Source organism: Mucilaginibacter sp. dw_454 (assembly GCF_018449775.1).
GTDB lineage: Bacteria > Bacteroidota > Bacteroidia > Sphingobacteriales > Sphingobacteriaceae > Mucilaginibacter.
In genome coordinates this window covers 230687-285558 of sequence record NZ_JAAVVB010000006.1, presented here as the reverse complement: position 1 = coordinate 285558, position 54872 = coordinate 230687, and the positions used below count along the sequence as shown (strand labels likewise).

Below are 54872 nucleotides of genomic sequence, written 5' to 3'. Positions count from 1 at the left end.
CCTTCCGAACACCTGTGGGGATAACACCGACCAGAGACTGAAGCGTCAATTACTATCCTACCCATTTATAAGCCAAAAAATCGCTATAAAAGGAGATCTGTAAGAAAACAGCAAACAGGTAATAAAGAACAAAAAGTTTATTGAGTTTAAACTGAAATTTAAGTGATGACAGGGCGACAAAAAACAGCAGGTAAAACATGGTCAGCTTTAAATAATGAAAAACACCTGTAGCATAAATGCCCAGTAGTACAATAAGCACCAGGCCTATTAATTCGTTACGGGTGGGTTTGTATTTTTGGTATAGGAATAAGATAAAAGATACTGAAAACGCGGTGCACATCATGTGCCGGTTAAGGCTCCAGATGTTAGTGCCGTCTTTGAGTTTATTGGTGAAACCTGTATCTAAAATTGTCACGCCGACAATAAATAAAATTGAAAACAACACCTGTTTTTCTATAATCAGCCCTGCATCGCTGTCGGCAGTTCGCTGGCCCTTAATCAGTTTAATTAATATCATAAAACAAAAAAACAGCGCAATGCAGGCTAACACAAACGCTATGGCATCTAAACTCAAAACCCGGCTGGCCTGTATGGTTGTTAACGGAAAGCGCGGCAGCGACCAGGCGCGGTGCCAGTACTTTTGCACGGCGACAAAATAAAACCATTTATGGGTATAATAGGCCATCCAAAACGCCGCTGCTATAAAACCTGCTATGCTTGCAGCTATGCGGTAAAGCATGGCTAATAACCGGCGCTTGCTAAACCCTAAAGAGTACATTTCAAATACATCGCAAATAATTATAGCGGGTACAAAAATCACACAAGTTGAACGCACCATAGAAGCGCCAAGCAAACCAATACACAATAAAAGATCTGACTGCCTTTTGTAGCCTAAAATAATAAACACACTGAAAAAGAAGAACAAAGCCTCTGCATAGGGTATTACAAAAAACAAGAATGATGGAAATGACAATAAGAACAGCAAAATGTTGCCGGGAAGTTTGCTGTCTTTAAGCAGCAAATAAAGAGAGCCTGAAAACAACAGACAGTTAAATATCCCCATAAATAAGATATTCAACGTTGTGAGCCCCCACAGGTAAGGGAACAATGGAAAAAAGGCCAGGTTATTAGCGCGCCCCCGTAAAAAAAGATAACCTATGTTTTTGATGGAATAGTAATAGGCAACATCATAGTGTTGCAAATTGCTGTTTGTGGGGGCGGCGTATCCTTGTAAAAAGGCATTGCATAAGAGGTAAGCTGTAATAACTACAAAAATATGTAAGCTAATAATAGCAACAGGGTGCTTCAGGTTTAGATTTTTCACTGGTAATAAGGTTAGGTTTATGGTAGATTAAGCGTAAGCCGACTCAAATTGTGTTATGTGCCGGTACTGTTAACCGCTTTAATCTCATATAAAGTTAATGATCCGTTTCTAAATCCAAGAAAATTATTGATAATTTTTACCCAGGCTGGTATTCCTGATTTTAGCCGGCCGATAGTTAGAAACTGTAAGAAAGGCTGGCACAAAGACAGATTACTATCTCTGACTATTATCAGGTTCTTTGTTCCTTTATTTGAGTCTGATATAGCCGATAAATCACATTGTTTCCACTGTACGTTTTTGTCTAAATAAAAATTCTGTTTTTCTGGGATGGGTCTGTAAGGATTATCCCAGCCAAATACTAATAGCTGAACTTTTTTATCGGGGTAGTGATCATGTATATATTTTGTTAGTGTCATCCGGCCCTCTGAATCGGCCGGCGAAAAAGCTACGGCAAATATGGAGAGCACGTTAATAGCTAATATTAATATTGTGGTAATTGCCAGCGTGTACCGTAGGGGTTTAGGGATACGCCAGGCAATGACCGTTTGCACGGTTAACATGATAAACAATGGTATTAAGTTAGCCATTGGGAAAAGAAATCTGAGTTCTTTATGTGGTGTAAGGCAATGCACCAATAAGAACGGAACTACCGCCCAGCAAATTAAGCCGCGCCTGTTAAATATAAACTGAAAAAGCAGGCATACCCAAATTAACAGCGCCATGGCTGCATTCAGGGTCTGCAAACTTTCGGTAAAGTAAAAATACCAGGGCGACACTCCCCAGCCCGAGGCGGCGTCATGAATAACATTAGCAATATAGTAGTTATAAAAAGTAAAAACGGGTACGCCATAAAACCAGGTGTCGACTAAAAAACCTACTGCCAGCATGAACACGCCCGCAGCAGCAAGTTTTAATAAAAATTTAAAGTTTGCTTTATTGATAAAGATCAGCCAACAAAAAAAACCGGCAGACAAAAACGCGGTTTGAAACCTAAAAAGAAAGCTTAGCCCAAAGAGTAAGCCCATGAGATAGGCTTTTTGTTTTAGGGGCGAATAAAATACGGCAATGCTTAACATAAAAGCTAAACCAGCGTACGATTCGGATGAAAAGCGGACATTGATAAATGGAAGAAACCATAAAAAACAGGCTAATAATCTATACCAGATTTTTAAACGGTCTTGAATAAGAAAAGAAGTTTGGTTGATAAAGTATGTGACAATTGATAGCGCAATTACAGACGTAGCTACACGTAACAACGTAATTAGCGTATAATGGTTATTAATATTAAATGCCCTGCACAAACTAAAAAACCAATAAGCAATTGCCGGCTGTAATGCCGACCGTATTTTAAAAGCGTACTCCCATGTTAAGTCGGACGGCAGGTTGTTGCCCGACTTTAATTCTGCAAATTCAATGAGCTGATAATGTTCATCATAGTAGTAAAAACCGTTATTAAAAACAGCATAAACTACGTAAACAATTAGTGCAGCAAGAAATATCAATCGCTCTTTAGACATTATAATTTTCTTTTATATTTTTCTTTGATTTTAATTAAAAAAATACCTTATTTTTAGGTACCTAAATTATTATCACATCAATGCCTAAGTACTATTTTGATAGGCTGGAATATCTTGACAGCCTAATCCAACGGAAGGGGACCGGATGCCCCGATACGCTTGCTAAAAAGCTGGCGGTGTCTAAACGTACCGTTTTTGAATATATTGACATATTAAGGTTTTTAGGAGCCGCAGTTAAATATGACAATTTTAGAGAAAGCTATGTCTACGAAAACCCGGGAAAGTTTAATTTTAAATTTGTTGAAGAACACCGACCGATAATTCCTTGAAAATGGTCAGCAACGCCGTTGATTTTTTAACATTTAACTTTTATTTCAAACTGGGACTGTTAGATCATTGCTTGCGGAATGGTAAATATTCCGGCTGGCTAGCATCACTTACCTAATAAATGCTTTCGAAAATAAACCGTTATTTATGCGTGTCAATGCAAATCAATTTTAGTAATAAAAAAAGGGAGCGTGTAATTACACGCTCTCTTTTTTTAGAATACGTCAAACTTACATATCAATGCTCGTCTTGGTTATTTTATTAATTTTATTCATAAAATATTTAGCACGAACTGCTGGTATTTCTAATATAGAAGCCTGGTAATTTAGCGCCTGGCCTAATTGGCCACCCAAAGCAGATGCATTCATGGCTAAAGCGTCATGTTCTATTTTAAGCTGTTTGCGATATTTTTGAGCATCTTTGTTATTGGCTATTGTAGATTTATAACCAGCCAGCGTACCTGATGACACCTGATCTTTTAATTTATTTAATGATAAATATATTAAAGCATAATCCTGAGATCCACTGTTTATCAAATCATTTACATATGCATTAAGCTCTGTGGTTTTTGATGCATCATTCAAAAGATACTTGCGGATAATTAAATTCGCCACGTCCTGTTTAAAAACAGGCAGAAAGCCATTTGATGAGTTCTTTGACACAAATGCTTTATAACGTGCGTCTGCGCTTTCGAAATCATCAGTCATTGAAGCTAATTGAACGCCATTGACAGTTGAAGAACTGGTTACCGTAATTCCGACAGCTTTGGCATTTTTAACACTGATTGGCTCGTCTAATAACAAAAACCCGCTGCTTTTTATGAAACTTTGCTGCGCCGCAATTAATTGTTTATCACCCACGTTATATCTAACCTGATAATTCATTGTGGCAGGGGTAGTTGTGGCATCCATGTTGTTTGTGTCTTTCAACGCATTAAATTTAGCCATGTTGGTTTTAAAAGCGTCTTGAGTTTTCGGGCTCCATTGTTTACTATTATAGTCGTTTACCATTTTTTGAATAGTTAGCGATTTTTTATCCTTGGATGCAGTATCCTGAACCGCAGATGTTAGTTTTTTACATTGCGATAAGAAAAAAGCAGTTGCCATCGCCGCAATGGTTAATATGAATATTTTTTTCATGTTTTTATATGTATGTGTTTGGTACTTCTATATATTTATTAAAAACCAGGGTAATAGTATTCGTAAGCATTTTTTATGCCCTGATAAAGTAAACTTCCCACACCGTCTAAATAATTATAAATGGTAATGCCAGCATTTAATTCATCCATTAGTTGGTGGTCTGTTTGGATCTCATCATTAGTACCATAACCCTGAGAAACGATACCTCCATTTGCTTTAATAGTATAGTATCCCGATCCAACGGCCGGTTGCAGAGTTTGGTTGTTTACAGCCCAATCAAATGTGCTCTCTACACCCGCCGGGCAAGGTGTTCCGTCAACAGAAAATCCGGTTTCCCACTCGCTATGAAAATAAGTATTAGTTTCATCTTGAAAACTGGAAACAGTGCCTCCGTTACTAGTAATTGTTGTATCGTAAGTTTGCCCGTTTGATAGAGACGGAATTGCAATAATCAATACAAGGATGGAGAAAGTTGCAAGGAAAAATATTCCTAAGCGTCGTTTGCCCCTTGGGGCCATTGGGCTGTTTTTTAATTTCATAAGATTTAAGTTTATTCCTCAAATCTATTATTACCTGATGCGAAAATTTCGCACTCAAAATTTATTTAAATAAATAGAAGAAATGCTGGCTAATTTATTAACCTTTTCCTAATAGCAAAGGCTGTTCTTGATTGGTTCAAGGAAGTGTAATGATGATAAAGCCCGCTGGATACGATATTTATAGTGTGATGTTGTTATCTCTTATCAAGAAATGTGCAACAAAAAAAGAGCGTTAATCAACGCTCTTTTTTATTAATTGTTTAGATGTTATGCTTGGATCGCCAACACTATAATTTTACTATTAGCCTACATATTAACGCTAGATTGGCTTACTCCTTTAATTTTATTCATAAAATACGTAGCCTGAGCTTGTGGTATTTCCAACATTGAAGCTTGCAAGTTTAGTACCTGGCTTAATCTGCCGCCCAGGGTAGCTGCGCTTCTAACTAAATTATCATGTTCTAATTTTAGCTGTTGACGGAATTTTTGAGCGTCCTTGTTAGTTGCTACAGCAGCTTTATAGCTGTTAAGCGCAGTTGCCGGTACCTGATCTTTTAATTTATTCAGCGCTAAGTATATCAACGGGTAATCTTGCGATCCGCTGTTGATCAAATCGCCTAGATAAGTGTTAAGTTCCGCTGTTTTTGATGCGTTATTTAACAAATATTTGCGAATAATTAAATTAGCTGCGTCCTGCTTAAATACAGGTAAAAAGCCGTTTGATGAGTTGTTTGATACAAATGCCTTGTAACGGGCATCGGCACCTTCAAAATCATCAGTCATTAATGCTAATTGAATTCCATTTACAGTTGAATTGCTGGTTACAGCAATTCCCGCTGCCTCGGCATCTTTAACAGTTACCTGTTGGTCCACTAACAAAAATCCACTGCCTTTTATAAAGGCTCTTTGTGCTTTAATTAATTGTGCATCGCCTGCGTTGTATCTTACCTGATAATTAATAGAGGCCGGGATTTTTGTAGGGTCCATGTTATTAGTGTCTTTCAACGCTTTGTACCTGGCAATCTTAGTATTTAAAGCACCCAGAAGTTGCGGGCTCCACTGTTTGTTATTAAAATCGTTTACAGTTTTTTGAACCGAGATTGATTTATTATTAGATGAACCATCCTGAACAGCTGATGACAGCTTTTTACATTGCGATAAGAAAAAAGCTGTCGACAAGGCAACAGCCGTTAATAGAAATATTTTTTTCATTTTTTTCATTTTTTTAAATTAAATTGATTTGTTAATAACCGTAATAGCCATAGCCATAGCTTATTCCTTCTTCAAGCAAACTACCTTCTCCTGAGACATAATTAGAAACGGTTGCGCCAGTAGTTACTTCAGTCATTAGCTGGTGATCCAATTGAATTTGATCGTTTGTGTTTAACCCTGAATCGACTGTGTGGCCAAATACAGATTGCTGATACGAACCGGCGCCGGTAGCAGGCACTCCGGTTGAAGTATTTACGGCCCAATAATATTCGCTGGTAATTGTTGGCAAACTGAACCCCTCAATAGAAACGCTGGTTTGAATAACACTATGGAAATAAGTGTTATCGCCGCTTTGAAAAGTGTCAACATTTACTGAATTGCCCGTTATAGTGGCAATAGGAGTTTGCGCATCAGTAGGCGATGGAATTGCCATAATCAACAGCGAACAGGTGAAAATTGTAAGGAGAAATAGCCCTACGCGTCGTTTGCCCCTCGGGGCTCTTTGGTTGTTTTTTAAATTCATAAGATTTAAGTTTTAGTTATTACTCAAATCTATTATTACCTAATGCAAAAATTTTGCACTCAAAATTTATTACAAAAAAAATCGCACAACTATTGCATATACGAAAACTATCGTACATCTTTGTACGAAGATATTCGTAGAAGAAGAGAATTAGATATGGAACTGAAACCAACAGAAAGCGAGCTGGAGATATTACAGGTGATTTGGAAACTGGGACAATGCACCGTGCGCGACGTACATGAGGAATTAACCAAATACAAAGATGCCGGTTATACCACCACCCTTAAATTAATGCAAATAATGGCCGACAAAGGTTTGGTGGAGCGCGACACCAACGCCAAGACGCACCTTTATAAAGCATTAGTCACCCGGGAACAAGCGCAAACCAGCGCGCTGGACAAGATCATGGATACCGTATTTAAAGGATCAACCGCCGACCTGGTGATCCAGGCGCTGGGCAAACATCGTGCATCGTCTGACGAGATTGATGCGATTAGAGTTTACTTGCAACAATTTGAGCAATAATTATTGGTCCATAGTCGATAGTCCATGGACCATAGTTAGCAGTGACAATAAATAAAAAAAACACCATGGACTATCGACCATGGTCTATAGACTTTTAAACAAAGTAGCATGCAAAATCTGTTATATAACATCAGCCAGGTTTTAGGTATAACCATTATCCACTCGTTGTGGCAGGGCTTAATTGTGTTTATTGTTTTAAGACTGTTTATGCTGGCCTTTCCGGGCCGCAGTTCGGCGGTGAAATACTGGGTGGGCTATGGCGCGCTGGTGTTTATGCTGGGTTGGTTCGTGGTAACACTGTTTAAAGAGCTGGGCCAATATAACTGGCTGTCGACCGTGGCGCTGAAGGTGCCGCCGCTGGCTTTGCCTGCCTCCATGAGCGAGGTTGCCGAGCCTGCCAACAAGCTGTACTTCGGCATTGCGGCCTATATGCCCTGGCTCACGATGATCTACGTGGTTGGCGTAGTATTTAACACCCTGCGTTTGACGCTGGCCTGGAACAATATCTACCGTATTCGCCAGAATATCAGCAACGCCGGTTTTGATCAGACTGTGCAGCGGCTGGCTAAATCGCTCCAAATTAAAAAACATGTACAAGCTGCCTTTAGCGAGTGGGTGGATGTGCCTTGCATTACCGGTTTTATTAAGCCTATTATTTTAATGCCGGTGGCTTTGACTACGCACCTGTCGTTAGATGAGGTTGAGGCGGTGCTGCTGCATGAGCTGGCACACGTTAAACGCCATGATTATTTATTAAACTTTATTCAGCAGGTTATTGGGATACTGCTGTTTTTTAATCCGTTTGCCCGGTTGGTGGGTAACCTGATTAATGAAGAAAGAGAAAACTGCTGCGACGATATGGTTGTGCACGCAACCGGCAGTCCGTTTATCTATGCCCAGGCTTTATTAAAACTCGAGGAAAATAAACAATACCAGTGGCAACTGGCCCTTGCCGCCACTACAAAAAAGTATGCATTATTAAACCGAATTGAACGTATCATGAAAACTAAAACACATACCGTAAATATACGCCCGGTGTTAATTACACTGCTGGCCCTTACGTTTAGCATTAGCAGCATTGCCTGGCTAAACCCCGAAATTAAAAACGGGAAAGTAATTATTAAAAATGCCCCGGCCATAAGGATGGTTACGGCTGCATTGACCGGCCCGCCGGTGGCGCCGCCTGTGCCTGAGGTTCCGCATTTTAAACACAAACACAAGCTGATGGTGAAAAACCTGGCCGATACCAGCCAATGGGTTAATTTAAACGACACCACCAAGTTTATGAACCTGAGTGACACCACCAAACACAAAAAATACAAAATTGTGGTGGAGGATGATAATGGTGTAAAAACCGAATACAACTCTGTTAATGATTTGCCATCAGACGATAAGGAAGCCTTCTACAACAGCGACCAATGGAAACGCCAGGCCGAGCTATTGGCAAAACAAAGCGAAAAACTGGCCAAACAGTTTAACTCACCTCAATTTAAAAAGCACGTAGAAAAGCTGGCTAAGTATTACGATAGCCCTAAATTTAAAAAGCAAATTGAGGCAATGGCCAAAAGTTATGACAGCCCTAAGTTTAAAAAACAAATTGAGGACATGACGAAGTATTACGACAGCCCTGAGTTTCAAAAAAGTGTGGAAGAGATGGCCAAACAATATGACAGTCCCGAATTCAAAAAAAGCATCGAGGATCTGAGCAAGTACTATGAAAGCCCTGAGTTTCAGAAAAGCGTTGAAGATATGGCTAAGGGTTATGCCGAAATAGGTAAATCGTTTGGCACCATGGGGATGAGCAAAGTTGAAAAAAAGGCCGCGTTAGATGACCTGCACAAGGCGCAGAAGGAAAAGGAACAAGCGATTAAGGATGAAGTGAAAGCCCGTAAAGCTGAACAGAAAGACTTGAAAGAGAAGGTAGAAAAGAAGGAAGTGAAAGAACGGCCAGAGAAGCCTGAAGCGAAAGAGCAACCGGAAAAGGTTGAAAAAGACGATAATAATCAGCCGCTGTAGGCGTCCGGTCGTTTTTTTGGCCGCTAGTCATTTTCGGACGGACATCACATTATTTGTCATTGCGAGGAGGAACGACGAAGCAATCGCAAGGAAGCAAGTTCGCGATTGCCACGCTACGCTCGCAATGACATCTTGAAGAATAGTTTTTAGTTAGTAAGAGAGGGTCGCGCCTCTCTTTTTTGTTTTGCTACTTTTGTGCCGATAACAACAGCTATTTTGTAATTTAGTGGCAAAACCGAATAGTATCTTTTATGCTTCAAAAACTCAGTATAAGTAACTACGCCTTAATTGATAACCTGGAAATTAGCTTTGACAAAGGGCTCAATATCCTAACCGGCGAAACGGGTGCGGGTAAGTCGATTATTTTGGGTGCGTTGTCGTTGATATTGGGTCAGCGGGCAGAGAGCAGGTATTTTTTTAATCAGCAGAAAAAGTGTGTTATTGAGGGGACATTTAAAATCGGCAGTTTCCATCTGAAAGATTTTTTTGAGGATAACGACCTTGATTATGAAGCCGAGACAGTTTTACGCAGGGAAATTTCTGCCGATGGGAAATCGCGTGCTTTTGTGAATGATACGCCGGTGAACCTGAACAGCCTGAAGCTCTTGGGCGAGCGGTTGATCGATATCCACTCGCAGCATGCTACCATGGAGATTAATGATCCGGCGTTTCAGTTATTGGTGGTCGATTCGGTGGCTAAGCACCCGGAGTTGTTGAGCGAGTATCAAACTAAATTCCGGGCCTATAAAAAGTCGACAGCTAAGTTGCAGCAACTCATTGAAGAAAGCGACAAAGCCAAAGCCGATCTGGATTATTACCAGTTTCAGTTTGATGAGCTGGAAAAAGCCGGACTGTCTGCCGATGAACAGGAACAATTAGAACAAGAACTTTACGCGTTAAATAACGCCGAAGAAATAAAACGTAACCTGCTTGGCGCTAATTATTTGATGCAGGATAGCGATGCAGCTGCCTTAATCCAACTGAAGGACGCTGCCAGCCAATTAGGCGCGCTGACAAAGTTTAATCCACAGATCGAAGAGTTGCAGGAGCGATTAAACAGCTCAATCATAGAACTGAAAGATATTGCTGCCGAGATCGAAAACATCGAGCAACGCACTACTACTGATGAGGCAAGAGCCGCTGAGGTGAACGAGCGCCTAAGTATCATCTATAATCTCCAAAAGAAACACCGCCTAAACAGCAACCAGGAGCTTTTGGATTTGCAGGAAGAACTGTCGGGTAAAATACAGCAAGCCGTTTTTGGTGATGAAGCCATTGAGAAATTACAACAACAATTAGCTGCCGATAAGGCAGCGCTGGAACAACTGGCCAGGGAATTATCTGCCAATCGCCAAAAGGCTATACCGGCTATTGAGGCCGATGTTTTAGGTACGCTGGCCGAAATGGGCATGAGCAATTCGGCGCTTAAAATAGAACTCACTCCTTTATCAGAAAGCGGACGCAACATTTCTTTTGGCGGTTTGGGGGATAACGGGTCGGATGCCGTACGATTCCTTTTTAGTGCAAATAAAGGTCATGCCCTGGCCGAGATGAGTAAGGTGGCCTCAGGTGGTGAGCTATCGCGATTGATGCTGAGTATTAAATCGCTCACGGCAAAAAATACAGCCCTGCCTACCATTATTTTTGATGAGATAGACACCGGCGTATCCGGCGAGGTAGCACACAAAGTAGGCCAGATCATGGAACAACTTGCCGACAACCTGCAGGTGATCACCATTACCCACCTGCCGCAAATTGCCAGCAAGGGCCAGAGCCATTATTTTGTTTATAAGGATGATGACTCGGATACTACCCGAACCCGCATCAAACAACTCAGTAAAGACGAGCGTGTACTGGAACTGGCCAAAATGTTAAGCGGTGACAACCCGGGCGAAAGTGCCTTGCAAAATGCCAGAGAGTTGTTGGCCTAAATTCCATTAAACAGGGTGTCATGCTGAGTCCGTCGAAGTATGCGGGCGGGGCTTTTACGCTCGTCCTCCGACAAGCTCAGGATGACACCTTTATAAAACAACTAAAGCCGATGAAAAACCTACTAGCCTTATCGTTTTTATTTCTTTTTAGCTTACATGCTATCGCCCAAAAAACTTATACTTTAAAAAGAGATACCATTAACCTGCGTGGCTATGTTTATAATAACGATGGTACCCCGGCGGTAAGAGTATGGGTATCTTCAAAAGGTCGCGATTTTGATAACAACTTAAATTTCTTGTATTCGGGCACAGACAGTGCCGGGTATTTTGCAATTAAGGGTGCCAGCTTTAATGATACGCTTACCGTTGATGATAAAAGGTTCACTTCTCCGCCTAACTACTATAACCATGGTAGCAGGTACCTAATTATTTATTTACCGGCTCCTAAAACTATCGACCTAAATAAAAAAGACAGTGTTATCATAACCGCTAAAAGGAGACACCGAAAAGTTATGCCATCATTCAAAATTATCTCATCGAGCAATGCCCGGATAATAGATAATATAGAAAGGTTCCCCGAATACCCCGGTGATAATGATCACTTTTTAGCTTATATCAAACAACATCTAACTTATCCAGAACAAGCTATCCAAAATAATATTGAAGGCGAGGTAAAAATTCAGTTTACGGTAGAACGAGATGGTACTTTGATCCATTTTAAAATACTACAAGGTATCGGTTATGGTTGCGATGAAGAACTGCTAAACATACTAAAGGGCGCCCCGAGATGGAAGCCCGGCATTTTAGACAATTGGCCTATAGCGGTATATCATACCGTTACCGTGAAATTCAGTTTAACTAATTAACGCGTCATGCTGAACTTGTTTCAGCATCCCACTCGCTAAGTAATCGCTTACTCAGCCTTTCTGGTGGGATGCCGAAATAAATTCGGCATGACGCGTGGAGATGATTTCCCTTTTTTCAAAATTTTACAAACCATCCCAAATCCCGCCTGTAGTATAATTAAGGAACATTGATAACCTTAAATTAAATTACCATGGGAACGTTAAGCAACAAAAGAGTAGCAGTACTCACAGAAGAAGGATTTGAACAAGTAGAGTTAACCAGCCCCGTAGAAGCATTAAGATACGCCGGCGCAACCGTCGAAATTATATCACCCAAAAGCGGCCGCATCAAAGCCTGGGACAAAACCAATTGGGGCATTGAGGTGGACGTAGATCAAGAACTATCAGAAGCCCGCGCCGACGACTACGACGCACTGGTATTACCCGGCGGCGTGTTGAACCCTGATAAGCTGCGCCAAAATAAGGAAGCTGTGGCCTTTGCTGCCTCTTTCCTGGAAGAAGGTAAACCGGTAGCGGCAATCTGCCACGGTCCGCAGACTTTGATTGAAACCGGTATGCTGAAGGGTCGCAAACTCACCTCCTACCCATCGCTGCAAACCGATTTAAAAAATGCCGGTGCGCATTGGGTTGATGAAGAGGTTGTTGTCGATAACGGTTTAGTAACCAGTCGCCGGCCGGATGATTTGCCTGCTTTCAATAAAAAAATGATCGAAGAGATTGCAGAGGGTGTGCATAGTGAGGCTTAAGAAAGTCTTTAATTTGCTAAAATTTGGAAAGCCTGCACTAATGTGCGGGCTTTTTTTAGTATAACTCAGAAAAGTAATTTCAATTTGTCATTGCGAGGAGGAACGACGAAGCAATCGCAAACATTGCATCCTTGCGATTGCCACGCTACGCTCGCAATGACAGTATTACAAACCATATAAAAATCAACTCCAAAATCCCTCCCGCTTTCTTAAATTTGCACTATGTCAACCCAAAATGCGGTCATCATTGGTGCAGGTATAGCAGGCATTGCTGCGGCTATCAGGCTGGCGGTAAAAGGCTACGCGGTTGCTGTTTTTGAAGCTAACGCGACGCCGGGCGGCAAGATGAGCGAGTTACAACAAAACAGCTTTCGTTTTGATGCCGGGCCAAGCTTATTGACTATGCCGCAATATATCAACGAGCTTTTTGAGCTGGCAGGCAAGGACCCATCAAAATATTTTCAATATCAAAAGTTGGATACTATCTGCAAGTATTTTTATGAGGATGGCACCAAGCTCACCGCTTATGCTGACAAGCAGCAATTTGAAAAGGAAGTCAACACACACATTGGCGAGCCGGCGGCATCATTGCAAAAACAAGCTGTTAATAGCGCTCAGATCTATAGATTAACCAACCCGGTTTTTTTGCAAAAGCCCTTCACCGGCTTAAAAACATTATTTACCAAAGAAGGTTTTAAGGCATTTATCAACCTAAAAAAACTGGATACCGGCCACAGTATGCACCAGGCAAATCAAAGCCTGTTTAAAGATGTACGCATGGTTCAGTTTTACGATCGATTTGCTACTTACAACGGCTCCAACCCATATACTGCCCCTGCTACTTTAAATGTTATTCCGCATTTGGAACAGCATGACGGGGCTTATTTTCCGGTTGAAGGGATGTATGGCATCGTTACTTCATTAGTAAAACTGGCTATTGAATTGGGCGTAAAATTTCATTATCAATCGCCGGTGGAAAGTATTTTGCTAAGTGGCAGCAAAGCAACAGGAATCAAAGTTAAGGGTGAGGAAATAGCCGCGGATATTGTTGTATCCAACATGGATATCTGGTTTACCTACACCAAATTGTTAAAAGATCAACCAAAGCTGCATCCGCAGAAAGTTTTACAGCAGGAGCGCAGCAGCTCGGCTTTGGTGTTTTACTGGGGGATCAATAAAAAGTTCGCGAAGCTTGATCTGCATAACATCTTTTTCAGTGCCGATTATAAAGCCGAGTTCGACCATATCTGGCAGCAAAAAAACATTTATCATGATCCAACCATCTACCTCAATATCAGCGCTAAACTCAAACCGAACGATGCGCCGCCGGGCTGCGAGAACTGGTTTGTGATGATCAACGTACCCGCCAATACCGGGCAGGATTGGGATACCTTAATTGCCAAAGCCCGAAAAAATATCATGGCTAAATTGTCCAGCCGATTAAATGAAAACATCGGCAAGTTAATCATCAGCGAAAGCGTGCTAGATCCACGCGATATCGAAAGCAAAACTTCGTCTTACCGGGGGGCCATCTACGGCACCTCATCAAACAGCAAATACGCCGCTTTTATGCGCCATGCTAATCAGTCGGCCAAAATAAAAAATCTGTATTTCTGCGGAGGGAGTGTGCATCCGGGCGGTGGGATACCTTTGTGTTTGTTGTCGGCTAAGATTGTGGGTGAGTTGGTGGGGTGACGCCAAAACACCGGCTGTCATGCTGAGGCACTCGAAGCATGAGCGCAAAGGCCAATAAACGCGCGACTGTCCCAACGCTCACCCTTCGAGAGCCTCAGGGTGACAGCCCATTTTAGTAATTTATGGAAAACCTTTCAAAACAAGTTTGTCATTGCGAGCGTAGCGTGGCAATCGCAAGGATGCAAAATTCGCGATTGTCACGCTACGCTCGCAATGACAACTAACCATGCTAATACTCTCCTATCGACAATAACACCAAAGTACAGGCGTACTGCGTCTCAATCCCCTCGGCATCTGCCATGCGTTGTAGTTCAGAATTCTCCGTTCCGGGGTTAAAAATAATGCGTTTAGGCTTCGTCGCTAAAATATAATCATACAGCGCTTCCTGGTTTTGCGGACCCACGTACAGCGTTATCGTATCAATATCATGATGGATGGTCTCCGGTTTTTCAATAGCCACGCCTGCTACTTCGCCACTTTTTAATCCTACGTTCACAATACTGTGCCCGTGGCTTTTCAGCCGGTTTGCAGCCAGGTAAGCGTACCTGTCCGGGTTGGGTGTTGCGCCTAATACTAATGTTTTTTTATCAGCCATAATTTAAAAAAAGCCCTCTCTCTAATCGTCCCACTAATCCCCTCTCCTGGGGAGAGGACTCGGGTAAGGTTATTCAAATATTACGCCAAGTTGTAATAATTCAGGCTTTTGTCAGTCAAACCTATATCACAAAAAATAATTAAAAAAATTTAAAATGTTTTCAGGTATGATTCGTCTTTACCTTTAAACAAGTAAAAAATTGATAACAGCATTAATGCCCGAAGAAAGAAACAGCCATGTACTAAACGCCATAAAAGCGTATGGTAAAAACTTGCTGGGCTTTATCCGTAAACGGGTAAAAAATGATGCTGATGCTGAAGATATCCTGCAGGATGTGTGGTACCAGTTTAGCGCACTGGTAAATTCTGAACCTATTGAGCAGACAGGCGCCTGGCTGTATAAAGTGGCAAGGAATAAGATTACAGACAAGCATAAAAAGAAATCAGAAAGTTTACTTGACGACCTGTTTAACGGCGGCAATGACGACGAAGATACCGATACATCGGCCTTTGCAGACTTGCTGATGCCCGAAGAGACCACGCCTGAAAGCGAATACATGCGTAACCTGTTTTGGGAACAGCTGTTTACCGCACTGGATGAATTACCTGAAGAACAAAAGCAGGTATTTATTTGGCAGGAGATGGATGATATGACCTTCCAGGAAATATCGGAGTTGACGGGTGTAAACGTAAATACGCTGGTATCGCGCAAGCGGTACGCGGTTTTGCATCTGCGCGACAGGTTGCAGCAATTATATCAAGAGATCATAACAAATTAAAAATTAAGAACATGAAAAAAATATTTTTTAAAGGCCGTTTTATATTCATACCCATTGCGGTAGCGGCCTTCCTGTCACTCATCAGTTTTGTGGTGATGCAGCTTTGGAACAATTTATTGCCCGACATTTTACATGTAGGTATTATCACCTTCTGGCAAGCCATGGGCGTGTTTATACTGTGCAAAATACTGTTTGGCTTTGGTCGCGGTAAACGCGGTGGCTGGGGTGGTAACCCATGGGGAGGCAATCCCTGGGGCGGTAACCCGTGGATGCGCCAAAAAATGCAGGAGCGTTTTAAAAGCATGACACCAGAGCAAAAAGAAAAATTCAAGCAAAAAATGCGCGACCGCGCTAATTGCGGCCCATGGGGTCAGCATGCCGGCGATCATCCGTTTAAACAAGCCTGGGACCAGTTTGATACTGAAGACGAGGCAAAGAAAACCGAAGAATAAAACAATTTGTCATTGCGAGCTAAGCGCGGCAATCGCGAACTTTTCTCCTTGCGATTGCTTCGTTCCTCGCAATGACAATTTAAACCACTAAACCCACAACCATGAACGTACTTATATTTTCAACCAACGTAGCTAAACCCGAACAGGTAAACGAAGTTCAGCCGGTATTGTCGGCGGTATCATCCATCAGAGACTGGAATATTGATCTGGAAGATTGCGATAAAATTCTGCGTGTAGTGTCTAATGACCTGTCGCCACGTTACGTAGAGACACTATTGCACAGCGCCGGTTTTGCTTGTACCGAGTTAGAGTATTAAGACGGTGCATTTAAGCTCAAACATTATTGTTCCGCAAACGCCTAAACAGGTTTGGGCGTTGTTTGAGGACCCGTACTTTTTACCAAAATGGGATCGAAGTGTTGCTGAGATCATACCCACTTCAGGCGACCATCATGCTGCAGTAGGTTTTACATTCGACACTATTGCCCCTAAAAAATCCTGGCAAAAAACGGGGCTGCGCATGTCATACCGCATTATTGAAAACATTCCCGGCTACCAAACTAAAATAGCGTTGCAGAACTCGCCTATGTTTAAGGAGGCAATCTGGACCATGCGTTTTGAACCCGCGCCGGGCGGTACGCTGATAACTTGCCTTGTTGACCTTACCGTCAAACTTCGTTATGTTTTTATGATGCCTCTGCTGTGGTTAAACAAAGGCGCCCTGTTAACAGATCTTTCCATTTTGAAAGACGTGATAGCCGAACAGTACACTACCCTATAATTACCCTTAGCAATACCGCTATCTGCGCAGTATGATAAATATGGTGCTGGATAAGGCCCTCTACGGTTTCTTTATAAGTAGTTACCGGCTTGGTTCCGCGCTCATCAATAATGGGTTCATCCCATTGAGCGTCCGGGAAATCCTGAATGGTTTTTACCAGGTTTACGTTTACCAGCTTAAAGTCTTCAATCCACAATTTCCATTTTTGTTCGTCCGGCGCGCCGGGATCTGGCCAGTTGCCGCTTACCGGCATAGAGGCCGGCTTTTCATTCAGTCGATCCATCACTTCTTCGGTCCAGCTTACCAGGTGCATCACAATTTCGGCAATGGTATGCGCATGGCCGGCGCGCTCGTAGGCGCTTTCAAATGTTATTTTATCTAAGATGTTATAGACTGGCTCTCCGTACCAAGGCTGGCCGGATAATACTTTTTCTAATTCTTGTTGTAGCTTTTCGTTGGTAGTCATTTTCTTAAAAATTTGTCATTGCGAGCGTAGCGTGGCAATCGCGAACATTGCATCCTTGCGATTGCCACGCTCGTTCCTCGCTCGCAATGACAATTATATAATTTTTTTTGCTGCTACAGCGCAATTTATCCCATCAATAGCTGCCGAAATAATACCGCCCGCATAGCCTGCGCCCTCGCCACATGGGAATAATCCCTGCACCTGCGGATGCTGCAAAGTTTCTTTATCGCGCGGTATTTTTATGGGCGATGACGTGCGCGACTCTACCCCTACCAAAATAGCTTCGTTAGTAAAATAACCCTTCATTTTTTTGCCAAATACAGGCAACGCCTCGCGTAAGCGATCATTGATCCAGTCGGGTAAAACCTCTTTCAATTCAACGCTTTTGGTGCCGGGCAGGTATGAGTTTTCGGGCAGATCTACAGAGAGTTTGCCTTGCGCAAAATCAATCATCCGCTGTGCCGGAGCCACCAGTTTACCGCCGCCTGCTTTGTAAGCCAGTTGCTCTATACTATGCTGAAAGTTGAGCATTTTAAACGGATCGGCATTATCGCCTTTAACATCTTCCAGGTTAATTTGTACCACCGTACCCGAGTTGGCAAAGGGATTATTCCTTTTCGATGGACTCCAGCCATTCACCACAATTTCTTCATGTTCTGTAGCGCAGGGGGCAATGATGCCGCCGGGACACATACAGAAGGAGAACACCCCACGGCCATCAACCTGTTCCACCAAATTATAATAAGATGGCGGCAGATCCGGTCCGCGATACTCGCAGTGGTATTGCGCCTGGTCAATAATTTCCTGCGGATGCTCGATGCGTACGCCCAAAGCAAATGCCTTGGCCTCGATCAAAATATTTTGCCGATGCAGCATTTCAAAAACATCGCGCGCCGAGTGGCCCGTAGCCAATATAACAGCATTGGCTTTAATCGTATCGCCGGAGGCTAAACGCACACCCTGGATCTTACCAAAATCGGCTAGTAAATCAGTTACTTTAGCATCGAACAAAACTTCGCCGCCGGCATTTAATATCGTTTCGCGGATAGCGGTAATGATCTGCGGTAATTTATTGGTGCCGATATGCGGGCGGGCATCTACCAAAATATCTTCGGCAGCGCCATGCGCCACAAAGGTTTTCAATACCGCATTTACATCACCACGTTTGGTGGAGCGGGTGTATAGTTTGCCGTCAGAATAAGTGCCTGCCCCACCCTCGCCAAAACAATAATTGCTTTCGGGATTTACCAGGCCCTGTTTGTTGATATTGGCCAAATCGCGACGCCGCTCTTTAACCGCCTTGCCTCGTTCTATCACAATGGGTTTCAACCCCATTTCAATGCACTGCAAAGCCGCAAACAGTCCCGCCGGACCGGCACCGATAATGATAACCGGCTTGGCATCTTTGACGTTTGGATATTGCTGCGTATAAGTTTCAGGGTGATAAACTTCATCCACAAAAACCTTAACCTGCATGCGGTAAACCACACGGCGGCCACGCGCATCAATAGAGCGTTTGTAAACCTGTACCGCGGTAATTTTTTGTGGGGATATATGGAGTGCCGATGCCGATAGTTTTTTTAAAACTTCCTGGTCGTCCTGCTGTCCGGGCGGGCAAACTATTTCAATTTCTTTGATCATGATAATGCCCGGTTTTTATCCGGGATGGGGCAAAGGTACGATTTTTAGTCTTTCGCCATTTTCTTCCCCAATTTTATAGCTGGCAGTTCTATTTTCAAAAAAGCGTATTTCGAAACTATGATCACCACCAACAACAGCATTAAATCTGTTATGATATTAAGCAAGACATTTGTTTGCATGATTAGTCTCGATTTTATAAACCCAAGCAGATAAATGGCAACAGGCACATGCAGCAAGTATAATGAATAAGAATAATCGCCCAGTTTACTAAAAATATTTGGGGGCAAAGGCTTTTTAAAGTCGACATAAATAAGGATGCAGACCGTAAACCCGCATGCCAGATATAGCATTTCGTATCCTGGATGCTTTATAGCTGTACCCACCATTGATAATAACCATAATATGGCCCCATAAACTTTATTTTTATGAATAAGCACATAAAGCGCATAGCCCAGTAAAAACTGAGGCAGCCCGGGTAAAAAGAACAGCAGGCCAACGTTTTGTATGGGTATAATTAAAGTGGCAATACTTAGAATAACCAATAAGATATATCGTAGTTGTTCCTTTAAAAAAAGGGCAAGAAAAATAATCAGGTAAAAAGCCAGCTCATAGCACAAGGTCCAATAAACCCAGTTCATGGTTTTATAATTGGTAACCGGGTTGGTGTATAAAAAAATGGTTGCAAGCACGGCTCTAAATGTTTTTGGCAAAACCGCAGCCGAATTATAGCCGGTTATTATCTTTAAAAATACAACAATCGCCAAAATGACTATCAGGCTAAACCAATAGGGCGGATAGATTCTGAACAATCGTTTTATAATAAATTCTTTCGGGGTTTTAACGTGTTCCTGGGCAATGTGGATACAGTAGCCACTAATGACAAAAAACACCGGAACACCCCAAAAACCATAATTACATAGGTTTCTGTAAAAATTGTCGACATACGGGATAAACTTGTTAAAATGAAACAGAGCCACGCAAGAAGCCGCAACAAATCGCATCAAATCAATCGTATGGTTTCTGCCGGTGTCAAATTTCATTGTGCCAGGTTTGCCCAAAGCTACATTTTGTTTTATAAATAGCTTCGATCATATCGACAACTAATGGCAACGTTCTTTAAACAAATTATCGCTATTTAGGCCATCCTGGTGCCCGGGCGGGCAAACTATTTCTATTTCTTTGATCATAATACTGCCCGGTTTTTATCCGGGATGGTGTAAAGGTACGTAAGAAATGGCAATCTCTTCAAATACTAGGTAGTTAACTTATCGCTCGTCTAGCGCTCAATTGCCGCTAAGGCTGTTACTTTTCCTTGATGAAAAGTAACCAAAAATCAAGTCACCCGCAAGGCTTCTTTGCGCTCCGGGCCTCTGCCCTGCAAATCAGGTAAAACCTGGGCAGGGGCCTGTTGCCGCCGGTTGTCGCACCTGGGCCTGCGCTTCAGGCAACATTCCCAACAGCCCTGCAGCCGCACAAGGCCACCATTGTTTTACCCGCTTTCACCTGAAGCTCTGCGTCTGACGTTTCGGTTCTATTGCAGATTCTGTTAACTGTGTAGAATCAAAAAATGCGCGTAAAGGCCTGCCAATCCACCGGGCCGGGAGTCTGGCCTTGCGCGCGGAAGCGATTGGATTGGCTTGATGTTTGGTTACTTTGCATCTAAGGTAAAGTAACTGGCCTCCGCGGCCAAGAGCGGTATACAAGCGACCAGCAGCAACACGCTGTTAAAATGGGCAAACTCACCTTAACCAATTTTATCCCTATCTTTAAACAACCACTTGCATAAACCTCAATGAAACCAATATTTACTGCAGCCCTATGTCTGCTGGGCCTTTTACATAGTGCCTTCGCGCAAACGCCGGACATGGCCGTCGCCACCAAACCCTGGAATGCTTACTGGATAACCGCCAGTAACGAAATCAACCATGAATATGGGGTGTATTACTTTCGTAAGAAGATCGATCTGCCAGCAAAACCGGCAACGTTTTTTGTGAATGTATCGGCCGATAATCGCTATAAATTATATGTTAATGGCGCGCTGGTTTCTTGCGGACCGGCGCGCGGCGATACTTATTTCTGGAACTATGAACATGTCGACCTGGCGCCCTATTTGGTAGCCGGCAACAATACCGTAGCTGCGCAGGTTTGGAATGAAGCGGACGTTAGGCCCGAGGCGCAGATTAGTCTGCGTACCGGCTTTATTCTGCAAGGCGCCACCCCTGCCGAAGAAATATTGAATACCAATAAGAGCTGGCAGGCTATACGCGACATTGGCTATAAACCACTCCCTGTCTATTTAGGCTATGGCGCTTATTATGTAGCCGGACCAGGTGAACTGGTTGTCGAAAGCCAAACCCTGAAAAATGCAGTGGCTAAAGATCCGGACTTTCCCGGCTGGTACGGGGCTACAATCATTGATCATGGCAAACCTAAAGGCATGCAAGATGCATTTGGCTGGATGCTGGTGCAATCGCAGATCCCGCAGATGGAGCGTACCTATCAGCGCATCCCAAGTTTACGCAAAGCAATTGGCGTTACCGCGCCTGATGGATTCCCGGTCAACAAAACAGCTTTGACAGTCCCCGCAAATACAACGGCTACTTTGATTTTGGACCAAACCTATCTCACCAATGCTTACCTGACACTAAACTTCAGCAAGGGCAAGGGCGCGGGCATATCGCTTACTTATAATGAGTCGCTGTTTGACAATTTGGCGAAGTATGGGAACCGTAAAGGTGATAGAAATGCCGTCGAGGGTAAAGAAATGGGCGGGCGCAAAGACAGCTTGATTGCCGACGGAACCGAAGGGCAGAGTTTTACGACGATGTATTGGCGCACGTTCCGCTATATCAGGCTAATTGTACATACTGCCGACGAGCCTTTGGTGATTGATGATATTTACGGCACCTCCACCGGCTATCCGTTTCAGCTTAACGCCAAGTTAAAAACCGATAACCCCGAAATGCAGCAGATGCTGGACATAGGCTGGCGCACCGCGCGGATGGATGCAATAGAAACTTATATGGATTGCCCGTATTACGAGCAGTTGCAATACATTGGCGATACCCGCATACAAGCTATGGTAAGCTATTACAACAGTGGCGACGACCGGCTGATGCGCAATGCCATAAACCTGATGGATCACTCGCGGTTGGGCGAGGGCATTACTTTGAGCAGGCATCCATCGTTTAGTCCGCAGATTATTTCTACGTTTTCGTTGTGGTACATCGGTATTTTGCATGATTACTGGATGTACCGGCCCGATGCCAATTTCATCAAAGGCAAACTGCAAGGTGAACGCGCGGTGCTGGATTTTTTCAGCCGTTACCAGCAGGCCGATGGCTCATTAAAAGGTGTACCTTATTGGACTTTTGTCGATTGGTCTAACGGTTGGGGCGGCGGCTCACCGCCTATCGGCAGCAAAGGCGGTTCATCTATTTTAGATCTGCAGTTGTTGATCGCGTATCAGCAGGCGGCCGAGATGGAAGCCAAATTAGGCATGTCCGCTTTAGCGCTGAATTATAGCGCCAAAGCCGCACAACTCAAACAAATTATACAGGCTAAATATTGGGATGCCGCAAAAGGTTTATATGCCGATAACGAGGATAAAAAACAGTTCTCGCAGCATGCCAATTCGTTGGCCATATTATCCGGCGCAGCCGAAAAAATTATTGCACCGGCCATTGCCCATAAACTATTAACTGATGCCAGCCTGACGCAATGCACCATCTATTTTAAATATTACCTGCATCAGGCTTTAACACAAGCTGGGCTGGGTAATGATTATATGAAATGGCTGGACATTTGGCGCGAAGACATTAAGTTGGGCCTAACCACCTGGGCCGAAATGAGCGACGTACCCGCCAGTCGCAGTGACTGCCATGCCTGGGGATCGAGTCCTAACATTGAGTTTTTCAGAACCATTTTGGGGATAGACAGCTATGCGCCCGGCTTCAAAAAGATCAGGATTGAACCGCACCTGGGCGATCTGAAAAATGCCAGTGGCGAAATGCCGCATCCTAATGGTAAGATCAGCGTGAGCTATATATTGACCCAAAAAGCGTTTTATGTCAAGGTAAATTTACCACCGGGAACAAGCGGTGTATTTATCTGGAAAGGCGTAGAGAAGCCTTTGGCAGCCGGCGACAATGGTTTCATTTTTTAATTACACAGGGCAATGAAAAAGAGACTTGCATTCGGTTTGTTTTTTATGCTGATTTTGACTGGTAACGCATATTCGCAACGCATCCTTAAAAACAAGGTATTGACGAGTCAGCTAAAAGGTTATGAAACATACATCCGGCATTTTGTTGCCCACTATAAAATCAAAGAGTTTGTTGTAACCATAAATCATGGTAAGCGTGATGACTTTAGGTTGCATGTAATCGTTTATGCGTCGGATGTTACAAGTTTTAAACCCACAGATTTCTTTCAATTCGACGGCTTCCCGGTTTTGATGCATGACGACGACGGGATTTCAAAAAATCTGACCGACCAACGTACCAGCGCCATAGAACGAAAGTACTTTAAAACTTTTATGTGGAAACAGGATAGCCTGACTGAAGCGGGTAAGAAGCTATCCCGGAAACTGGCAAAACAAAAACCGACTTTACAAAATGGCCGGGTGATAGGCCCTGATACCCTTTCTGCAAATGTTCAAATCATAGACACCGGCATTTATCCGGACATCCCGGTTATACCCAGTGTGTGGACCATAAAAATGTCGGCCGGCAAACTGGTATCTAAAACTATCTCTAAAGAATACAAACAACAATAGTTTGAACTTACAAAAATGGCGCAGGGATTTGGCTAAAGCCAATTTGCACTGTTGCTTTATCCGTTGGCTGAAGCCAACGGCAATGAATTATAAATGCGCGTTTTAACAACGCTCTATATCTTGATTGATATTCATTGCCATCCTATTTATGGGACGGACACCCGACAGGGTTTGGCTAAAGCCAAATGTTAAATTATTCAATATCCGTTTACTAAAGTCAACGGCAATGAAATAAGAGCTATCATTTCAATTTACTTTGCTTATAAATTCATTGCCGTCACCTTTAGGTTCAAATATCCGTTGGCTGAAGCCAACGGATATGAATTAAACGATTGCTATTTAATAGCCCTTCTAACCTTAATATAAATTCATTGCCGTCCCATTTATGGGACGGACACTCAGATAAAAGAGATTGGCTTTAGCCAAACCCTGGAAATACAATTTTCAACATCGTGCTTGCGTTTGTACTAATAGCCATTAAATGTATATTTACCGCCTCCAATCAACCTGCATTTAATGCCTGTTAATTATTATTTATGAGAAAATCGATTTTATATCTGTCGCTATTGCTTGCCTGCGGTGCGCATACCTACGCTCAAACCGCCGAGGTATTGGCAAAAGCCGACATTAAGGGCACCAACGCTTATTATGCCAGCAACCGTGCGCCGCTAATGCCGCAGCAATTTATTAAGCTGCCGGTTACTGCATTTAAACCTGCCGGCTGGTTACGCAAGCAACTTGATTTGCAACGCGCCGGACTGACCGGTAACCTGGGCGAGATCAGCATCTGGCTCTCAAAAACCGACAATGCCTGGATCAATAAAAGCGGCAAAGGCAAATATGGCTGGGAAGAGCTGCCTTACTGGTTAAAAGGTTATGGCGATATGGCCTATATGTTGAATGATCCAAAAATGATTAAAGACACTAAATTCTGGATTGATGCCGTGCTGGACAATCAGCGCCCTGACGGTGATATGGGCCCTATCATTACCAAAGACAACGGCAACCGCGACTTATGGGCCAACATGCCGATGATCTGGTGCCTGCGCAGTTATTATGAGTACAGCCATGATCAACGCGTGATAACCTGTATGACCAATTATTTCAAGTGGATGCAAACCGTGCCTGATGATAAATTTTTGAAGGATTACTGGGAGAACAGCCGCGGCGGCGATTACCTGGTGAGCATTTACTGGCTATACAATATTACAGGCGATAAATCTTTACTGGACCTGGCAACTAAAGTCGACAAAAATACCGCCGACTGGCGCCAGGCTAACAAACTACCCAACTGGCACAATGTTAACGTGGCCGAGTGTTTCCGCGAGCCGGCTACCTACTGGCTGCAAAGCCATAACGATGCAGATTTAAATGCGTCGTATAACGATTTTAAACTGATCCGCAATATTTACGGGCAAGTGCCGGGCGGCATGTTTGGTGCCGACGAGAATGCGCGTAAAGGTTATACCGACCCGCGCCAGGCTGTGGAAACCTGCGGCATGGTTGAACAAATGACCAGCGATGAATACCTGCTGCAATATACCGGCGATAATTTTTGGGCAGATAACTGCGAGGATGTAGCCTTCAACACCTTCCCAGCAGCTTTCACCAGCGATTATAAAGCTTTACGTTATTTAACCGCGCCTAACATGGTGCAGAATGATAGCAAGAACCATTCGCCGGGTATTGATAATAGCGGTCCATTTTTGATGATGAACCCTTTTAGCAGCCGCTGCTGCCAGCATAACCACAGCGCAGGCTGGGTTTACTATGCCGAAAACGCGTGGATGGCCACCGCCGATAATGGCCTTGCCGCCCAGCTTTACCAGGCAGGTACTATCACTGCCAAAGTTGGCAAAGGCAATACCGTTAAAATAACCAGCGCCACGCAATATCCGTTTAATGATGTGGTTAATTTTAGCATAGCAACCGCCAAACCGGTTACTACGGCGTTCCCGCTATATTTCCGTATACCAAGCTGGTGTAAAGGCGCTACCATTGCGGTTAATGGTTTAACGCTTAAGATGGCTGCCATTACCAACGGCTATATCAAACTAACCGATAAATGGAAAAATGGCGACAAAATCAGCCTTAAACTACCTATGCGCATACAAGTGCGCCAATGGGCCGACAATAGAAACAGCGTGAGCGTAAATTACGGTCCGCTTACTTATTCGTTAAAAATTGGCGAAACCTATAAAAAAGGCAACAGCACTACCACTGCCATGGGCGATTCGGGCTGGCAAGCCACTGCCGATCCAAACAAATGGCCGGCGTACGAGATCTATCCGGCTACTGCCTGGAACTATGGTTTATTTATAGATCCGCAGCACCCGGACAAATCATTTACTGTGGTACATAAAGCCTGGCCAAAGGATGGCAATCCGTTTACCAACGCCAATGCTCCTATCGAGTTGAAAGCCAAAGGCAAACAGATCCCGGGTTGGACCATTGATAAATACGGATTGTGCGGTGTATTACCGCAAAGCCCGGTGAAAACAGAAACCGCAACCGCGGCCTTAACCCTGGTACCCATGGGTGGCGCACGTTTAAGGATCTCGGCTTTCCCGGTGATTGAATAAACATCCGCAAAAAATAAGAAAAGCCCGGCTTAGATGATAAGCCGGGCTTTTCTTATTTAGCTTTAGCGCTTGCAGTAGTAGCGGTAGATCTGTCTACCAGGTCGCCAAACTGGTAATTGTAATTATATCTACCCTGGCCAAAGGTAAAGTTAAACCTGATCTGTTGACGTACTTTACGGCCATCCTTTGTGGCAGGTATTAATCGCGGTGCAGATTTAAGCGTGCTGATGATAGCATTGGCCAATTGTGGGTTATAAGCACTATAACTTGTCAGGTCAGTTAACAGGCCCTGCTCGTCTACTTCGCCATTGATATGAAGTTCTAAGCTTTCGCGACTCAGGTCAAAACGTTTTAAAGCATCCCCTACAATATAATTCAGCGTGCGTTCATAGCTGTCCCAGCTTCCTGCATATTGTACGCCCGTACTATTGGGTGTAGGATTGCACCCGCCCGGCGAAATAATTAATTTTTCGGCCGCTACAAATGGCAGTAGATCTGTATTTACCAGGGCCAAGCGCGGCGAAGTATATTTCCCTTTGGATGATTCACCTTTCTCAAAAACACCGGCTTTATATTTTTCGGTTTCCAGCGTGGTCTTCGAAGCGTCGTTAGTTGGGTAAGAATGCCATGTCCCGTCAGGCTTGCCGTTCAATAAACGTCCCTCCCAGGCTATATGATGTGAGGTGACGATATATTTTCCTTTGCCATTATCAACCAGTTTCTTCCCTTTCAAATCCCAATAGTCGGTGATTGTGACGTCTGTACCATGTGCCTCAAAAAACAGCTCAGGCTTTCCATTATCATAATACAGCTGCCATTTGCCATCAAAATTGTCATTAACAAAATCGCCTTTAGCCTGTAGCTGCCCGTTAACATAACGGGTTACAAACGGCCCTTGTTTTTCGCCCCGGGCATTGTAGGCTCCTTCGGCCATTACAATGGCTGGATCAAGACGGCTTACATCTTTAAATTGCCCCACAAACCTGTTCAGTCGTGTATTAATGTGTGCGTAGCGGGTTGACTGACCGCAGTTATCCGGCGTCAACTCAAAATTCTCGTTAAATGATAACTGAACACTGTCTTTGCCAATAACGTCAAAATGTCTCATCGTTTGATAAACGTGGACCTGTGCATTGGTGTAACCACAAAAAAGCATGGTTGCCACCATTATTGATGATAAAATTTTCATATAGGTAAAATTTGTTTAGGCAGATAATTTTAGTCCATCACCGCTGCTTGCCGGTAACGTAACCTTAGGGTTATTAAAGTTAGCAAGCTTCTAGCTCATTTACAACAAATTAAGCAGTTAATACACTGACTTATACGTTAGAAATTATTAAAAATAAGGACACGTCATTAACAACTGCTATTTTATATATCTACGCGTCTGTTTAATGCTGATGCCTAGAACTCGCTACGCTAAAAATTAGTCAATAGTTGTAACCATTCGTTTTTACGGCAGTTTACAAGGCGTAAAACAATAAATATCAACCAAACTTTAAACAACCTCAACGATAACACGATGATGATTATGGCAAATAATTTAACCGTTATTTATCAACTAAAAACATAGTTGTATATTGCTGTCACCAAACTAACCTTATGAGAAACCTATTCGCAATACTTGCTGTTTATTGCTGTTGTTGTGTCTTTACCGCGTCTGCACAAAATAAACCTGCCTACGTGGTTAAAGGAGCTGTTATTGATACCGCCGCAAAAGTGCCGCTTGACGGCGCTACCGTGACGGTATTAAGCGAGAAAGACTCCGTCCTTCAAAAATTCACTTATACCAGCAAAGGTAACTTCAACCTAACCAACCTGCCGGCCGGTAAATTTTTGCTGCTGGTTACCTATCCCGATTTTGTAGACTATACCGCCGGCTTTTCTTTAGACGCAGCAAATCCACAGAAAGACTTTGGCAATATAGCTATGACCTTAAAATCTAAAATGCTGCATGATGTTATTATCAAAGCCAAGGTAGTAGCTATAAAACTAAAAGGCGATACTACCGAATTTAACGCTGCGGCTTACGCCACACAAAAAAACGCCAAGGTTGAAGATTTGCTAAGGTTGTTGCCCGGCATGCGCATTAATCAAAGTGGCGTAATACTTTTCCAGGGTGAGCAGGTACAAAAGTTTTTGGTTGATGGCGAGGAGTTTTTTGGTGATGACCCGGCGCTGATAACCAAAAATGTGCGTGCCGATATGGTATCAAAGATCCAGGTATATGACGATAAAACCGAGCAGGCCAAAAAAAGTGGCATGGACGATGGTCAAAAAGTAAAAACCATAAATGTGGTACTGCGTGAAGATAAAAAGCGCGGCATATTTGGCAAAGCCGATGCAGGAGCAGGCACCGATAAACGTTACGCCGGGCAAATTATGGCTAATAAGTTTTCGCCGAAGGAGAAAATAGCTGTTTACGGCAATACCGCAAACACCGGCAGCGCAGGTTTGGGCGGCGGCGATAATGATAAATACGGCGGCGGTTTTGGCGACTATGGTTTTGACGGTGTAGGCATACCTGTTGCCCGCGACGGTGGCGGGCATTATGACGGTAGATGGAACAAAGACAAGCAGTCGCTAAATGCCACTTATAAACTGGGCGAATTGAACGTCGACCGCCAGGGTAACTCGGTGTCAAAGATTACTTTACCTGATGGTTTTAACACAACCAACAGCAACAGCAACTCGCAATCGCATAATTTCAGGCAAGATCTTTCTGCCGATTTTAATACGAAACTGGACTCGTTATCAACACTGGAAATCTCAACCTCCGATGCTACCTCAAACGCTTCATCAAAGTCAGACAACAATACCACCACGACCAGGGGTAATGGTGTATTGCTTAATAATAACGCCACTCACAGAACCAGCGACTATAACTTTCGGAGCGGCGAATTTACTGCCGACTATCACCGGCGCTTTAAAAAGCCCGGCCGCACCTTTTCTATGTATGCCGATGTTTACCTTAGTCATTCACAATCTGAAGCTTATCTTAAGTCAGACTTAAATTATTACGATGATAATGGCAAGTTAGATAGCACCACTAAGACAGATCAATACAAGCCATCAACTTCTTACAGCAGAAACCTATATGGTAATTTTCTGTACACGGAGCCACTTGCCAAACAGTTATCGTTAAGTTTTGGTATGAATTTCTCAAACAATCAGAGCCGGAATAATGAGCGATCATTCAATAAATCGGCTTCCGGTGCTTACGATGTACCTGATTTGCTGTATAGTAACGACTATACCACCATAAATGCAAACTACAATTACTACATGTCGCTCAGATATATTTCTGAGAAAATCAGGTTTGCCTTCAGTAACCACCTGGGCGGTATGCACCAAACACAAACCGACAATATATTTGATACCGTGCTTACGCGTAAATACACCAATTTTAACCCGCAGGCCGATGTCTTTTACCGGTTCTCTAAAGCAGCTACCATTTATTTTTGGTATAACGGGCAAACCCAGACACCCTCATTTTATCAGATACAACCGTTGCGCCAAAATAGCGACTTGCTGAACATCACCATTGGTAACCCGCTGCTCAAGCCGGCGTTTTCAAACTCGTTTAACTTTTTTTACCGGGTGTACCAGGCCATTAATGATCAGGGTCTGAACTTAAGAGCTCATTATAATTTTTACACCAATGCCATTGTCAGTAACCGGATGACGGATTCGGCAGGGGTAAACACCTATCAATATTCAAATCTTTCAGCAAAGCATCCCGCCGATTGGCAGGTTTCGTTAGAGATGTATGGGCACCCCAAAAACTCGGGGGTTTTGTTTGATCCGGATGTTAGTATATCCGGAAACAACAGTTACAATTTTGTCAATAATAAATTAAGTATAAATCATAACACCAATTACAGGCTTAATTGGGGAATACGTTACAGCAAACCCAATTACTCGTACAGCGTAGATGTTGCGGGTAGCATCAGCCAAACTGCAGCAAATCTGTTAACGGCTGCCAATAACTCAAAAGGCTATGAAGTGAACTATAAATTGTATACAAGATTGCTGTTTAACTTTTTTATAGGTAGCGATGGCAATTACAACTACACTGCGCCAAACCAGGTATTCCCTACTGCCTTTAGCCGTTTCTTGTTAAAAGCTTATTTCGGCAAAACTTTCCTGAAAGAAGAAAATCTGAAGATCACCCTTACCGGTAATGATTTACTAAACCAAAACACGGGCTATAGCCGCAGTGGCACATCTGATAATTATACCGAGTCTCGCGACATGGTGATCAGGCGGTTCTTCCTGTTCTCTGTTACGTGGGACTTTAGCAAATTTGGCAAATCGGCTCAAACTCAAACACCATCATCGTTATGAAAAACTTTGTAAAAACTATCCTTTTTCTTTTTGCGCTTCATAGCGGTTTAGTGCTTGCGCAGGGTAAACAATTTATAACCGGCGGCACTATTGAGTTTGAGAAAACGCAAAACATGTTTGCCATCATGAAAAATAAAGCCACCCGTGATGATGCCAGTAATAAAGGTTATTATGAGGAATATTTAAAAAGCAGGCCGCAATTTTTAACCTATAACAGCACGCTTATATTTAATGCCAACAGCTCGTTGTTTACACCCATACCCGGCAAATCAATTGAGTGGATGTATGACGCCCCTATTGCCGAACAACTGAATACGGTTTATAACGACTTTACCCACGGCACTACTACCACGCAGAAAGAGTTCTACGAGCGTACCTACCTAATCAAAGACACCCTGCGCAAAATAAAATGGAAGATCACAGACGAAACCCAAACCGTTGCCGGTTACAACTGCCGACGTGCCAATGGCCTGGTTTTAGACTCCATTTATGTGGTAGCTTTTTACGCCGAAGATATCCACGTATCCAGCGGACCGGAGTCATTTACCGGGCTGCCCGGCATGATTCTGAAACTTTCGCTGCCGCATGAGCACGTAAGCTGGGTGGCCACCAAAGTAAGCACCGTTGCTGCCGACGAAAAGAAACTGGTGCCACCAAAAAAAGGTACCGTGGTAAACTATGAACAGATGCACAAGGCATTGGTAGATGCCCAAAGCCGCTGGGGCGAAGTGGGGCGCTACTTTATCAGGGGCTTTTCGTTATAACATCATTTTGTCATATCAACCGGCTAAAATATTCAACAATCGCTTTATTGAGTATTTTAGCCTTAATGAATAAACCGCCAGGCCGCTTATGTATTTTATTTTTGCTCTGCGCGATCTTGTCTGCCTGCAATTCATCCGACCCCAATAAAAACAAAACTGTATTTAATATTAACCTGGACGAAGGCTTAACCTCGCTCGATCCCGCTTTTTGCCGCAACCACAATACCATCTGGATGGACAACCAGCTCTACAACGGCCTGGTGCAGATTGACGACAGCTTGAAAACATCGGCTTGTATTGCCAAAAGCTGGGACATCTCTGCCGATGGTAAGCTATACACCTTCCATCTGCGCAATGATGTAACCTTCCAGGACGATCCGCAGTTTAAAAATGGTGTGGGGCGCAAAGTTATAGCTGCCGATTTTGCATATAGCTTCAGTAGGTTGATTGACCCAAAAGTAGCCTCATCCGGCTCCTGGATCTTTAGCGATAAGATTACCGGTAAACAGGCTTTTCAGGCTTTAAACGATACTACCTTTCGTATTACCTTAAAGCAGCCTTTCGCGCCTTTCATCAGCATGCTTACGGCACAGTATTGCTCGGTAGTACCGCATGAGGTGGTTGATTTTTATGGTAAAGATTTTCGCGATCACCCGGTTGGTACCGGCCCCTTCAGGTTTAAATATTGGAAAGAAGGCGAGGTATTGGTGCTGCTTAAAAACCCAAAGTATTGGGAGAAAGATAACAAGGGCCGGCAGTTACCATACCTTGATGCTATCCGTGGTACTTTTATTGACGACAAGCAAACGTCGTTCATGGAGTTTATTAAGAAAAAGCTCGATTTTTTCAATGATATCGACGGCAGCTACCGCGATGATATCCTCACCAAGTCAGGGCAGATCACCAGCAAATACAAAGGCAAATTTATATTAAGCACCGGGCCTTATTTGAATACCATGTACCTGGGGATGCTGGTGGATACGACGCTGCCGATTGTTAAGCATTCGCCACTGCGCATCCTCAAAATCAGGCAGGCCATCAACTATGCTATCGACAAGCGCAAACTGGTAAAATACCTGCGTAATAGCCTGAGCACTCCCGGCGACCAGGGCTTTGTGCCCAAAGGCATGCCGGGCTTTGATGCTAATTTAAAGGGCTACAGTTATAATCCCGATAAGGTGTGCCAACTGCTGAAAGAAGCCGGATATCCCGAAGGAAAAAACCTGCCGCCCATTACATTAACCACTACCGTAGCCTACCACAACCTGATTGAATACATCCAGGGCGAACTGGAGCGTGCCGGTATTAAAACCAAAATAGAAGTTACCCAAGGCGCCAGCCTGCGCGAAATGGTAGCCAAAAACAACATCAACTTTTTTTATGGCACCTGGATAGCCGACTACCCCGACGCCGAAAATTACCTGTCGCTGTTTTACTCTAAAAATAAGATCCCTTTCGGGCCCAATTACACCGGGTTCAGCAATCCTGCTTTCGACAAACTGTTTGAGCAGGCTTATAATGTAAAGAGTGATGCCGAGCGATATGCGATATACCAACAGATGGACCAGATTATAATGGACAACGCCCCGGTGGTGATATTGTATTATGATAAGCGGGTAAACCTGTATCAAAATAACATATCAGGCTATAGTTTGAATGCGCAAAATTTATTGACGCTAAAGCGGGTGCGAAAATTGTAGAGAAGCAAAATATTGCGTCTCTGGCGAACAAGCAAATCTGTATGTCATTGCGAGCGCAGCGTGGCAATCGCAAGGAGAAAAGCTAAACGCGTGCGATTGCCACGCTGCGCTCGCAATGACAGGTATACAAAAAAGGCCTCTCCAATAGGAAAGGCCTTTCTAATTATATCAATTCCGATATCGAAAATCCGACATCCGAAATAAAATTAAACCATTTGCTTACGAATGATATTCAAAGCGCCACCGGCTTTAAACCACTCAATTTGCTGAGCATTATAAGTATGGTTAACCGGGAAAGACTCGGTAGTACCATCATGGTGATGCAATACAACGGTTAACTGTTTGCCCGGGGCAAAAGTGGTTAAACCGGTGATATCGATCTTATCGTCTTCTTGAATTTTATCGTAATCGTTGCTGTCGGCAAAAGTAATGCCCAGCATACCTTGTTTTTTCAGGTTGGTTTCGTGGATCCGGGCGAAAGATTTCACCAATATAGCACGTACGCCTAAGTGACGTGGCTCCATTGCCGCATGCTCGCGTGATGAACCTTCACCATAGTTCTCGTCGCCGACAACGATACTGCCAATGCCATGCGCTTTGTAATCGCGTTGGGTAGCAGGTACGGGGCCGTATTCGCCGGTTAGTTCGTTTTTAACCGTGTCGGCTAAGCCGTTGAAATAGTTAATAGCGCCAATCAGCATATTGTTGCTGATGTTATCCAGGTGACCACGGAATTTCAACCACGGGCCAGCCATAGAGATATGGTCGGTAGTACATTTACCTTTAGCTTTGATCAACAATTTCAAACCGGTAATATCGGTACCCTCCCAAGGCTTAAACGGATCAAGCAATTGCAGACGAGATGAATTAGGATCAACCTTAACTACTACCTGGCTTCCGTCCTCGGCTGGTGCCTGGTAACCGGCATCTTCAACCGCGTAACCTTTAATTGGCATTTCAAGGCCCAGTGGTTCGTCCAGTTTTACTTTTTCGCCTTTTTCGTTGGTCAGGTAATCTGTAACCGGGTTAAAGGTTAAATCACCAGCGATAGCTAAAGCCGTCACAATTTCTGGCGATGCTACGAAAGCGTGTGTATTAGGGTTACCGTCCTGGCGTTTTGCAAAGTTACGGTTGAAGGAGGTAATGATAGAGTTACGACGGGTAGGATCGTCAGTATGACGCGCCCACTGGCCAATACATGGGCCGCAAGCATTAGCCAATACCACACCACCCATTTTATCGAAAGTATCTAAATAACCATCACGATCTACTGTGTATCGAACCAACTCGCTGCCCGGGGTAATGGTAAATTCAGCCTTAGTTTTTAAACCTTTGTCGATAGCCTGTTTAGCTATCGATGCCGAACGGGTAATGTCCTCGTAAGACGAGTTGGTACAAGAACCAATCAGGCCAACTTCTAAAACTTCAGGCCAGCCGTTCTCTCTAACCGCAGTCGCAAATTTTGATAGCGGCCAGGCCAAATCCGGCGTAAACGGACCGTTAATATGTGGTTCCAGCTCACTCAGGTTAATCTCAATCACCTGGTCAAAATATTGCTCAGGGTTGGCGTAAACCTCAGGGTCGCCGGTTAAATGTTCTTTTATCGCGTTAGCAGCATCGGCAATCTCGCCGCGCTCAGTACCGCGCAGGTAAGTTTCGCTCTTGCTGTCGTAACCAAATACAGATGTGGTAGCACCAATCTCGGCACCCATGTTACAAATGGTACCTTTACCGGTAGCACTTAAAGATTCAGCACCTTCGCCAAAATATTCAACAATAGCACCGGTACCACCTTTAACGGTTAGTATCCCGGCAACTTTCAAGATCACGTCTTTAGCCGATGTCCAGCCAGACAGTTTACCGGTCAGTTTCACACCAATCAGTTTCGGGAATTTTAGCTCCCATGGCAGGCCGGCCATTACGTCGCAGGCATCGGCACCGCCAACACCAATAGCAACCATACCTAAACCACCTGCATTTGGCGTGTGGCTATCGGTACCAATCATCATACCACCCGGGAAAGCATAGTTCTCCAAAACAACCTGGTGAATAATACCTGCACCCGGTTTCCAGAAACCAATGCCGTACTTATCACTTACCGATGCCAGGAAATCATAAACCTCTTTATTTACATCTTTAGCCGTACTCAAATCCGCATCGGCACCAATTTTAGCCTGGATCAGGTGATCGCAATGTACCGTAGAAGGCACAGCAACCTGCGGGCGGCCCGCTTGCATAAACTGCAAAAGCGCCATTTGCGCGGTAGCATCCTGCATGGCCACGCGGTCTGGTGCAAAATCAACATAGTCAACACCACGGCCAAAGGCTTGCTTAGCATCGCCTTCGCTCAGGTGAGCGTATAATATTTTTTCAGTTAAAGTCAGGTGTTTACCGGTCGCGGTACGTGCAGCAGCCACACGGGTGCTGTAGCGATCGTAAACCTTTTTGATCATGTCTAAATCAAAAGCCATTTTTCTATATTTAAGTAAGCAGGTATAAACGTATTACCCTATTTGCGGCGGGCTTCTCTCCCCCGTTCAGATAGGTGTGCGGCGAATTTACAAAATATAACAATTAAACCGAAGTGCTGTAATGTCACAATCTTATTTGGAAATGTTCTAAGTTGAATGTGCGGATGTGCAAATATGCAGATTCTTTGATTTGAGAATTTGAGAATTAAATTTCCCCTCTTGAGAGGGGGCGCGATGAGACAGTGCTGCTGCAGGGGTGTGTTAACGAGGCGACCAGCAAAAGCCCCGGCCCTGCGCGATTCCCTCCCCACGGGAGGGGAAGGGAGGGGTTTAGCCAAGCGACAGGTAGAGATTATTTGACTGGATTATTTGAAGACAAAAATATCGAACACCGAATTCTGAATGATGAATCATGAAATACTTCGACGTTGGATATTCAACATTCATTGTTCGATATTCAAAATAAGGGCGTTTCCGCCTTTAGGCGGACCGCGCTATCCGCTTATACGGCTTCAGGCATTAGGCGCTTGGCCGGTATCCGCTCCTATCGCTAACGCAGTTTGTCCGTTCGCTAAATTGCCAGGATCAAAAGGACAAGCGGACAAACAGGAGAAACGACCATCCTGCCCAACATAATCAACTAGTTTTCAAGCACTAACAAAGCACAATCAACGCAGATAACCGATTAGAATGAGTCTCAACAACGCTAATAATCACTATCTTGGCTGCATGGCAAGAAACTGGATAGACCACCTTAATCTGCAACCCCACCCCGAGGGCGGCTATTACAAAGAAGTATTTCGCTCAGCAAATTGCGTATTGCGTGAGGGCGCAACCCAAGTGAGGCAAGCCTGTACCTCTATCTATTACCTGCTGGAGGCGGGCGACTTCTCCGGCTTTCACCGGCTGGCGTCTGACGAGTTATGGTATTTTCATACCGGCGTGGCGTTGCATATCCATGTAATTGCAGACAAAGGCCAATACAGCCTCATTGAACTAAGCGACCTGCCCTCCGGCAACCTTCAAGCCGTCATACCATGCAACACCTGGTTTGCGGCCGAGCTGCCCACCTATAACGGCTTTACCCTGGTAAGCTGCGCCGTAGCCCCCGGTTTTGACTTTGCCGAATTTGAAATGGCCAAATGCGCAGACATGCTTGCCACCTACCCACAGCACCGCAAATTGTTGAAGAGGTTGTGCAGACAATAATGATTATTTAAACTTCCTGTCACCCTGAGCTATGCTCAGGATGACAAAAAAGTACATTTGCAACTCACCAACAATATTTATAATTTTATAGTTCACTAAACCTAATGCATATGAAAAAGATGATTTTATTGGCTCTTGCCGGTTTGCCCGTATTTGTTTTTGCACAAGGAAATAAATTTTCAATAGAAGGGTCCATCGGTAAATTAAATGCGCCGGCTAAAGTATACCTACGCTATACGCTTGGTAATACAACCGTTAATGATTCTTCGGAGGTAAAAGAAGGCAAATTTCAATTGAGCGGGCTAACCGATGCCGACGCCCTGGTGTCGGGTTACCTGATGCTTAATCAACAAGGCACCGGCGCTTCTTATAAAGATTACCAGCAAATTTTCCTGGAACCGGGGACCATTACTGTAACCGGCGACAACGCAATCAGGTCGGCAAAAGTTACAGGCACCAAAACCAACGACGAACAAACAAAATACAAAGCCTCGCTTGATGCTATTTATCATAGCTATGATGCTTTCAACCAAAAAGCGGCATCGCTCACCGTAGACGACAGAAACTCTGAGGCATTTCAAAAAGAAGTTAAAAATGCCCAAAAGGATATCAGCTTGAAAATAAAGCAGGCAAATGGAAAATTCATCAAAGAAAACCCCGACTCATACCTTGACGCCGACCTACTGCAAAACATGGCCTACAGTTCTGATTACCCCGAGCTGGCATCGTTATATGACGGCCTGAGTCCCAAAGTTAAGGCAAGCCCCAGCGCTAAAAACTTTGCCGAAATGCTGCCCAAATTAAAGAGCGTTGCCATTGGCGCCACCGCGCCGGAGTTTGCCCAGGCCGATACTGCCGGCAATATGGTTAGCCTGTCATCATTCAAGGGTAAGTATGTTTTGGTTGATTTTTGGGCATCATGGTGCGGGCCTTGTCGTGCCGAAAACCCTAACGTAGTTAAAGCTTACGATCGCTATAAAGGCCAGAAATTTACGATCCTTGGCGTATCGTTAGATCAACCCGGAGCCAAAGCCAAATGGGAAGCTGCTATTCAAAAAGATGGCCTTACCTGGACCGAAATATCCGACCTTAAATATTGGAAAAACGAAGCTGCCCAGCTATATGCTGTTCGCGCCATACCTCAAAACTTTTTGCTTGACCCTAACGGCAAGATCATCGCCAAAAACCTTCGCGGCGAAGATTTGGATAATAAGCTGGAAGAATTGTTCGGCAAGCTGTAGAAGCAGACAGAAAATCGAGAAAACAGAAAAGCCCGGAAGAAAGTATTTGTATACCTTTCTTCCGGGCTTTTTTGTTGATCATTAACCGATCCGTCATTGTGAGCGAGGTACGAGCGTGACAATCTCTAGCCGCTCGTATTGATAATCTCTCATAGCAAGCGCCAGCGTGGCAATCGCGAATTTTAATCCACCACGTCATTGTGAGCGAGGTACGAGCGTGACAATCTCCGGATCGTGTATTTACAATCTGTCATTGCGAGCGCCAGCGTGGCAATCGCGAATTTTAATCCACCACGTCATTGTGAGCGAGGTACGAGCGTGACAATCTCTAGCCATCGCGTCATTGCGAGGAACGAAGACAACCGAGCGCTAGCGAGCTCATTGATTCCTTTAAAAAACAATTAAATAATCAATAATCTCTACACATGCTAAGCTAATTTGTGAAGTCAAGAGTACGCTGGGCGGTGGCCTGCGCTGCATACTCGCGCCAGCTTCGAGGCTTTATTATCTGACATGGTGGTGTAGGCACAAGTACGCCATTCTTTTAGCCTACGCCGCATACTTGCGCCAGCTTGGTGGAAGAATTGTTCGGAAAATTGTAAAGAGTTTCAGAAATTTAAAAGCCCGAAAGAAAGCATTGTAAGATGCTGCCTTTCGGGCTTTTTTGTTGTTGGCTTTGCCGGTCTTACATTAACGGGTGTGCCTTGCACTTCCCCCGCGTTAGCGATTGCAACGGATACCGGCCATCGCGCCTAATGCCTCGAGCAGTATGAGTGGAAAGCGCGGGGTCCGCTTCTATCGGCGGGGCAACGCCATGATTATTTGGCAACTTGATGTTATTAGTGCCGTCTGTAGCAAAACAAGCCTTACGAAGCTTGAGAAACTCCGTAAGGCTTGGGGTGATAGTTTATTTTAGCGCGTTCTGGTAAAACACCTCGGCATCATTTTTTAGTTTTTCGTCTGTTTCTTTACTTACGTATACCATGTGGCCGGCTTTGTAATAGTTGGTTACAATGTTACCGCGCAGGTCTGGGCGCAAACCCATGTGGCTAATCACATATTCGGCGTTGTAAACGGGGGTAGCCAGGTCATAATAACCACAAACCATATTCACTTTAAGGTGCGGGTTTGATGTCATGGCACTACGCAACGTTTCGGATACATCCAGGTAAGCATTTTGTGTGTTTTTATAGCTCCATGGCCAAACGCTGGTTAATGCCTCATAAGGTATGTCGTTGCGGTAATTCAAATCCTTGCGTACATAAGCATTAAAAGCGCCTACAAACAGGCCGCTCAGGTTGGCATCGCTTGGGTCGTAAGTTGGCGTTTCGCCGGCATCATCGGCATCCTCACCGCTAAAGCGGCTATCGTAGCGGCCCACTATCTTGCCTTCGTTGCGCAGTACTTCTTTAAAAAAACGCGAATCTGTAATACGCTCGTTAGCGCGTTTTATATAGTCTTTCGAGATGCCGGTAAAATAATTTAACGAGTCTACCACCAGGTTGGTCAATGCAGCCGGGGCCTGATCGCCCAGGCTCAAAAACCGCGAGTAGGTGCCATTGGCAAAGATCTCTGATTTTTTAGTCAGATCTGCCGGCGAAAGGCTCTCCAAATCGGCACTTAATTGATGGTAATAAGCTGCTGTGTTGGCGTAAGTTGGTAAAAAATAGATATAGGGCATATCATTACCATTCTTAAAATCAATCAGCTGGAAATTCAGTACGGACGAGATCAGCGTAATGCCGTTTAAATAAATATTATAACGCTCTGCCAAATAACCCGACAAGCCCGCCGCGCGGGTAGTACCGTAGCTTTCGCCGGCTATAAATTTAGGGCTTCCCCAGCGCTCATTTTTGGTGATATACAGCCTGATGAAATCGCCAACCGATGCCAGGTCTTCGTTATAACCATGAAACTGATTTACATCGACACCCTTATAGGCCCTGCTGTAACCGGTTGATATTGGGTCTATAAACACCAGGTCGGTAAAGGCCAGCCAGGTATGCGGGTTTTCGCCATATTCGTAAGGTGCTGCCGGGGCATCGCCTTTATCGTTAGCATACTTTACATGCACCGGCGATATGCCACCCATGTGCAGCCATATAGAGGCCGACCCGGGGCCGCCGTTAAACACAAAAGTTACCGGTCGTTTTTCTTTGCTTTGAGGCGCATTGGTAGCTGTATAGGCTACGTAAAATATTTTGGCAATCAGCTTTTCGTCCTTATCGCGCATGGGCATGTAGCCGGTGGTAGCCTTGTAGGTAACTGTTTTACCATCGACAGTTACACTATGAGAAGTAACAACGGGTTTGTCGGGCACGGTGTCCCTTTTTTCAACGGTCGAGTCTTTTACAATTACAGACACACTGCGCTTTGCCTGCGCAAACAAACAAGTGCCAAACATGGTGAGCACCAGGGTTGAATAGATAAATTTCATGTTTAATGATCAGAGATTAATTTTTGAAAGAGTTCAGTTAATTTGAACTAAAGATATCAATTTATCGGGAAAATGTGCGGATGTGTAGATGTGCGGATATGCAATATTATTAATGAATTAATTTGATGATAAGTGCGCAGGGTTCCCCTCCTGAAAGGGGCAGGGGTGTGTCAACCGCGCGACCGGCAAAAGCCAAGCCCCGTGCGTTTCCCTCCCCACGGGAGGGGCAGGACAAGATTGGCAGGCAGACAACTAGTTAAGCTTGGCAGCAGTACCGGTACCCGTAGTAGCTCCGTCGCCGGTTATAGTCAGCGTATAAGTATCTGTCGAGCGGCTGAAACTGTTGGTAGCTGTTTGGTTTATCCAGTCGGTTTGTTTCCACCTGGTGCCGTAATTGCTTATCGGCGCAGCATAATAATTTAGCTGGCTCGAGGTGCTTGAATAGTTGCTGTCGGAAAACTGATAAGCGTCGAAATTATACATGGCAGTGCCGTACCAACCCATTAAAAACTGGTCGGAATTAGCTGAAGTTTCGTCAAGCGACGGTACCGTTGCCGTAGTGGCGACACCGATATGCAGCGTCTTCATGTAATAATAAGCATGGTCGCCGCGCGATTTAAAATCAGCCAGTGTATTATAAGCCGTTGGCCCTACCAGCAAATGCTCCAGCAGGTAATAATCGCCGGCACCCAAATGGCAATCTGTGCCGCCCAGTGCGTCGGCCGGGTTATAGGCGTTAGCAAATACCGATAATGATTTACTATGCGCATAATCTATCAGCTGGTTCTGCCTGGCGCGGGTAACCTGAAAGTCGGACCCGAAGTTATGGCCAAACACCCCCGTTACACCCATAGCCTGCCAGCCGTCAACAGCGGCGGTAATATCGGCCACGCTCAGGTTTTGGGTGGTAATGCCCATGTCTATATAGCCATATATTTTAATGGTTGGCTTGGCAGCCTTTAGCCCGGCTATGATCTGTTTGGCGTTAGCGTAGTCGCCGTGGGTTGTTCTCCAGATCTGGTCGCCAAACACCAGGATATCAAATTGTGCAAATACCGCAATGGCTTTATTAATGTCGCCATTACTGCCATTAACCGCACTTGGCCAGGCATAATAAATACCCAGAGCAAGCGGCGCAGTCGGCTTGTCTTTTACCGATGCTACCGGCAGTGTAGGCGTATAGGTATAGGTCTTGCTGGTACCATCGGCAGCAGTGATAGTAAATTGCTGAGCGATACTAAAATCAAGCGCAGTGCCTGCAGGCAGGGTAGCACTGGCGTTACCGGCTGCTTTTACAACCGGCACCAGTTGGGTAGGGTCCGTACCCGGTGGGATAGTAACTTTAACCGTACCGGCCGACTGATCTATAGTAGCCGTTACACCCGGCGTAGTAAACGTAATGGATATTAACTCATCTGTACCATTGCTTCCCGGCGTGGTTTCTTTCCTGCAGCCCAACACACCCACACACAGCACACATAAAAAAATATACAAATTCTTCATCACCAATTAAATTCTATGCTATATCCTATTCGTTATGGTTCCATAAACAACAAGTATGCCCGTTTCACGATTTTAGGAGTTTTACAGGTAAAACTTCTTACAACTTGCCCGACTACCGCTATAACGCCTGGCCCGCAACTGTGGCAGCCGCGCCCCAAATTTTCTCGGCGGCTAAAGCTTATTACGTTTTTAGGGATGGGTTGGTTTCGCCCGTCCGCTGTGAGGTTAGGACAGAAATGGACGGGTGGACAGGATTTCTCCTTTTTTGTCATCCTGAGCATAGCGAAGGATCTTATACGCTTTGCTTGTCGCTTATACAAGATCCTTCGCATCCGCTCAGGATGACAAATTTGATATTGTATTTGTAAGCTGTTAATTGTGAGTGATAGCGTGACGATCTCCATAGTGATAAGCGGTGCGGCGACACAAAGGGCGTTCCCGCTGGTAGAAGCGGGCCGGGCTTTCCATTCATACGCCTTCAAGGCCTTATCCGCCTTTAGGCGGACGGTATCCATTTCAATCCCTAACGCAAGAAGAGTTTGTCCGTCCGAAAAAGAGTGGTGTATGAAAAAATAGATGGACAGTTTGCAGCGTCGCGCCCAACATCCCTCCCCATCCCGTCATTATGAGCGAGGTACGAGCGCGACGACCGACCGTAGGGAGCTCATTGATACCTTTAAAAACTATTAACCATCAATAATCTCCGGAACGCGTTGTAGCACTCATCATGCTGTCATTGCGAGCGCTAGCGTGGCAATCGCGAACTTGAACGGCCTACCTCGTCGCTTTTATAGCGCTCATGGCCGCTAAGGCCTAATCCTTTTTCCTTGATGAAAAAGGACCAAAAAATCAAGTCATACGGAAGGCTTCTTTGCGCGCTGTGGCCTTTCCCCCGCAAATCAGGTAAAACCTGGGGAGGGGGCCTGTTGCCGCCGGTTGTCGCACTTAGGCCGAAGCTTCAGGCAACATTCCTAACACCCCTGCAGCCGCACCGCCCAACATCGTTTTACCCGATTTCGCCCGAAGCTCTCCGTCTGACGGGTTGGACGCTATCATTTAGTGTTACCGTCATGCTGAACTTGTTTCAGCATCTCCGTGTGCAAAGTAAACCAGCGCGTGTTCTCACCACCACCTCTTTATGACTAACGAAGCAATCTATGCAAGTCACAAGCGGACGTTTGCGCCAGACTGGGCTGTTGACATACGCGACACCCGTGCCTCACTTAAGAAACTATAAATTACTTCTCAGAAGTTAGCTTGTAGGACTGCCCAGACTTCTTAACTCTTGTTTAATAGCTTTGTAATGATTAGTTTGATAAGGCTTTAAAACCGAAAGTAGATGCTTACTAATTTGTATATAGTAGCTTGACACTTCACTTTGATTGTAGCGCTTTGCTAACGCAATAAAATCGTAAAAATAACTTTCACATCCTTTAAAATCGAATAGTCTTTCTGACTTAATTACAAATAGGGCTGTCGTTAAATTATTGATGTTTTCAGAAAGGTTGTGAAACAGATGCCTCCGCCCTGTTTCACCGTGAAACAAAAAATGACTTAAACGTCATAAATTGTGTTTCATTTTGTTTCACTTGTTTTTATTAAAGCTCTATTAATCAATAATTTATATAAAATTCTTGTTTCACTGTTTCATTTGTTGCATATATGCGTGAAACAAAACAGGGTTGCTAAACGCTGCCATTAGGTTTAACAACAAATCTTAAAAACCGGTCTGCTATCTGTTAGTGCCAATCACTAAATTAGCGTCGCCAAACAACAAACATACATTATGAAATCAATCGAAATTATCTCCATCCCGGTTACAGACCAGCAGCGGGCCAAGCAGTTTTATATGGAGCTGGGCTTTGAAGTGATGGTTGAAGCGCCTTTTCAGGGCGACGCGCTATGGGTGCAAATGGGTTTACCGGGTGCGCAGGTGCCCAGCATTACCCTGGTAACCTGGTTTGACGCTATGCCGCCGGGCTGCATTGACGGACTGGTGATTAAAACCGACGACATACACCGCGACGTTGCCGAACTGCATGCTAAAGGCATTGATATCAGCAAACCCGACAAAACGCCCTGGGGCCTCTTCGCCAGCGTGCAGGACCCGGATGGGAACAGGATTAGCTTGCACCAGTAATACTGGTTTTTGTCATTGCGAGCGAGGAACGAGCGTGGCAATCGCGAACATTGCATCCTTGCGATTGCCACGCTACGCTCGCAATGACAGATTGGGTTAGCGCTTTACCCCAAATCGTTCTGCTAAGAACGCGCCGGTATAGCTGTCTTTAACTTTGATCAGATCTTCGGGCAGGCCCTCGAATACTACTTTGCCGCCGCGGTCGCCACCTTCGGGGCCGATGTCTATTACCCAGTCGGCACACTTGATGACGTCCATGTTATGCTCTATCACGATGATGGTGTTGCCATGCTCCAACAGGGCGTCGAACGACTTGAGGAGCTTCTTGATATCGGCAAAGTGCAGGCCGGTGGTAGGTTCGTCAAAGATGAACAGCGTTTTGTGTGGGTTGTTACCCTTCACCAGGAACGATGCCAGCTTGATCCGCTGCGCCTCGCCACCCGAAAGGGTGTTTGACGATTGCCCCAGCTGCACATAGCCCAAACCTACGTCAAACAAAGGTCTGATCCTGGCAATGATCTTGGGTTCTGAGGCAAAGAACTCCAGCGCGTCTTCAATGGTCATGGCCAGTACGTCGGCCACGTTCTTGTCTTCGTAGGTGATATCCAGAATGTGCTGTTTGAAGCGCTTGCCGCCGCAGGTTTCGCAGGTTAGGAAGATGTCGGCCATAAACTGCATCTCAATCTTCACCTCGCCCTCGCCCTGGCAAACATCGCAACGGCCACCTTCCACATTAAAGGAGAAGGCCGATGGTTTCAGTCCCGCCGCTTTAGCTGCCGGGCGTGCCGCATACAGGTTGCGGATCTCGTCCCAGGCCTTCACATAAGTAACCGGGTTAGAGCGCGATGAACGGCCTATCGGGTTCTGGTCGACAAGCTCAACCTGTTCTATCTTGCTGTAGTCGCCCTCAATGGCATCGTAGCTGCCGGTTTGCTCGCCGTTGTAGTTGCCTAATGTCTTTTGCAAGGCAGGCGCCAAAATGCGTTTAACCAAACTGGTTTTACCCGAGCCTGACACACCCGTAACGGCCGTAAATACCCCTAGTGGGAACTTGGCGTTAACGTGCTGCAGGTTGTTCTCGCGCGCACCCTTGATCTCTATAAAATCGTTCCATTTACGGCGCTGGGCCGGTATGGCTATCTCTTCTTTACCGCTCAGGTATCTGCCGGTCAAGCTGTTGTCGTCTTTGATAATGGCTGCGTAATCGCCGCTGAAGATCAGCTCGCCGCCGTGGGTACCGGCCGCAGGGCCAATGTCGATGATATGGTCGGCAGCCTTCATGATCTCTTCCTCGTGCTCAACCACCAACACCGTATTACCCACATCGCGCAGCGATTTCAATACGGTGATCAAACGCTGGGTATCGCGCGGGTGCAGGCCGATGCTTGGTTCGTCCAACACATAGATCGATCCCACCAAACTACTCCCCAAAGAGGTCGCCAGGTTGATCCGCTGCGACTCGCCACCTGATAGGGTGTTCGACAAACGGTTCAAGGTCAGATAACTCAAACCCACATCATTCAAAAACACCAGTCGATTGGTGATCTCGGTGAGCAGACGCTTGCCTACTTTGGTATCGGTTTCGTTAAGTTTTAGGGTCTCAAAGAACACCTGTGCCTTATCCAAAGCCATCAGCACAATGTCGGTTATCGACTTGCCTTCTATCTTTACAAACGTAGCGTCATGACGTAAGCGACTGCCTTTACAATCGGGGCAGGTAGTTTTACCGCGGTAGCGGGATAGCATAACACGGTATTGGATCTTGTAGGTTTGCGCCTCCATCTCCTTAAAGAACTCGTCAAGGCCACGGAAGTACTTGTTACCCGTCCACAGCAGGCGTTGCTGCTCTTCAGTCAGCTGGTTATACTGGCGATGGATGGGGAAGTCGAACTTTAAAGAATTCTTTACCAGCACATCGTTCCATTCGCGCATCTTTTCGCCGCGCCATGGGGCAATAGCGCCCTCATACACGGTTTTGCTTTTGTCGGGGATAACCAGGTCCTCATCAATACCAATCACCTTGCCATAGCCCTCGCAGCGTTTACAAGCCCCATAAGGGTTATTAAAGCTAAAGAAGTTTGGCGTAGGCTCCTCGAAACGGATACCGTCCAGCTCAAAGCGGTCGCAAAAGAAACGTTGGTGTTCTTCACCATCAGGCTCCTGATAATATACAAAGCAATCGCCTTTGCCTTCAAAGAAAGCAGTTTGTATGGAGTCGCCCAGGCGGCTCAAGGTTTCGTCAGTATTATCTTTAGTTACCCGGTCTATGACGATCTTGAGCCCGTGCTCGTTGATCAGGCCCTGGTCGGCTATGGTTTCATCCTCCAGTAAAGCTTCAATGCGCGATACCTTGCCGTCGTACTCTACCCTCACAAAGCCTTTTTGCATCAGTACTGCCAGTTCTTCTTTCAGGCTGCGGTTATTGTGCGGATGCAGGGGGCAAAGTATGGTGGCCTGACTGTCGTCGGCCAAAGTCATAATAAAATTGATGACATCGGTAACAGAATCCTTCTTCACCACCCCGCCAGATACCGGCGAAATGGTTTTGCCAATACGCGAAAACAGCAACTTCAGGTAATCATAGATCTCGGTAGACGTACCTACAGTAGACCGTGGATTTGAGGTAATAACTTTCTGCTCGATAGCAATAGCTGGCGCGATGCCTTTTATATAATCGACATCAGGCTTGTTCATCCTGCCCAAAAACTGCCGCGCATAGGCCGAAAGGCTCTCTACGTAGCGGCGCTGACCCTCGGCATACAAAGTATCAAAAGCCAGGGACGATTTGCCCGAACCCGACATTCCGGTAATTACAACCAGTTTATTCTTAGGGATGGCCACATCCAGGTTCTTGAGGTTATGCACCCGGCTGCCTTTGATGATGATATGTTTTTTAGGATCTTTATCTGCTTCGTTCATTCGTTATTGTTCATGGTTAATGGTTCATAGGCAATAGTTTCATTAGTTAAATGGCACCTATTATTATGCCAAACAAACTATAAACCATGAACTATAAACTATTAACAATCTTTGTGTTAAACCTTTTCAAAAAGTATCAGTCTAATAGAGCATAGCCAACAATTGAGTCGATTTCTTTGAAAGTGCAAAAATCCTAAAATATTTAGCAGTATCCAAATAACATTGCGATGCAAAAAATATTATGACAGAAAAAAATTATTTGCTTTTTACGATGAAAATTGTTTTATTTGATGTAACAATTTTATTCACCCCTAAAAGGAAATTTATATCGATTAGAGCTATACTTAACAATTTTATCAAACTAAGTTAAAGTAAAGGCTTTATATGGATTTTCAATTGCAAAGTGATCAGGATCTAATCCATCTGTACATTGGCGGCGACGAAAGGGGATTAGTGGAGCTAATTCGCCGTTATCAAACCAAAATCTACACTTCTATTTATTTATTAGTAAAGGACGAATACCTTGCCGAGGATATTTTCCAGGACGCGTTTATTAAAGTTATTAATACACTCAGAGCCGGTAAATATAACGAAGAAGGCAAATTCTTACCCTGGGTAACCCGTATTGCACACAACCTGGTCATCGACCATTTCCGCCGCGAAAAGCGTGCGCCTATGGTGAGTAACGGCGACGACTTCGATATTTTTGAGGTACTTGGCAACTACGACGAAAGTACTGAGGACCGCATGGTACGTGAACAAACTCACAAAGATCTAAAAACACTCATACAATTATTACCGTCTGAACAGAAGGAAGTATTAATTATGCGCCACTTTGGCGATATGAGCTTTAAAGAAATTGCGGACATTACCGATGTAAGCATTAACACCGCCCTGGGCCGTATGCGTTACGCATTAAACAACCTGCGCAAAATGATGCAAACCAAAGAACTGAGTTTAAAAAATTAAAATAATTAAGTGTGATTTTAAGGGGCCGCTCTTTCCCATGCTCCCGGGAAAGATGGCCTCTTTTTTTGTGCGCTAAATTTAAAAATCCATTTTAAGGATTTTTTTTGATCCCTGCTCCAATATTATAAGTTCATCTGCGTTTAAGTATTTCATCTGCCTCTTTAGAACGAGACTAAAAACTTAACTTAGAGTTAGTAAAAGGAGAAAAATTGATAGATTTAATTAAATACTAAGCTAAACTATCTATCAAAAAGAAAAATTTCATTTAATTTTCATGTACGTAAAATAAATGAAATTAAGTGTACGTTATACAACATATAAACTGATTAAACAGACCAAAGCTTATGGGTGAAACCTTTACTTTAAATGCATTTGCTAACCACAACAACAACAACGAAGTGAAAAAAGAAAATGTACAAGAAAATCTTGAAGGTGATGAAATGATGTTCTATCATTCATTACGAAATGATTTGGAGTTAATGCAAAAGCGGCCGAAACTTCAGACTATTCACTACATTCTTGATTATTCAAAAAGTACACGTTAGTTGTTAAGCGTCGAAAAGAGCCTTTAATCCTGAGAGAATCCTAATTCTGCTCGGGATTTTTTGTTTATAAGTTTTTGGGGGATATCGATATCCGAACGCCAAACTCACCGGCATAATTTTTACTTTTGATGGTCAGTAATCGCCATGCAACGCTCAGAACGCTATCGCCATTTTTTAGAATACTTTTCCAAACATCAGCCGCAGGCCGAAACCGAATTGCATTATACCAATCCGTACGAATTGCTGGTGGCTGTTATCCTCTCGGCGCAGTGTACCGACAAACGGATTAACCAAGTTACTCCTGCCCTGTTCAAACATTTCCCGGATGCTCAGGCGTTGGCGGCTTCTGATGCTGATGAAGTATTTACTTATATACGCAGCGTAAGTTATCCTAACAATAAAGCTAAGCACCTGGTAGGCATGGCTAAAATGCTTACCGCTGATTTTGGCAGCGTAGTTCCATCGGATATCGACCAACTGCAAAAACTACCCGGCGTGGGTCGCAAAACTGCTAATGTAATCGCCTCGGTAGTTTATGATGCGCCGGCTATCGCGGTAGATACGCACGTGTTTAGAGTTGCAGATCGTATTGGTTTAACAACTAATGCACGCACCCCGCTGGCTGTAGAGAAACAACTGGTTAAATATCTACCGCAAAATACCCTGGCCATAGCACATCATTGGCTGATATTACATGGGCGATACATTTGTGTGGCGCGTAGCCCAAAATGCGAGATCTGTCCGTTGACCTGGTTTTGCAGATACTATGAGCGCACCCATACTGAAACGGCGTTAAAGAAAGCAGAAGCTTTGAAACTCAAAAAAACCAAAGATGTGAAACTAAAAAAATCGATAGATAAGCTCAGTAAAGAGTTAAAGAAACGTAGTGTTGATAACAATAGTTGATTGGTTTGAATAGGTTGATTAAGTTTAATAGTTAATAAAAAATAATTACTAAAATAATTAGCATTATTAAAAATAGTTTTTATATTTGCTAAAGATATTATTAAAAGATGAGCAACGCAGATAAATTAAAAGCATTGCAGCTTACACTGGATAAGCTGGAGAAATCATACGGAAAAGGTACCATCATGAAGTTGGGCGACAACGTAATTGAGGCTACCGAAGTTATTTCAACCGGATCATTAGGTTTAGACATCGCACTGGGTGTTGGTGGTTTGCCTAAAGGCCGTGTAATTGAGATCTACGGTCCTGAATCGTCAGGTAAAACTACTTTGGCTATTCATGCCATTGCCGAAGCACAAAAGAAAGGCGGCATTGCTGCTTTCATTGATGCAGAACATGCTTTCGACCGTTTTTATGCTAAGAAATTAGGTGTTGACGTTGAAAATCTTTTAATATCACAGCCAGACAATGGCGAGCAAGCTTTAGAGATTGCAGATAATCTGATCCGCTCGGGCGCTATTGATATTTTGGTTATTGACTCGGTTGCGGCTTTAGTGCCAAAGGCTGAGATTGAAGGCGAAATGGGCGACTCAAAAATGGGTTTGCATGCACGTTTAATGTCGCAGGCATTACGTAAGCTAACCGGTACTATTTCTAAAACCGGATGCTGTTGCATCTTTATTAACCAATTGCGCGACAAGATCGGCGTAATGTTTGGTAACCCTGAAACTACTACAGGTGGTAACGCGTTAAAGTTTTATGCTTCAGTACGTCTAGACGTTCGCCGGATCTCTCAAATTAAAGATACCGACGAAGTATCTGGCAACCGTGTTAAGGTTAAGATCGTTAAAAACAAAGTGGCTCCGCCATTCCGTATAGCCGAATTCGATATTATGTTTGGCGAGGGTATTTCAAAAGCAGGCGAGATCATTGACCTGGGTGTTGAGCATAACATCATCAAAAAAGCAGGCTCATGGTTTAGCTATGGCGATACCCGCTTAGGACAGGGCCGTGATGCGGTTAAACAATTGATATTGGATAACCCTGAACTGATGGATGAATTGGAGGTTAAGATTAAAGAAGTAGTTACGGGCGATAAATTGCCTGTAGAAACTGAATAGTTTCCAGTCTACGAAAAACAGATAATCTTTTATGATATAAATCCTCTCCGCTACCCGGAGGGGATTTTTTGTTTATCCATTCAACAATATCATTTTGTTAACATTAACTCATTGTAATTTAACCAATTGTTAACGCAATTTTCAATTTAGGATCATATCAGTAAGCTACATTTGTAATAAGAAATTTAGCAATACTACTTAAAATGCCTACCACGACATTTAAGCTCAGATTACTAAAAACAACCATTTTTGTTTTACTACTTGCTGCCCCCTTTTCCTCTCGCTGCCAATTAATTCCACTGCCCAACGCATTTGCACATAACGATTATTCGCACAAACGCCCCTTATTTGATGCTTTAGATAATGGCTATAATAATGTCGAAGCAGATATATTCCTGAACAATGGCAGTTTGATCGTAGCGCATATCAATCCTTATTTTAAACAAGGTCATACGCTCGAAGCTCTCTACTTAAAACCCTTGTTGGATAAGATCAACCAAAACCATGGCCGTATTTATTCAGGCTATGAGCATCCGCTTACGTTGATGATAGACATCAAGACCGACGCAGAGCAAACTTATGCGGCATTGAAAGTTCTACTTGAAAAATATAGTTCCATATTAACACGGTATCAAGATGGCAAAGTTTATTATAAACAAATTACGGTTGTATTGTCGGGTAATAAGCCCTTCAAAAGCATCACTACAGAAAATAACCGACTGGCTTTTATTGATGAAGATTTACGCGCCGCAGCACGCGACACGATTAATAGCGGCGTTTTTATGATGGCGAGCTGTAAATACAACAAACTATTAAGTTGGGATGGTTATGGCCAAATGCCGGATGTCGAGAAAAATCTACTTTCGGCTTATGTAGAAAAATGCCACCGCCTTGGCAAACGTGTAAGACTGTGGGCCTCGCCAGAAAACATGGGCGTTTGGCAGGAACTGCTGAATTGCGGTGTCGATTTAATCAATACCGACAGACTGGTGCAGCTTAAAGACTTCTTACTGGCAAACAAACCCGTTTACGCCAAAGCCGATTAAATACGAAAAGGCTATCCTCCAAAAGGGGATAGCCTTTCTGCTAACAATAATCGTCAAATATTATTTCTCCATCTGCTCAATAACAGCCTGGGTTACTCCGGTGAAAGAGAAGCCGCCGTCATGGAAAAGATTTTGCATGGTAACCATTTTAGTAAGATCTGAGAATAAGGTAACCAGGTAATCTGCACATTGATCTGCATCAGCATTTCCCAGCGGACTCATTTTCTCGGCATAGTTGATAAAGCCATCAAAACCTTTAACGCCCGAACCAGCAGTGGTACGCGTTGGCGATTGCGATACCGTATTGATACGCACTTTCTTTTTGGTACCATAGTAGTAACCAAAGTTACGGGCAATGCTTTCTAACACCGCTTTGTTATCGCTCATGTCGTTATAATCAGGGAACACGCGTTGTGCAGCAATGTAAGTTAACGCTACAACAGAACCCCACTCGGCAATGGCATCCATTTTCATGGCTGTTTGCAATACGCGGTGCAAGCTTAATGCAGATATATCAAATCCTTTATGGGTGAATTCGTAGTTGTTTTCGTAATAAGGGATGGCTTTGCGTACATTGATACTCATACCAATGGAGTGCAGCACAAAATCAACCGGCCCCCCAAAGTGTTCAACAGATTTTGCGAACAGGTTTTCAATATCGGCAGTAACGGTAACGTCGGCAGGGATAACCGGAGCATTAATTTCTTCGGCCAGTTTATTGATTGCGCCCATGCGTAAAGCTATCGGAGCGTTAGTTAACACAATTTCGGCGCCCTCAGCGTGGCAGTGCTGCGCAGTCTTCCAGGCGATAGAATTCTCGTCTAATGCGCCAAAAATTATTCCTTTTTTGCCTTTTAATAAATTATAACCCATGTTGTTTTTTGTTTATAATGTGGGCAAATGTAGGTAATTATTGAATTACAATTAAATATAAAATGAGTGATAATAACCCCATTCCTCTTTCCTTCACGTCATCGAGAGCGAGGTACGAGCGTGACGATCTCTGAACGATCGACCAAGTCAGTGGACCGGAGATTGCCACGCTACGCTCGCAATGACGTGACGAAAAAAGGGGACAACCAACGGCTATCCCCTTATATAAACAGAAACTAATCTCTAGTCTCTTATCACGAATCTCTACTTACACCTCCACAGCCTGACCAACCAAATGGTTTGCCACCAGGTATTCGGCAATCTGTACTGCATTAGTGGCGGCACCCTTGCGCAGGTTGTCAGACACGATCCAGCAGTTCAACGTATTCGCCTGGCTTTCATCACGACGGATACGGCCTACAAATACATCGTCTTTATCGTGCGCATCAAGCGGCATCGGGTATTTCAGGTTGGCAACGTCGTCGGTTACCACAATACCTGGCGCTTTTGATAAGATCTCTCTAACTTCTGCCAGGTCAAAATCATTGGCAAACTCAATATTTACAGATTCTGAGTGACCGCCCATCACCGGGATACGTACCGTAGTAGCTGTAACGCGGATGCTGTCGTCGCCCATGATCTTGTTGGTTTCTTTTACCATTTTCATTTCCTCTTTGGTGTAACCATTTTCGGTAAACACGTCTATATGAGGCAAAACGTTCAAATCAATTTTATATGGGTATGCCATAGGGCCATCAATACCGGCACGTTCATTCATTAACTGGTCTACCGCTTTAACGCCGGTACCCGTTACTGACTGATAGGTTGAAACAACCACCCTTTTTATTTTATAACGATCATGCAATGGTTTTAACGCCACCACCATTTGTATGGTTGAGCAGTTAGGGTTAGCAATGATCTTATCTTCGGGAGTTAAAACATTGGCGTTAACCTCGGGCACAACCAATTTTTTGGTTGGGTCCATACGCCAGGCCGATGAATTATCAATTACAGTAACGCCCGCCGCAGCAAAAAGCGGCGCTTGCAATAATGAAGTGCTGCCACCTGCCGAAAATAAAGCAATATCGGGCTTCTGTTTAATCGCATCCTCAACAGAAATAACCTTATAAGCCTTACCCTTGAAAGTGATTTCTTTACCAACACTTTTCTCTGATGCGACTAATAATAGATCTGTAATGGGGAAGTTGCGTTCTTCAAGAACCTGCAACATTTTGGTGCCTACTAATCCCGTAGCACCTACAACTGCGATTTTCATTGTTTCTAGTTTGTTAATAATAAATTATTTATTGGATGGCAAATATCGGGATTTTTTTGTTTATAGCCAGCACATAATGTTAATGAAGTGTAGCCATAATCATTCAAATCAAATTTCTACCTTTGCGGCAACTGATACTCTTTATGACCGAAACAATAATTGTGCTGGGCTCCAATGGACAAATTGGAACCGAGCTTGTAATGAACCTGCGTGCCAAATACGGCAATAACCAGGTAGTAGCATCCGACATCCGCCAAACCGATAACGCCGCTATAAAATCGGGGCCATTTGAATTGGTCAACGTGCTGGATAAAGAAAATCTGCATCAAATATTTGAAAAATATAAGCCTACGCAAGTATACTTGTTGGCTGCTATCCTATCCGCCGTAGGCGAACAAAAACCAAAACTAGCCTGGGACCTGAATATGAACGGCCTGATTAATGTGCTTGATTTGGCCGTTGAATTTAAAATAGCTAAAGTTTTCTGGCCAAGCTCTATCGCTGTTTTCGGCCCGCACTCACCCATGGAAAACACGCCGCAGTTTTGCATCATGGACCCTAACTCGGTTTATGGTTTTAGTAAACTGGCGGGCGAACGCTGGTGCGAATATTACCATGCAAAATACGGACTGGATGTACGCAGTATCCGTTATCCGGGCTTAATCGGCTGGCGCTCTGAACCGGGCGGCGGCACGACAGATTACGCAGTGAATATTTTCCATGAAGCTTTGGAGCACGGCAAATACGAAAGTTTTCTTTCTGCCGATACTGCCTTGCCAATGATGTATATGGAAGATGCCATCCGCGCTACCCTGGAACTGATGGATGCGCCTGCTGATAAATTAACTATTCGCTCATCATACAACCTGGGTGGCATTAGCTTTACCCCTGCTCAGTTATCCGCAGAAATAAAAAAACATCTGCCTGATTTTGAGATCAGTTATGCCGCGCACGACCCGCGGCAGGCTATCGCC

General features: G+C 44.2%; 42 protein-coding genes (1 of these 42 cut by a window edge). 25 read left to right on the top strand and 17 right to left on the bottom strand.

Features of this window, described 5'->3' with window-relative positions; all coding sequences use genetic code 11:
• Positions 1-52: 52 nt before the first annotated feature.
• The 6 genes from HB679_RS17855 to HB679_RS17825 form a co-directional block, all read right to left on the bottom strand.
• Positions 53-1324: a hypothetical protein gene (locus HB679_RS17855; RefSeq protein ID WP_214073377.1), complete on the bottom strand. Its 1272-nt coding sequence runs from the start codon at positions 1322-1324 to the stop codon at positions 53-55.
• A 53-nt stretch (positions 1325-1377) separates the two neighbouring features.
• A complete protein-coding gene (locus tag HB679_RS17850) occupies positions 1378-2841 on the bottom strand; it encodes a hypothetical protein (RefSeq protein WP_214073376.1) in 1464 nt (487 codons plus the stop codon).
• Between the two features lie 557 nt (positions 2842-3398).
• On the bottom strand, positions 3399-4307 hold the full coding sequence (locus HB679_RS17840) for a hypothetical protein (protein WP_214073374.1): 909 nt from the start codon (positions 4305-4307) through the stop codon (positions 3399-3401).
• Positions 4308-4345: 38 nt separating this feature from the next.
• Positions 4346-4846 carry a hypothetical protein gene (locus HB679_RS17835; RefSeq protein WP_214073373.1) on the bottom strand — a complete coding sequence of 167 codons (501 nt, stop codon included), beginning with the start codon at positions 4844-4846 and terminating at the stop codon, positions 4346-4348.
• Between the two features lie 306 nt (positions 4847-5152).
• Positions 5153-6058: a hypothetical protein gene (locus tag HB679_RS17830; RefSeq protein WP_214073372.1), complete on the bottom strand. Its 906-nt coding sequence runs from the start codon at positions 6056-6058 to the stop codon at positions 5153-5155.
• 31 nt (positions 6059-6089) lie between these two features.
• Positions 6090-6491 carry a hypothetical protein gene (locus HB679_RS17825; protein WP_214073371.1) on the bottom strand — a complete coding sequence of 134 codons (402 nt, stop codon included), beginning with the start codon at positions 6489-6491 and terminating at the stop codon, positions 6090-6092.
• A gap of 246 nt (positions 6492-6737) precedes the next feature.
• On the opposite strand from HB679_RS17825, the gene HB679_RS17820 reads away from it, so the two are divergent.
• The 6 genes from HB679_RS17820 (at position 6738) to crtD (ending at position 14360) form a co-directional block, all read left to right on the top strand.
• Positions 6738-7106 (top strand): BlaI/MecI/CopY family transcriptional regulator, encoded by a 369-nt coding sequence (locus tag HB679_RS17820; RefSeq protein ID WP_214073370.1) that lies wholly within the window; start codon positions 6738-6740, stop codon positions 7104-7106.
• A 108-nt stretch (positions 7107-7214) separates the two neighbouring features.
• The gene (locus tag HB679_RS17815) at positions 7215-9122 is read left to right on the top strand and encodes a M56 family metallopeptidase (protein ID WP_214073369.1); all 1908 of its coding nucleotides are present in this window, start codon (positions 7215-7217) and stop codon (positions 9120-9122) included.
• Between the two features lie 251 nt (positions 9123-9373).
• A complete protein-coding gene (gene recN / locus HB679_RS17810) occupies positions 9374-11053 on the top strand; it encodes a DNA repair protein RecN (RefSeq protein ID WP_214073368.1) in 1680 nt (559 codons plus the stop codon).
• A gap of 110 nt (positions 11054-11163) precedes the next feature.
• Positions 11164-11919 carry an energy transducer TonB gene (locus tag HB679_RS17805; RefSeq protein WP_214073367.1) on the top strand — a complete coding sequence of 252 codons (756 nt, stop codon included), beginning with the start codon at positions 11164-11166 and terminating at the stop codon, positions 11917-11919.
• A 191-nt stretch (positions 11920-12110) separates the two neighbouring features.
• On the top strand, positions 12111-12665 hold the full coding sequence (locus HB679_RS17800; RefSeq protein WP_214073366.1) for a type 1 glutamine amidotransferase domain-containing protein: 555 nt from the start codon (positions 12111-12113) through the stop codon (positions 12663-12665).
• Between the two features lie 222 nt (positions 12666-12887).
• Positions 12888-14360 (top strand): 1-hydroxycarotenoid 3,4-desaturase CrtD, encoded by a 1473-nt coding sequence (gene crtD / locus HB679_RS17795; RefSeq protein WP_214073365.1) that lies wholly within the window; start codon positions 12888-12890, stop codon positions 14358-14360.
• A gap of 229 nt (positions 14361-14589) precedes the next feature.
• Here crtD and HB679_RS17790 read toward each other — a convergent pair whose 3' ends face one another.
• On the bottom strand, positions 14590-14955 hold the full coding sequence (locus tag HB679_RS17790; RefSeq protein WP_214073364.1) for a CoA-binding protein: 366 nt from the start codon (positions 14953-14955) through the stop codon (positions 14590-14592).
• A 199-nt stretch (positions 14956-15154) separates the two neighbouring features.
• Here HB679_RS17790 and HB679_RS17785 point away from each other — a divergent pair, with 199 nt between their 5' ends.
• From HB679_RS17785 to HB679_RS17770, 4 genes are all read left to right on the top strand, one after another.
• Positions 15155-15733 (top strand): sigma-70 family RNA polymerase sigma factor, encoded by a 579-nt coding sequence (locus tag HB679_RS17785; protein WP_255547651.1) that lies wholly within the window; start codon positions 15155-15157, stop codon positions 15731-15733.
• A gap of 11 nt (positions 15734-15744) precedes the next feature.
• Positions 15745-16185: a hypothetical protein gene (locus tag HB679_RS17780; RefSeq protein WP_214073363.1), complete on the top strand. Its 441-nt coding sequence runs from the start codon at positions 15745-15747 to the stop codon at positions 16183-16185.
• A 101-nt stretch (positions 16186-16286) separates the two neighbouring features.
• Positions 16287-16502, top strand: a complete 216-nt coding sequence (locus HB679_RS17775) for a hypothetical protein (RefSeq protein WP_214073362.1) — start codon at positions 16287-16289, stop codon at positions 16500-16502.
• Positions 16503-16506: 4 nt separating this feature from the next.
• A complete protein-coding gene (locus HB679_RS17770; RefSeq protein ID WP_214073361.1) occupies positions 16507-16965 on the top strand; it encodes an SRPBCC family protein in 459 nt (152 codons plus the stop codon).
• Here HB679_RS17770 and HB679_RS17765 read toward each other — a convergent pair.
• The 3 genes from HB679_RS17765 to HB679_RS17755 form a co-directional block, all read right to left on the bottom strand.
• Positions 16955-17431 (bottom strand): DinB family protein, encoded by a 477-nt coding sequence (locus HB679_RS17765; RefSeq protein ID WP_214073360.1) that lies wholly within the window; start codon positions 17429-17431, stop codon positions 16955-16957. The two genes, HB679_RS17770 and HB679_RS17765, sit on opposite strands and share 11 nt — an antisense overlap.
• Before the next feature lie 93 nt (positions 17432-17524).
• Positions 17525-19072, bottom strand: coding sequence for an FAD-dependent oxidoreductase (locus HB679_RS17760; RefSeq protein WP_214073359.1), 1548 nt, complete (start codon positions 19070-19072; stop codon positions 17525-17527).
• A 44-nt stretch (positions 19073-19116) separates the two neighbouring features.
• On the bottom strand, positions 19117-20112 hold the full coding sequence (locus HB679_RS17755) for an acyltransferase (protein WP_214073358.1): 996 nt from the start codon (positions 20110-20112) through the stop codon (positions 19117-19119).
• 752 nt (positions 20113-20864) lie between these two features.
• On the opposite strand from HB679_RS17755, the gene HB679_RS17750 reads away from it, so the two are divergent.
• From HB679_RS17750 to HB679_RS17740, 3 genes are all read left to right on the top strand, one after another.
• Positions 20865-23237 (top strand): alpha-L-rhamnosidase C-terminal domain-containing protein, encoded by a 2373-nt coding sequence (locus HB679_RS17750; protein WP_214073357.1) that lies wholly within the window; start codon positions 20865-20867, stop codon positions 23235-23237.
• Between the two features lie 12 nt (positions 23238-23249).
• Complete coding sequence (locus HB679_RS17745) at positions 23250-23849, top strand: hypothetical protein (RefSeq protein ID WP_214073356.1); 600 nt, start codon at positions 23250-23252, stop codon at positions 23847-23849.
• A 536-nt stretch (positions 23850-24385) separates the two neighbouring features.
• Complete coding sequence (locus HB679_RS17740; protein ID WP_214073355.1) at positions 24386-26431, top strand: beta-L-arabinofuranosidase domain-containing protein; 2046 nt, start codon at positions 24386-24388, stop codon at positions 26429-26431.
• A 52-nt stretch (positions 26432-26483) separates the two neighbouring features.
• Here HB679_RS17740 and HB679_RS17735 read toward each other — a convergent pair whose 3' ends face one another.
• Positions 26484-27620: a hypothetical protein gene (locus HB679_RS17735; protein ID WP_214073354.1), complete on the bottom strand. Its 1137-nt coding sequence runs from the start codon at positions 27618-27620 to the stop codon at positions 26484-26486.
• Positions 27621-28033: 413 nt separating this feature from the next.
• Between HB679_RS17735 and HB679_RS17730 the strand changes: the two genes are divergently transcribed.
• The 3 genes from HB679_RS17730 (at position 28034) to HB679_RS17720 (ending at position 33242) form a co-directional block, all read left to right on the top strand.
• The gene (locus HB679_RS17730; RefSeq protein ID WP_214073353.1) at positions 28034-30778 is read left to right on the top strand and encodes an outer membrane beta-barrel protein; all 2745 of its coding nucleotides are present in this window, start codon (positions 28034-28036) and stop codon (positions 30776-30778) included.
• Entirely contained in the window at positions 30775-31542 is a 768-nt protein-coding gene (locus tag HB679_RS17725) for a GLPGLI family protein (protein WP_214073352.1), read from the top strand. Before HB679_RS17730 ends, HB679_RS17725 begins: the two co-directional genes overlap by 4 nt.
• A gap of 65 nt (positions 31543-31607) precedes the next feature.
• On the top strand, positions 31608-33242 hold the full coding sequence (locus HB679_RS17720; RefSeq protein WP_214073351.1) for an ABC transporter substrate-binding protein: 1635 nt from the start codon (positions 31608-31610) through the stop codon (positions 33240-33242).
• Between the two features lie 206 nt (positions 33243-33448).
• On the opposite strand, the gene HB679_RS17715 is transcribed toward HB679_RS17720, so the two are convergent.
• Positions 33449-35713, bottom strand: a complete 2265-nt coding sequence (locus HB679_RS17715) for an aconitate hydratase (protein ID WP_214073350.1) — start codon at positions 35711-35713, stop codon at positions 33449-33451.
• A 729-nt stretch (positions 35714-36442) separates the two neighbouring features.
• On the opposite strand from HB679_RS17715, the gene HB679_RS17710 reads away from it, so the two are divergent.
• Together HB679_RS17710 and HB679_RS17705 are read left to right on the top strand one after the other, a co-directional pair.
• On the top strand, positions 36443-36922 hold the full coding sequence (locus tag HB679_RS17710) for a cupin domain-containing protein (RefSeq protein ID WP_214073349.1): 480 nt from the start codon (positions 36443-36445) through the stop codon (positions 36920-36922).
• Between the two features lie 110 nt (positions 36923-37032).
• A complete protein-coding gene (locus HB679_RS17705) occupies positions 37033-38163 on the top strand; it encodes a TlpA disulfide reductase family protein (RefSeq protein ID WP_214073348.1) in 1131 nt (376 codons plus the stop codon).
• A 907-nt stretch (positions 38164-39070) separates the two neighbouring features.
• Here the strand turns inward: HB679_RS17705 and HB679_RS17700 are convergent.
• Together HB679_RS17700 and HB679_RS17695 are read right to left on the bottom strand one after the other, a co-directional pair.
• On the bottom strand, positions 39071-40600 hold the full coding sequence (locus tag HB679_RS17700; RefSeq protein WP_214073347.1) for a hypothetical protein: 1530 nt from the start codon (positions 40598-40600) through the stop codon (positions 39071-39073).
• A gap of 252 nt (positions 40601-40852) precedes the next feature.
• A complete protein-coding gene (locus HB679_RS17695; RefSeq protein WP_214073346.1) occupies positions 40853-42103 on the bottom strand; it encodes a hypothetical protein in 1251 nt (416 codons plus the stop codon).
• Positions 42104-43889: 1786 nt separating this feature from the next.
• Here HB679_RS17695 and HB679_RS17690 point away from each other — a divergent pair.
• Positions 43890-44243, top strand: a complete 354-nt coding sequence (locus HB679_RS17690; protein WP_214073345.1) for a VOC family protein — start codon at positions 43890-43892, stop codon at positions 44241-44243.
• 96 nt (positions 44244-44339) lie between these two features.
• Here the strand turns inward: HB679_RS17690 and uvrA are convergent, their stop codons facing one another.
• Positions 44340-47162: an excinuclease ABC subunit UvrA gene (gene uvrA, locus HB679_RS17685; RefSeq protein ID WP_214073344.1), complete on the bottom strand. Its 2823-nt coding sequence runs from the start codon at positions 47160-47162 to the stop codon at positions 44340-44342.
• Positions 47163-47546: 384 nt separating this feature from the next.
• Between uvrA and HB679_RS17680 the strand changes: the two genes are divergently transcribed.
• From HB679_RS17680 to HB679_RS17660, 5 genes are all read left to right on the top strand, one after another.
• Positions 47547-48131 (top strand): sigma-70 family RNA polymerase sigma factor, encoded by a 585-nt coding sequence (locus HB679_RS17680; protein WP_214073343.1) that lies wholly within the window; start codon positions 47547-47549, stop codon positions 48129-48131.
• A 344-nt stretch (positions 48132-48475) separates the two neighbouring features.
• Positions 48476-48676, top strand: a complete 201-nt coding sequence (locus HB679_RS17675; protein WP_214073342.1) for a hypothetical protein — start codon at positions 48476-48478, stop codon at positions 48674-48676.
• A 144-nt stretch (positions 48677-48820) separates the two neighbouring features.
• Entirely contained in the window at positions 48821-49582 is a 762-nt protein-coding gene (gene nth, locus HB679_RS17670; RefSeq protein WP_214073341.1) for an endonuclease III, read from the top strand.
• A 107-nt stretch (positions 49583-49689) separates the two neighbouring features.
• On the top strand, positions 49690-50703 hold the full coding sequence (recA, locus tag HB679_RS17665; RefSeq protein WP_214073340.1) for a recombinase RecA: 1014 nt from the start codon (positions 49690-49692) through the stop codon (positions 50701-50703).
• Positions 50704-50906: 203 nt separating this feature from the next.
• Entirely contained in the window at positions 50907-51749 is an 843-nt protein-coding gene (locus tag HB679_RS17660; RefSeq protein ID WP_214073339.1) for a phosphatidylinositol-specific phospholipase C/glycerophosphodiester phosphodiesterase family protein, read from the top strand.
• 60 nt (positions 51750-51809) lie between these two features.
• On the opposite strand, the gene HB679_RS17655 is transcribed toward HB679_RS17660, so the two are convergent.
• Both HB679_RS17655 and HB679_RS17650 read right to left on the bottom strand, forming a co-directional pair.
• Positions 51810-52622, bottom strand: coding sequence for an SDR family oxidoreductase (locus HB679_RS17655; RefSeq protein WP_214073338.1), 813 nt, complete (start codon positions 52620-52622; stop codon positions 51810-51812).
• Positions 52623-52890: 268 nt separating this feature from the next.
• Positions 52891-53898 (bottom strand): aspartate-semialdehyde dehydrogenase, encoded by a 1008-nt coding sequence (locus HB679_RS17650; protein WP_214073337.1) that lies wholly within the window; start codon positions 53896-53898, stop codon positions 52891-52893.
• Positions 53899-54041: 143 nt separating this feature from the next.
• Between HB679_RS17650 and HB679_RS17645 the strand changes: the two genes are divergently transcribed.
• Positions 54042-54872: the 5' portion of an NAD-dependent epimerase/dehydratase family protein gene (locus tag HB679_RS17645; RefSeq protein ID WP_214073336.1), read on the top strand. 114 nt of this gene lie beyond the right edge of the window; 831 of the gene's 945 nt are visible here — the first part of the coding sequence; its start codon is at positions 54042-54044; its stop codon lies beyond the right edge, outside the window.

Excerpts from the sequence above, each read along its gene's own strand:
- HB679_RS17850 (WP_214073376.1), bottom strand. The coding sequence starts at position 2,841 with ATGTCTAAAGAGCGATTGATATTTCTTGCTGCACTAATTGTTTACGTA.
- HB679_RS17840 (WP_214073374.1), bottom strand. The coding sequence starts at position 4,307 with ATGAAAAAAATATTCATATTAACCATTGCGGCGATGGCAACTGCTTTT.
- HB679_RS17835 (WP_214073373.1), bottom strand. The coding sequence starts at position 4,846 with ATGAAATTAAAAAACAGCCCAATGGCCCCAAGGGGCAAACGACGCTTA.
- HB679_RS17830 (WP_214073372.1), bottom strand. The coding sequence starts at position 6,058 with ATGAAAAAAATATTTCTATTAACGGCTGTTGCCTTGTCGACAGCTTTT.
- HB679_RS17825 (WP_214073371.1), bottom strand. The coding sequence starts at position 6,491 with ATGGCAATTCCATCGCCTACTGATGCGCAAACTCCTATTGCCACTATA.
- HB679_RS17820 (WP_214073370.1), top strand. The coding sequence starts at position 6,738 with ATGGAACTGAAACCAACAGAAAGCGAGCTGGAGATATTACAGGTGATT.
- HB679_RS17815 (WP_214073369.1), top strand. The coding sequence starts at position 7,215 with ATGCAAAATCTGTTATATAACATCAGCCAGGTTTTAGGTATAACCATT.
- recN (WP_214073368.1), top strand. The coding sequence starts at position 9,374 with ATGCTTCAAAAACTCAGTATAAGTAACTACGCCTTAATTGATAACCTG.
- HB679_RS17805 (WP_214073367.1), top strand. The coding sequence starts at position 11,164 with ATGAAAAACCTACTAGCCTTATCGTTTTTATTTCTTTTTAGCTTACAT.
- HB679_RS17800 (WP_214073366.1), top strand. The coding sequence starts at position 12,111 with ATGGGAACGTTAAGCAACAAAAGAGTAGCAGTACTCACAGAAGAAGGA.
- crtD (WP_214073365.1), top strand. The coding sequence starts at position 12,888 with ATGTCAACCCAAAATGCGGTCATCATTGGTGCAGGTATAGCAGGCATT.
- HB679_RS17790 (WP_214073364.1), bottom strand. The coding sequence starts at position 14,955 with ATGGCTGATAAAAAAACATTAGTATTAGGCGCAACACCCAACCCGGAC.
- HB679_RS17780 (WP_214073363.1), top strand. The coding sequence starts at position 15,745 with ATGAAAAAAATATTTTTTAAAGGCCGTTTTATATTCATACCCATTGCG.
- HB679_RS17775 (WP_214073362.1), top strand. The coding sequence starts at position 16,287 with ATGAACGTACTTATATTTTCAACCAACGTAGCTAAACCCGAACAGGTA.
- HB679_RS17765 (WP_214073360.1), bottom strand. The coding sequence starts at position 17,431 with ATGACTACCAACGAAAAGCTACAACAAGAATTAGAAAAAGTATTATCC.
- HB679_RS17760 (WP_214073359.1), bottom strand. The coding sequence starts at position 19,072 with ATGATCAAAGAAATTGAAATAGTTTGCCCGCCCGGACAGCAGGACGAC.
- HB679_RS17755 (WP_214073358.1), bottom strand. The coding sequence starts at position 20,112 with ATGAAATTTGACACCGGCAGAAACCATACGATTGATTTGATGCGATTT.
- HB679_RS17750 (WP_214073357.1), top strand. The coding sequence starts at position 20,865 with ATGAAACCAATATTTACTGCAGCCCTATGTCTGCTGGGCCTTTTACAT.
- HB679_RS17745 (WP_214073356.1), top strand. The coding sequence starts at position 23,250 with ATGAAAAAGAGACTTGCATTCGGTTTGTTTTTTATGCTGATTTTGACT.
- HB679_RS17740 (WP_214073355.1), top strand. The coding sequence starts at position 24,386 with ATGAGAAAATCGATTTTATATCTGTCGCTATTGCTTGCCTGCGGTGCG.
- HB679_RS17735 (WP_214073354.1), bottom strand. The coding sequence starts at position 27,620 with ATGAAAATTTTATCATCAATAATGGTGGCAACCATGCTTTTTTGTGGT.
- HB679_RS17730 (WP_214073353.1), top strand. The coding sequence starts at position 28,034 with ATGAGAAACCTATTCGCAATACTTGCTGTTTATTGCTGTTGTTGTGTC.
- HB679_RS17725 (WP_214073352.1), top strand. The coding sequence starts at position 30,775 with ATGAAAAACTTTGTAAAAACTATCCTTTTTCTTTTTGCGCTTCATAGC.
- HB679_RS17720 (WP_214073351.1), top strand. The coding sequence starts at position 31,608 with ATGAATAAACCGCCAGGCCGCTTATGTATTTTATTTTTGCTCTGCGCG.
- HB679_RS17715 (WP_214073350.1), bottom strand. The coding sequence starts at position 35,713 with ATGGCTTTTGATTTAGACATGATCAAAAAGGTTTACGATCGCTACAGC.
- HB679_RS17710 (WP_214073349.1), top strand. The coding sequence starts at position 36,443 with ATGGCAAGAAACTGGATAGACCACCTTAATCTGCAACCCCACCCCGAG.
- HB679_RS17705 (WP_214073348.1), top strand. The coding sequence starts at position 37,033 with ATGAAAAAGATGATTTTATTGGCTCTTGCCGGTTTGCCCGTATTTGTT.
- HB679_RS17700 (WP_214073347.1), bottom strand. The coding sequence starts at position 40,600 with ATGAAATTTATCTATTCAACCCTGGTGCTCACCATGTTTGGCACTTGT.
- HB679_RS17695 (WP_214073346.1), bottom strand. The coding sequence starts at position 42,103 with ATGAAGAATTTGTATATTTTTTTATGTGTGCTGTGTGTGGGTGTGTTG.
- HB679_RS17690 (WP_214073345.1), top strand. The coding sequence starts at position 43,890 with ATGAAATCAATCGAAATTATCTCCATCCCGGTTACAGACCAGCAGCGG.
- uvrA (WP_214073344.1), bottom strand. The coding sequence starts at position 47,162 with ATGAACGAAGCAGATAAAGATCCTAAAAAACATATCATCATCAAAGGC.
- HB679_RS17680 (WP_214073343.1), top strand. The coding sequence starts at position 47,547 with ATGGATTTTCAATTGCAAAGTGATCAGGATCTAATCCATCTGTACATT.
- HB679_RS17675 (WP_214073342.1), top strand. The coding sequence starts at position 48,476 with ATGGGTGAAACCTTTACTTTAAATGCATTTGCTAACCACAACAACAAC.
- nth (WP_214073341.1), top strand. The coding sequence starts at position 48,821 with ATGCAACGCTCAGAACGCTATCGCCATTTTTTAGAATACTTTTCCAAA.
- recA (WP_214073340.1), top strand. The coding sequence starts at position 49,690 with ATGAGCAACGCAGATAAATTAAAAGCATTGCAGCTTACACTGGATAAG.
- HB679_RS17660 (WP_214073339.1), top strand. The coding sequence starts at position 50,907 with ATGCCTACCACGACATTTAAGCTCAGATTACTAAAAACAACCATTTTT.
- HB679_RS17655 (WP_214073338.1), bottom strand. The coding sequence starts at position 52,622 with ATGGGTTATAATTTATTAAAAGGCAAAAAAGGAATAATTTTTGGCGCA.
- HB679_RS17650 (WP_214073337.1), bottom strand. The coding sequence starts at position 53,898 with ATGAAAATCGCAGTTGTAGGTGCTACGGGATTAGTAGGCACCAAAATG.